This is a genomic window from Butyrivibrio hungatei NK4A153 (assembly GCF_000424465.1).
Classification (GTDB): domain Bacteria; phylum Bacillota; class Clostridia; order Lachnospirales; family Lachnospiraceae; genus Butyrivibrio; species Butyrivibrio hungatei_A.
Genome location: NZ_AUJY01000023.1, coordinates 1 through 40,497 on the forward strand (window position 1 = coordinate 1; position 40,497 = coordinate 40,497).

Annotated in this window: 38 protein-coding genes, 2 tRNA genes and 1 pseudogene; 31 read left to right on the plus strand and 10 right to left on the minus strand. The window is 40.9% G+C overall.

All coding sequences use genetic code 11. The features are described from left to right. Positions 1–242: pseudogene (locus tag G628_RS19350) on the plus strand (group II intron reverse transcriptase/maturase); the annotation flags it as partial. Between the two features lie 232 nt (positions 243–474). Then, positions 475–1,509 carry a hypothetical protein gene (locus G628_RS0109410; RefSeq protein ID WP_026656915.1) on the plus strand — a complete coding sequence of 345 codons (1,035 nt, stop codon included), beginning with the start codon at positions 475–477 and terminating at the stop codon, positions 1,507–1,509. Positions 1,510–1,602: 93 nt separating this feature from the next. Here the strand turns inward: G628_RS0109410 and G628_RS0109415 are convergent, their stop codons facing one another. After that, complete coding sequence (locus G628_RS0109415; protein WP_026656916.1) at positions 1,603–2,124, minus strand: peptidylprolyl isomerase; 522 nt, start codon at positions 2,122–2,124, stop codon at positions 1,603–1,605. Positions 2,125–2,280: 156 nt separating this feature from the next. On the opposite strand from G628_RS0109415, the gene G628_RS18155 reads away from it, so the two are divergent. Then, positions 2,281–3,591, plus strand: a complete 1,311-nt coding sequence (locus G628_RS18155) for a sensor histidine kinase (protein ID WP_051199130.1) — start codon at positions 2,281–2,283, stop codon at positions 3,589–3,591. Then, positions 3,588–3,749 (plus strand): hypothetical protein, encoded by a 162-nt coding sequence (locus tag G628_RS18730; protein ID WP_155833793.1) that lies wholly within the window; start codon positions 3,588–3,590, stop codon positions 3,747–3,749. Before G628_RS18155 ends, G628_RS18730 begins: the two co-directional genes overlap by 4 nt. A 665-nt stretch (positions 3,750–4,414) precedes the next feature. Here the strand turns inward: G628_RS18730 and G628_RS0109435 are convergent. Then, the gene (locus G628_RS0109435) at positions 4,415–5,137 is read right to left on the minus strand and encodes a hypothetical protein (protein WP_155833794.1); all 723 of its coding nucleotides are present in this window, start codon (positions 5,135–5,137) and stop codon (positions 4,415–4,417) included. 38 nt (positions 5,138–5,175) lie between these two features. After that, the gene (locus G628_RS0109440; protein WP_026656919.1) at positions 5,176–5,682 is read right to left on the minus strand and encodes a hypothetical protein; all 507 of its coding nucleotides are present in this window, start codon (positions 5,680–5,682) and stop codon (positions 5,176–5,178) included. Positions 5,683–5,980: 298 nt separating this feature from the next. On the opposite strand from G628_RS0109440, the gene G628_RS0109445 reads away from it, so the two are divergent. From G628_RS0109445 to G628_RS0109455, 3 genes are all read left to right on the plus strand, one after another. Next, complete coding sequence (locus G628_RS0109445) at positions 5,981–6,535, plus strand: flavin reductase family protein (protein WP_034469015.1); 555 nt, start codon at positions 5,981–5,983, stop codon at positions 6,533–6,535. 92 nt (positions 6,536–6,627) lie between these two features. Next, complete coding sequence (locus tag G628_RS16995) at positions 6,628–7,089, plus strand: VanZ family protein (protein ID WP_420354240.1); 462 nt, start codon at positions 6,628–6,630, stop codon at positions 7,087–7,089. Between the two features lie 88 nt (positions 7,090–7,177). Next, a tRNA-Trp gene (locus tag G628_RS0109455) sits at positions 7,178–7,249 on the plus strand. 202 nt (positions 7,250–7,451) lie between these two features. On the opposite strand, the gene G628_RS0109460 is transcribed toward G628_RS0109455, so the two are convergent. Beyond that, positions 7,452–8,105, minus strand: a complete 654-nt coding sequence (locus tag G628_RS0109460; protein WP_155833795.1) for a TVP38/TMEM64 family protein — start codon at positions 8,103–8,105, stop codon at positions 7,452–7,454. A 135-nt stretch (positions 8,106–8,240) separates the two neighbouring features. On the opposite strand from G628_RS0109460, the gene G628_RS0109465 reads away from it, so the two are divergent. The 7 genes from G628_RS0109465 to G628_RS18515 all read left to right on the plus strand — a co-directional run bounded on the left by G628_RS0109465 (position 8,241) and on the right by G628_RS18515 (position 12,592). Continuing rightward, a complete protein-coding gene (locus G628_RS0109465) occupies positions 8,241–8,459 on the plus strand; it encodes a hypothetical protein (protein ID WP_026656922.1) in 219 nt (72 codons plus the stop codon). A gap of 211 nt (positions 8,460–8,670) precedes the next feature. Further along, entirely contained in the window at positions 8,671–9,180 is a 510-nt protein-coding gene (gene infC, locus G628_RS0109470; protein ID WP_026656923.1) for a translation initiation factor IF-3, read from the plus strand. Positions 9,181–9,246: 66 nt separating this feature from the next. Further along, positions 9,247–9,447: a 50S ribosomal protein L35 gene (rpmI, locus tag G628_RS0109475; protein WP_013280183.1), complete on the plus strand. Its 201-nt coding sequence runs from the start codon at positions 9,247–9,249 to the stop codon at positions 9,445–9,447. A 182-nt stretch (positions 9,448–9,629) separates the two neighbouring features. Further along, complete coding sequence (gene rplT, locus G628_RS0109480; protein ID WP_026656925.1) at positions 9,630–9,986, plus strand: 50S ribosomal protein L20; 357 nt, start codon at positions 9,630–9,632, stop codon at positions 9,984–9,986. 89 nt (positions 9,987–10,075) lie between these two features. Further along, positions 10,076–11,515 carry an aminoacyl-histidine dipeptidase gene (locus G628_RS0109485; protein WP_026656926.1) on the plus strand — a complete coding sequence of 480 codons (1,440 nt, stop codon included), beginning with the start codon at positions 10,076–10,078 and terminating at the stop codon, positions 11,513–11,515. Between the two features lie 64 nt (positions 11,516–11,579). Next, positions 11,580–12,140 carry a TetR/AcrR family transcriptional regulator gene (locus G628_RS0109490; protein ID WP_026656927.1) on the plus strand — a complete coding sequence of 187 codons (561 nt, stop codon included), beginning with the start codon at positions 11,580–11,582 and terminating at the stop codon, positions 12,138–12,140. A gap of 134 nt (positions 12,141–12,274) precedes the next feature. Next, entirely contained in the window at positions 12,275–12,592 is a 318-nt protein-coding gene (locus tag G628_RS18515; protein WP_026656928.1) for a DUF1858 domain-containing protein, read from the plus strand. 96 nt (positions 12,593–12,688) lie between these two features. On the opposite strand, the gene G628_RS0109500 is transcribed toward G628_RS18515, so the two are convergent. After that, a complete protein-coding gene (locus G628_RS0109500) occupies positions 12,689–14,485 on the minus strand; it encodes a methyl-accepting chemotaxis protein (RefSeq protein WP_026656929.1) in 1,797 nt (598 codons plus the stop codon). A gap of 75 nt (positions 14,486–14,560) precedes the next feature. Further along, positions 14,561–17,275 carry a translation factor GTPase family protein gene (locus G628_RS17005; RefSeq protein ID WP_034500773.1) on the minus strand — a complete coding sequence of 905 codons (2,715 nt, stop codon included), beginning with the start codon at positions 17,273–17,275 and terminating at the stop codon, positions 14,561–14,563. A gap of 160 nt (positions 17,276–17,435) precedes the next feature. Between G628_RS17005 and G628_RS0109510 the strand changes: the two genes are divergently transcribed. From G628_RS0109510 to G628_RS0109525, 4 genes are all read left to right on the plus strand, one after another. Continuing rightward, the gene (locus tag G628_RS0109510) at positions 17,436–17,972 is read left to right on the plus strand and encodes a DUF4870 domain-containing protein (protein ID WP_026656930.1); all 537 of its coding nucleotides are present in this window, start codon (positions 17,436–17,438) and stop codon (positions 17,970–17,972) included. Between the two features lie 72 nt (positions 17,973–18,044). After that, on the plus strand, positions 18,045–18,431 hold the full coding sequence (locus G628_RS0109515; protein WP_026656931.1) for a C-GCAxxG-C-C family protein: 387 nt from the start codon (positions 18,045–18,047) through the stop codon (positions 18,429–18,431). Between the two features lie 3 nt (positions 18,432–18,434). Next, positions 18,435–19,340, plus strand: a complete 906-nt coding sequence (locus tag G628_RS0109520; protein ID WP_027209002.1) for a TIGR01212 family radical SAM protein — start codon at positions 18,435–18,437, stop codon at positions 19,338–19,340. A gap of 97 nt (positions 19,341–19,437) precedes the next feature. Then, positions 19,438–20,343, plus strand: a complete 906-nt coding sequence (locus G628_RS0109525) for a ComEC/Rec2 family competence protein (protein WP_027209003.1) — start codon at positions 19,438–19,440, stop codon at positions 20,341–20,343. A 229-nt stretch (positions 20,344–20,572) separates the two neighbouring features. Here G628_RS0109525 and G628_RS0109530 read toward each other — a convergent pair whose 3' ends face one another. Beyond that, positions 20,573–20,884 (minus strand): YbjQ family protein, encoded by a 312-nt coding sequence (locus G628_RS0109530; RefSeq protein WP_026656935.1) that lies wholly within the window; start codon positions 20,882–20,884, stop codon positions 20,573–20,575. After that, complete coding sequence (locus G628_RS0109535; RefSeq protein WP_027209004.1) at positions 20,865–21,506, minus strand: MerR family transcriptional regulator; 642 nt, start codon at positions 21,504–21,506, stop codon at positions 20,865–20,867. Before G628_RS0109535 ends, G628_RS0109530 begins: the two co-directional genes overlap by 20 nt. Positions 21,507–21,671: 165 nt before the next feature. On the opposite strand from G628_RS0109535, the gene G628_RS0109540 reads away from it, so the two are divergent. The 5 genes from G628_RS0109540 (at position 21,672) to G628_RS0109560 (ending at position 27,172) form a co-directional block, all read left to right on the plus strand. Continuing rightward, positions 21,672–23,006, plus strand: coding sequence for a replication-associated recombination protein A (locus G628_RS0109540; protein WP_026667757.1), 1,335 nt, complete (start codon positions 21,672–21,674; stop codon positions 23,004–23,006). Beyond that, entirely contained in the window at positions 23,006–24,832 is a 1,827-nt protein-coding gene (locus G628_RS0109545) for a DUF5722 domain-containing protein (protein ID WP_027209005.1), read from the plus strand. Before G628_RS0109540 ends, G628_RS0109545 begins: the two co-directional genes overlap by 1 nt. Before the next feature lie 21 nt (positions 24,833–24,853). Further along, positions 24,854–26,002: an NAD(P)-dependent malic enzyme gene (locus G628_RS0109550; RefSeq protein WP_026656939.1), complete on the plus strand. Its 1,149-nt coding sequence runs from the start codon at positions 24,854–24,856 to the stop codon at positions 26,000–26,002. 79 nt (positions 26,003–26,081) lie between these two features. Next, complete coding sequence (locus G628_RS0109555) at positions 26,082–26,600, plus strand: DUF4364 family protein (protein WP_026656941.1); 519 nt, start codon at positions 26,082–26,084, stop codon at positions 26,598–26,600. A 499-nt stretch (positions 26,601–27,099) separates the two neighbouring features. After that, positions 27,100–27,172: transfer RNA gene (locus tag G628_RS0109560), tRNA-Thr, on the plus strand. Between the two features lie 414 nt (positions 27,173–27,586). Here G628_RS0109560 and G628_RS0109565 read toward each other — a convergent pair. After that, complete coding sequence (locus G628_RS0109565; RefSeq protein ID WP_026667758.1) at positions 27,587–28,537, minus strand: SH3 domain-containing protein; 951 nt, start codon at positions 28,535–28,537, stop codon at positions 27,587–27,589. Positions 28,538–28,722: 185 nt separating this feature from the next. On the opposite strand from G628_RS0109565, the gene glmS reads away from it, so the two are divergent. The 8 genes from glmS to G628_RS0109605 all read left to right on the plus strand — a co-directional run bounded on the left by glmS (position 28,723) and on the right by G628_RS0109605 (position 39,084). After that, positions 28,723–30,546: a glutamine--fructose-6-phosphate transaminase (isomerizing) gene (gene glmS / locus G628_RS0109570; RefSeq protein ID WP_027209006.1), complete on the plus strand. Its 1,824-nt coding sequence runs from the start codon at positions 28,723–28,725 to the stop codon at positions 30,544–30,546. 125 nt (positions 30,547–30,671) lie between these two features. After that, entirely contained in the window at positions 30,672–32,072 is a 1,401-nt protein-coding gene (locus G628_RS0109575; RefSeq protein ID WP_026656944.1) for an MATE family efflux transporter, read from the plus strand. A 24-nt stretch (positions 32,073–32,096) separates the two neighbouring features. Beyond that, positions 32,097–33,824: an ABC transporter ATP-binding protein gene (locus G628_RS0109580; RefSeq protein ID WP_027209007.1), complete on the plus strand. Its 1,728-nt coding sequence runs from the start codon at positions 32,097–32,099 to the stop codon at positions 33,822–33,824. A 125-nt stretch (positions 33,825–33,949) separates the two neighbouring features. Then, a complete protein-coding gene (locus tag G628_RS0109585) occupies positions 33,950–35,365 on the plus strand; it encodes an AAA family ATPase (protein WP_027209008.1) in 1,416 nt (471 codons plus the stop codon). Positions 35,366–35,681: 316 nt separating this feature from the next. Beyond that, entirely contained in the window at positions 35,682–35,849 is a 168-nt protein-coding gene (locus G628_RS18735; RefSeq protein ID WP_155833796.1) for a hypothetical protein, read from the plus strand. Positions 35,850–35,911: 62 nt separating this feature from the next. Beyond that, positions 35,912–36,589, plus strand: coding sequence for an ABC transporter ATP-binding protein (locus G628_RS0109595; protein ID WP_027209009.1), 678 nt, complete (start codon positions 35,912–35,914; stop codon positions 36,587–36,589). Further along, positions 36,582–38,333, plus strand: a complete 1,752-nt coding sequence (locus tag G628_RS0109600) for an ABC transporter permease (RefSeq protein ID WP_027209010.1) — start codon at positions 36,582–36,584, stop codon at positions 38,331–38,333. The genes G628_RS0109595 and G628_RS0109600 overlap by 8 nt, the downstream gene beginning before the upstream one ends. Before the next feature lie 52 nt (positions 38,334–38,385). Continuing rightward, positions 38,386–39,084: a hypothetical protein gene (locus G628_RS0109605; protein WP_027209011.1), complete on the plus strand. Its 699-nt coding sequence runs from the start codon at positions 38,386–38,388 to the stop codon at positions 39,082–39,084. 93 nt (positions 39,085–39,177) lie between these two features. Here the strand turns inward: G628_RS0109605 and G628_RS0109610 are convergent, their stop codons facing one another. Continuing rightward, positions 39,178–40,170, minus strand: a complete 993-nt coding sequence (locus G628_RS0109610) for an ABC transporter permease (protein ID WP_027209012.1) — start codon at positions 40,168–40,170, stop codon at positions 39,178–39,180. Between the last annotated feature and the right edge of the window lie 327 nt (positions 40,171–40,497).

The following is a 40,497-nucleotide window of genomic DNA, read 5'->3' on the forward strand; positions in this document are numbered from 1 at the left end:
TTCGTTTTAGATTGCGTATGTGTATTTGGAAGCATTGGAAAACTCCACAGAATAGAGCTAAGAATTTGATGAAGCTGGACGTACCAAGATGGGCGGCGTATAATATCGCCTACTGCGGAGACAGATATGCAAGACTCGCTCACAATGGATGGGTACAAAAGGCTATAAGTACAAAGAGACTAACCTCATTTGGATTAGTCTCAATGTTAGATTACTACACCGAAAAGTGTGTTACTTGTTAAGTTGATTGAACCGCCGTGTACCGAACGGTACGCACGGTGGTGTGAGAGGTCGGAATTTCTCATTTATGAGAAATTCCTCCTACTCGATTTAATTAGAAAATCTTGCATATTTTAGTTGAAAAACACTTTTTTTAATAAAAGAAACACACATATGTGTACAAGATGATGTATAATGTATCTGTAATTTGGTATATTTTGTGTGAAAAAGTATTGCGAAAGGGGATAAGAAAATATGAAAAAAAGCATATCGGCTATCTTGGGTGTTGCGTTGACGATTGTTGTCATAGTGGCCGGAGCGCTTGTTTTTCCTGTGGATTCAAAGGCATCTGAGATGACTTTTACAGGTAAGATTGACGACAGAACGACGGCTGAGAAGATGTATCTTTCTACCTCCGGCGGAACAGTAGAGATTAAGATCGATGATTCGACAGATAACAGTGAGGCAAAGTTTTTCTTCCCCGGAACAAAGGTTACGGTTACTTGTTCTACGGGAAGCGACGGGTACTGGCACGCAACTTCAATCAAAAGCGAGGTAAAGCCCGGAAAAGCTGAAGTAGATTCTGCCAAGTCCACTACTGTAAAGGGTAAGATAGCAAAGGGAACAACAAGAGAGAAGATATTACTTAAGACCGGTGACGGAACAATGGAGATCAAGCTTGATAACGAAACCGATTTAAGCGGAGTTAAGTGCATTTTGGTCGGTAGAGAAATCGAGGTAAACTGTGCAAGAGGATCTGATGCATATATGCATGCTTTGTCTGTAAAAGATAAGCAGACAAGCGCTTTATCCACTGCAAATGTTGAAAAGTATGGAACAGGAGTCAGAGGAACAATATCGGGGCAGACTACTTCAAGTAAGCTTGTACTCAAGACTTCCGAAGGCAGGATGGAGTTTGTGATCGACAGTAATACAGATGCTTCGGAAGGAAGAGTTGTTTTCCCCGGACAGAAGTATACGGTATATTTCTACAGAGGTAATGATTCCTGGAACCATGCTTCAAAGATTGTAAATGAGAGCGATACGTCATCACCTACAGTTTCTGTTGATGAAAGATCAAAAGCTACCGTAAACGGTAAGATCAAGAGTAAGACCAATGAGAGCACTCTTTTCCTTCAGACAAAAGACGGAACAATGGAGATAAGACTTGACGCAAACACGGTATATAACAACTGTCTGTTCCTTATGGAAGATAAGAGAATAGTTGTTACCCTTGCAACCGGTTCTGACGGATATAACCACGCGGTGTCCATATCACCTGAGTGGTAAGATATCAGAAATACAGATATTTAAAAAATGGAATAATAAAAGCCTTGATCATGGAAGATTCTTCACATAGTCAAGGCTTTTTCATTTAAGATGTCATGCTTTTTCTGGTTCGGGATAATCTACTCCGAAAGTCTCTACTGTAACTGTCTTCATAACCTGAGGTGTTGTGGGACGGTCGTTCCAGTCTGTCTCAGTCTCGGCAATCTTGTTTACAACCTCGAGGCCTTCCGTAACCTTACCGAATGCAGCGTAGTCTCCGTCAAGGTGAGGAGATGTCTTGTGCATGATAAAGAACTGTGAGCCTGCTGAGTTGGGCATCATAGATCTTGCCATTGATAAAACACCCTCTGTATGCTTTAAGTCATTTTTAAATCCGTTTGATGAAAACTCACCCTTTATTCCGTATCCGGGGCCGCCCATTCCGCTTCCTTCCGGGTCTCCGCCCTGAAGCATGAAGCCTTTTATTACGCGGTGGAAAATAAGTCCGTCGTAGAAATTCTTTTTGATAAGTGAAATAAAGTTATTTACTGTGTTGGGGGCAATCTCCGGATAGAGTTCAGCCTTTATGACATCACCGTTTTCCATTGTGATTGTAACAATAGGATTCTGTGCCATTTTTTTCCTCCTGATAAATGTTATTGTGTTAGAAACAAACACTTCTGCAAGTATAACATAAAGAAAAGCAAAGTGAAAATACATAGAGAATGCAGATGAAATTTAGTGAATTTATGGCTATAATTATATTATAATCCGTTAAAAGGAGATGAGTGAGTGGAACTTAAATATTTGATCACCGATGCGGAATTGTGGGGCGCATTGTTCTGTATACTGGCATCTGTATATTTGTTTTTGGGCCGCACGATCATAAAGAAAGAGTATAGGGCGCTTGCAATACTGGAACTGACTGTAGGACTGGTTCTGGTGTTTGACGGTCTGGCCTGGTGCTACAGAGGCGTTCCGGGGGAATTTGCGTATGGAATGGTCACTGCGTCTAATTTTGTGACGTTCTTGATAAATCCCGTGATCCCTGTTTTTGTTTCAATCTATGTGATCTTTTCTGTTTATGAAGAAAAAAGTGATTTCACGATTTTCTACGCAGTAGCCGCTATCGCGATATGTGCTGAGATTATGCTTATGTTTTCGCAGGGGAGCGGATATATCTATAGAATTAATCCCGATACGAATCTATATGAGAGAGGTCCCGGATTTCCTTTGTGGACTCTGGTCAATATGTCTGAAGCCATAATCTGCATCTTGTATCTTACGTATATGCGCAAGAAAGTGACAAAACGCAGGTTTATTGCGGTGTTCTGCTTTATCTTTGTTCCGATTCTTGCGGCGGGGCTGCAGGTGTTTGTTTACGGCTATTCTCTTTATAATCTCGCCTGCCTTATGAGCGCGCTACTTATGCTTGCTCAGGCAATAGAAGATAATTCCAAGAATTTATTGAATCAGCGGGTGATGATAAGTACAAAAGAAAGCGAACTGTCCAATTTGAGAAATAAGATAGCGCTGTCTCAGATCAGGCCGCAGTTTATTTATACAACGCTTGATTATACAAAGGAGCTGTGCGAACGTGATCCCAAGAGGGCAAAAGATCTTGTCTCATGGCTGTCTGAATATATTAAAGGTAATAAGGGTTTTTCTGAAAAAGATGAGATGATCTTGTTTTCGGACGAGCTCGATCATACGATGACTTTTCTTGAGATTGAAAAGGTTGTGCTTGAGGATGCTTTTGAAGTAGAGTATGACATACGGGAAAAAGACTTTGAGCTTCCTGCACTTACCCTGCAGCCCGTCGTTGAAAATGCTGTAAGGCACGGCATAAGAAAACTTGCGCCGGGAACCAAGGGTATCATAAAGATAAGCACTCATCGCGGAAACGGATATATCAAGATTGAGGTAAAAGACAACGGAATAGGCTTTGATACAGATGAGATCACAGATAATCCCGATTATGAAGCAGAAATGCATGGCTTAAAGAATGTGGAAGAACGGCTTCGCATAATGGAAAACGCAGAGATGCATGTTAAGTCGTATCCGGGAAGAGGAACTACGGTGGAGATTATTATTCCGGTGTGAAAGGAGGAAGAATATTGTTTAAAACTATAAATAAACCAGATATGGATGAATATAATAATCTTATGGAGAAAACTCAGAAATGGGCTGAAAAAGTCGGAATGACGGAAAGCGATATTAGTGAAGCAATTTCTGAAGTTAGAAAAATAAAACCCGATTAACTCAATGAGTTAATCGGATTTTTAGTGGCATGATAATAGGAATCTGAGCCAAATTATCCTTACATCTTAGCACCCTTTATAGATTGGAACTTCTCACCTCTAAAATAAAAGAAAGAATATATCAGCAATGCTATAGCCAATATAGCTGCTATAGGGAATACTATAGGAGCGTAAGTGATTAAGAGTAACAAAACGATAATTATGATGACTTTTGCCATTGTGGACCTCCGTACGTTGTTTTTTGTAATGAAATAAACGGTTAATAAAGGATATAACCGTTTGTTTGTATATCTATTTATCATATATAAAATAACGAAGAAATGAATGCTTGGATTTTAGTACAAGTGTTTGTATTGTGATTCGAATTGTGATAATGTAAATAAGCCGTGTCCCTCCAGCAGAAAGGAGGTGAGGCGCCGTTGGAATATATAATTGCTTTTAGCATCTCTGTGTTGGCGAGTGTAGTTGCCTACTATATTTGCAAATGGTTAGACAGAGAGTAATAACACGGTACTAACCTAAGAATAGCTCACTTTGACGAGCAAAACCCCCTAGGTGTTGCAGCACCTAGGGGGTTGTTTTTGCCGTTGAATATATAATTGCTTTTTAATGCGTTTCCGCAATAACATCTTATAATAGCATATTGATTAAGTCAATATATATACTTACATAGCGTTCCAGTTGATTCTAAAATGTTCATCCATGATAAATGCTATTACCATTCCAATGCAAAAAACCGAGAATGAAACAAATGTGTATAATGCAACATGCTGGACATTCTTTTTCTTCGCATCCCTAAGTATGACGATCATGCAGAGTAGTGTGATTGCCTCAGATACCAACGCCGGAATATATAATAAAAAGTTATTACCGGTCATTTGGCAAAGAAACTGTCCTGTTTCATATTCATCTTCTACATGAGTTTTGCCTGTAAAGACAGGTGTGAGTAATACACATGTGCAAGGGACAAATCGTAATAGGCTGTTTACTGTCGCAAGTGCTGCTCCTATGTATTGAATGAGCTTGTTCTTATTCTTTTTAAAAAGCAATGTACCAAGAACACATAAAAGCAACGTACACGGAACACCGAAATCTAACAAGACTGCCTGTGTAGTGGAATAGTATGCTCTGAAATCACTATCCGACGGATATTTGTATATATCGCCCACCTTATTGAAACCTGTACTACAAGGTATTCCTGCTATACTGTTAGCAATTCCATGACCGCATTCATGCAGGAAAATACTTACCAAGAAAACTAATAAACTTAAGCCAAACCATTTGATGTACTTCTTCGTAATAATCCCTTCTTTCTGTAAAATTTTTATCCGTTTCAGATTTTCAATAAGAAAAGCAGCTATCATCATTGATAACTGCTTTATTGCCATTTTAACTATTCAAAGATTTATTTGCAATCCGTTTTTTATCAGTAAGTAGCGCCTTTAGCTTCGTTGCTCCACTCACTGAAAGTTCTGTTTGCTCCTTCGCCCTTATAAGCTCTTACCTTAATAAGGAAATCGAAATCATCCTGTGCTCCCACAGTATAGAAGTTATCTGTGGTCTCATAGGTTGAAGCATCCTCAGTATATTCCTGTTCTTCACAGTACTTTGACTTTACAGAGATTTCATATCCATCGGCTCCGTCAACGGAATTCCACTCAAAGTATACATCCTGTCCTTCAGGTCCCTGCTTCTTTACACCATCTTTTACTGTGGGTGCGGCAAGAGCTGAATCTTTTGCCTCATCCTTTGTTGACTCTTCCGCCGTATCGGCAGCTGTATCCGTATCATCTACCGGATCGGTATTTTCGGCACTTTCCACTTCCTCTACCGTTTCTGTCTCAGGCTGCTCCGGCTGTTCAGCCTCCTGTCCGCATGCCATAATTGAAGCTGCCATAATAGATGCAGCCATGATTGTATGAAATCTTTTCATATTCTTTCTCCTTCCATTCATTTTCACCCTGTTATTTGTTTATTTTTATTTAGCATTCCAAATGCCCTTTTCATTATACCAGCATGTATTGGCGTTTCAATGGCAATAGTTGCTAAATATATTGTTAACAAAAGATATTTTTCTGTCTTCTTTCACCTTTTTCAGATATATTGGCATGATTCCTCATACATTTGTCACTTAATGCCGCTGATGTGGTATACTTTTAAAATATATTTAAGATAATGAGGTAGATTCATTGGAAAATAAAAACGGAAAAGAATTATGGAAACCGGGGAACATGCTGTATCCCATACCTGCAGTTATGGTAAGTTGCCAAAGAGAAGGCGAGAAGCCCAATATCATTACCGTAGCCTGGGCAGGGAATGTTTGCAGTTCACCTGCGATGTTATCCATATCTGTTCGTAAGGAGCGCTACTCCTATGATATCTTGAAGGAGACGGGCGAGTTTGTGGTTAATCTCACGAACAGAAAGCTTGCTTACGCAACCGATTGGTGCGGAGTAAGATCGGGAAAAGACTATGACAAGTTCAAAGAAATGCATCTGACGCCGTTAGAATCAAGATTCGTGTCAGCTCCCGGAATCGCAGAGAGCCCCGTAAATATTGAATGTAAGGTAAGAAACGTTCTGGAACTTGGAAGCCATGATATGTTTGTGGCTGAAGTGATGGGCGTTACCGTTGATGAGAAACTATTAGACAACAAAGGAAAATTTGACCTGCGCGCCGCAGATCTGATCTCTTATTCACACGGAGAGTATTTTACTCTTGGTGAAAAGATCGGAAAATTCGGATACAGCGTAGTGAAAAAGAAGACATCGAAAAGGAAAAAATGAAATATTTTTTATTATACATAAAAGAAACACTTAGATTCGTATTAAAACCAATGTCCTTTCTGCCTGCAATAATGATGATGTGCATTATCTTTATGCTTTCATCGCAGGAAGGTACGACCAGCAGCCAGTTAAGTTACAAAGTGGGGGTAAAGATCTTTACTGTTACAAACAAGGTGCTCGATAAAGGCTGGAGCGAAGAACGTATCGATCAGCTTTCCACAAAATATCAGTATTATGTAAGAAAGACAGCACACTTTACGGAATACTTCCTTTTGGGAGTATCTGTAGCTTTTCCGCTGTATGTATATGGCGTAAGAGGAATGAAGCTGATCTTTTTTGCAGGACTATTCTGTGTCGGATACGCAAGTCTTGATGAATTCCATCAGTCTTTTGTCCACGGTAGAGGGCCTTCGCCAAAAGATGTAATGATAGACTCCAGCGGAGCGATTACGGGAATAATACTTACAAGAATTGTAGGATGGACGGGAAGAATGACTATTTTCAAACCATTGTCCAATCATAAAGATGAAGATCGCGGCAAAAAACGGAGATAAACTCTTTTATTTTTATTCTTTACAAGCCTAAATTGCTATGATATAATTTCATTCGTTGGTGCGACATGTGCCGACAAACCGTATAAATAGGGGAATCATACAATGGCTAGTATGCCGGTCTCCAAAACCGCTCATGGGGGTTCGAATCCCTCTTCCCCTGTTGCTAAAAGCGCTTAACTCATTGAGTTAAGCGTTTTTTGTTGAATAGGAAATTTCTCTGAAATTCCCTATTCAACAAAAAAGCTCCGCAGGGATGCGCAGCTCGCGGTAAGGAATATATTGCTTACGCAATCCGCTCGCGCGCTAGCATTTCGCGAGCGAAATGCTTTTTTATTGATTAGGGAATTCCATGATATATGAAACTAATTCTTTTTCTTAAGTAACATCAAAACAACGGCGTATACAAGTGTTGCGAAGGCTCCACCCAAGATAAGCACCATATACTTATTGGACATAAGCTGCTCGCCGCCGTAAGTATACAGGAAAATATGCGGGAATCTTGCAATAAATGTGAGCGGAATCCACATAATAAGCGGTTCTTCCGAGTAATAGCCAAGCCAGGCATATGTATCTTTGGGAAGGGGCAGTAGCATGAATAAAATATGAATGATCTTTGGCTTTCCTTTTTTTATTATGTTTTCAACATGCACAAGCTTATCTTCAGGGAAAAGATATAGTAAAAAATTTCTTCCGAATTTCTTACCGATAAGAAAAGCGGCTGTGTTTCCGAGCGTTGCAAACGTATCGCACAGAAGAGCTCCTTTAAAGCCGCCGAGAAGATAGCCTGAAGCCAGATAAAAAGGCAGTCCGGGAATGCAACTTGACATTGTCTGTATCAGGACAAAAAAGCCAAAAACTAACAGACCTGCGGTTCCTTTGCTTTGCACAAAAGCATCCAGAGCCTCGGGATCTTTGACAAAACCAATCATGGGTCTGCCGACGAATACATATAAAAGCAGCATGAATATCGCTATTAGGAATAAAGTAACAGTTGTCCTTACAGTTCCCTTTTTCATAAATACATTATACTATTTGTGAGCAGCGACAATAATTGTTTATATTGTTTTTATTTTTATTCCACAAATTAGAAACATTCCTTCTGTAACATTAAATACATCTACTAAAAAATACAGAGGGGAGGTATAGGAATCATGCGTGGATTTGAAGCAGAGATCGCAGAATATGTCGGAAATTACACGAGGCGTCGTGGTTATCCGCCTACAGTTGAAGACCTTATAGCTACTTTTGGTCTGATAACGGTATTTTGTGCGATGTTCTACATATTAAATCTTTATAGGATTGGTATGATAAGAAACAGCTTGTTCTTTGGAACAAACGATCTGTTGCTTATCCCTGTAAAGACTAAATAATAATTTAAAACAAAAAAAGTTGACAGAGACTTTTTACTGTGATATATTATTTCAGTATTTGATAACAAAGCAGAGTATCCACTCTCACCCTGCGGCACAGCCAGCAGGCGTTAATATCTTTTCAAGAATAATACCGTCAGGTTTTTTATTATGAATAGAAAAGTGGATACGTTGCGTATTCACTTTTTTTTATTTTGCGGAGGATAAAGCCATTAGCGAGTTATTTATCAATGAACAGATTAGAGCTAAGGAAGTTCGTGTAATCGGAGTTGAGGGCGAACAGCTCGGTGTTATGTCAATTCAGGATGCCAGAAAGACAGCCGATGATGCAGGTGTTGATCTTGTTATGATCGCTCCAAACGCCAAACCACCTGTTTGCAGAGTTGTTGATTATGGTAAGTTTAAGTATGAACAGCTTCGCAAAGAAAAAGAGGCAAGAAAGAAGCAGAAGACAGTTGAGATCAAGGAGATCAGACTTTCTCCCAATATCGACAAGAACGATCTTAACACAAAGGTCAATGCGGCTAAGAAATTCCTTGAAAAAGGAAATCGTGTAAAGGTAACACTTCGTTTCCGTGGTCGTGAGATGGCTCATATGGGCGCAAGCGTACACATTCTTACAGATTTTGCCGAGGCGCTCAGCGATATTGCTGTTATCGAGAAGCAGCCTAAGGTTGAGGGACGTAGCATGGCAATGTTCCTTACAGAGAAGAAAAACTAAGGTTTTTACCATTATTTTTGGTTGAACACTATAGAATAAACTTAAGATTCACAGGAGGATTTAGTTATGCAGCAAAAGATGAAAACAAAGAGAGCTGCTGCCAAGAGATTTAAGGTTACTGGCACAGGCAAGCTTATGAGAAACAAAGCGTATAAGCGCCACATCTTGACAAAGAAGTCCACAAAGAGAAAGAGAAACTTGAGACATGCAGGACTTGTTGATGCTACAAATGTAAAGGCAATGAAGAGCATTCTTCCTTACGCTTAAGCAGAGCACTTAGCGAGGTTTTATCGAGCTTAGTGCGAGCTATGGGGATATACTTACATGAGGTTTTGTCGAATTTAGTATATATCCCATAAGCAGAGCACTTAGCAAGGTTTTATCGGGTTTAGTGTAAGAGCACTAACAGTTTTAAAATGTTTTTGAAAAATTTTAGGAGGATATTTTAAATGGCAAGAGTTAAAGGCGCATTGAATGCCAAGAAAAAGCACAATAGAGTATTAAAACTTGCAAAAGGATACAGAGGAGCAAGATCAAAGCAGTATAGAGTTGCAAAGCAGTCAGTTATGAGAGCACTTACTTCTGCATTCGCCGGACGTAAGCAGAAGAAGAGAGATATGAGATCTCTTTGGATTACACGTATCAATGCTGCAGCTAGAATCAACGGTCTTTCATACAGCAACATGATGCACGGTCTTAAGCTTGCAGGCGTTGACATCAACAGAAAGATGCTTGCAGACCTCGCAGTTAACGATCCTGAAGGATTCAAGACACTTGCAGAGCTTGCAAAGACAAAGATTGCATAAATTAAAACATGCGTTGATAAAACGATATTGTTGCGATAGAATAAAGAAGTCTCGAAAGAGGCTTCTTTATTTTTTTGGAGGTAACACAAATGTCAGTATTAGAGAACTTAGAACCCAAAGAGGTTTTTCATTTTTTTGAGGAGATATGTAAGATTCCGCACGGCTCCAGAAATTTGGAGCAGATAAGTGCTTTTCTTGTTAATTTTGCAAAGGAGAGGAATCTGGAAGTAATATCTGACGATGAGCTTAATGTCATCATCAAGGCACCTGCTTCTAAGGGATATGAAGATAGGGAACCTATTATTCTTCAGGGCCACATGGATATGGTTGCAGTAAAAGAAGATGACTGTGATATAGATATGGCAAAAGACAGCCTTAGGGTGAAGACTGACGGAGAATATATCTGGGCAGACGGTACAAGCCTTGGAGGAGACGACGGAATAGCGGTTGCGTATATTCTTGCACTCCTTGATTCTAAGGATATACCGCATCCTCCGCTTGAAGTTATCATCACTACCAACGAGGAGATTGGAATGATCGGTGCATCGGCGCTTGATCTGTCTTCACTCAAAGGCAAGAAGATGATCAATATAGACAACGAGATTGAAGGCGAATTTATTACAAGTTGCGCAGGGGGGGCAACATTTATTTCTGAACTTACGGTAAAGAGAGAGAGCATTTCCGGTGTTGAATGTAAGATAGAAGTACTTGGTCTTAAGGGCGGACACTCGGGAGAGATGATCAAGTATGAGAGAGGAAATGCCAATATCATATGTGCTAGGACTATGCTTGAGGCAATGGATGTTGCGGAGCTTCATGTAAAGAACTTTGGCGGCGGAATGGCCGATAATGCGATTCCATTTGCGTCAGCTGCAAATATTGTTGTTCCTGAAGGTGATGTTGCCAAGATAAAAGAAAGTGTTGAAAAGACGCTTACAGATGTCAAAGGCGAGCTTGATCTTAAGGATCCAAACGTTGAGATAACATTTAACGAGATTGGTAAGACAACAGCAGAATGTATTGATAAAAAGGATGCTGAGAGATTTCTTAAGATGATCATTGCAATGCCAAACGGCCCTCTTGCGATGAGTGCCGCTGTAGAAGGACTTGTTGAGACTTCTGTTAACCTTGGTATTGTGGAAACAAGCAGTGACAAGGCAAAGACTGTTCAGTCACTTAGAAGCAGTGTTGAATCATCCAAGGCAGTTCTTGTAAAGAAACTTGAAGTTGTAGCGGAGTCTTTTGGCGGCAAGACAACTATGGAAGGCATCTATCCCGGATGGAAGTACAGATGTGATTCTCAGCTCAGAGACCATATGGTTGACGTTTATAAGAAACTGTATGGAAAAGAGCCTGTTCTTCATGCAATTCACGCAGGACTTGAGTGTGGTATCATCAGCAATAAGATAAAAGATCTTGATTGCATATCAATCGGACCCGATATGGCAGATATTCATTCCACAAAGGAAAAACTGTCTGTTAAGTCTGCAAAGAATGTATGGGAGTACTTAAAGGCTGTACTCGCATGATCAAGTAAGATGCAGAGCTATCGCATGTTTGCCATATAATGTGAAAAACTCGGGGGACTGTCGCATGGATGATATAAAGGAAAGAATCATTGACGAGACTATAATGCGCTTTAGCAGAGAAGGACTTAAGTTTACGCTGGATGAACTTGTAGACGGAATGCATATAAGCAAGAAGACGGTTTATAAGCAGTTTGGCAAAAAGGCCGATCTTTTAAAGGCTGTTATCGATTACGTGTTTGAAGGAATCAGGGAAAAAGAGATTGAGATAATCGATGATGATTCCATCGATCTTGTGCAAAAGATAAAGCTTGCTATAGTATGTCTTCCTGATAAGTACAAAGATATCGATTTCAGAAAAGTTTATCAGCTTAAGACCAAATATCCTGACGTTTACGAGTATTTGATCTATAGGATAGAGAATAGCTGGGATAACGTCGACAGGCTTCTTATCAAGGCTATGGAAAAGAAATTGATCAAGGATATGCCCCTTACTTTCGTCAGACTTATATTTATAGGATCTATTAAACAGCTTATTGCATCCAGGGAGATGCTTAAGGTGGGACTTAGCTTCAGCGAGATCATGGAAACATCGATAGACGTTATAATGGCCGGAATTCTTATATAAGTATAAAGAGTTCAAAATGATACTTGCTATAAATGAATGTGTGCGCTAAAATGATTTTGCACAATTTATTGAATTATAATCAGCTTTATTGAGTAGAGCGTTTAACGAGATATTGTGTTTGGAACGGAGAATATATGAGTAAGTTAAAAGATCTGTTCTTTGGTAGCGATGAAGAACGTAGCAATAGTGAAAGTGAGGAGATTAAATTGGCAAACGAAGAAGTAAAGAACGAGTCAGGTGCAGAGGCACTTGTTACAGCAGATATGCTTGTCGGAGACCTTTTGGTTAAGCATCCGCTCGCGTCACAGTTTTTGATGGAGTGCGGAATGGGATGTATCTATTGTCCCGCTTCACAGATGGAGACACTTGCTGAGGCTTGTGCAGTACATGGTATTGACGGTGAAGAGATTGTAGATGCGCTTAACGACTATCTTATTGAGCATAACGCATAAGATATCAGCGTAACGTCCGTGTGAGCAGAATATGTAAAAAAATAAGGATAAAAACTTTCGGCGTATCACCGATAAGTTTTTATCCTTTTATTTTTCTTAGTTTTCTTTTTTGGCAGGAACCTGAATCTTGAAGTACTTAACATTGGCTGTAAGCTCTTCGGCAATCTGCTGGAGGTCTTTTGCCTGATTTACAACAGATTCCATATTGGTATCAAGTTCCATGAGAGATGCGCTTGTTTCCTGAGTGGAAGCGGCGTTCTCTTCGGAGATACTTGAAAGGGACTCGATGGAGTTAAGGATGTTCTCCTTATCGGAGTTCATTGTCTCTACGAGAGTAGCAATCTGCTTGTTTCCTTCCTCGGTTTCCTGAAGGAGTCTTAGCATTTCATCGAAGGAAATACTCATCTCTTCAAGGGCTGTAGCTTCATTTGTTGTAGCGGCCTTGATGCTCTCTGTAAGTTCTTTGTTAGTGTTTGAGTAGTCGGTGATTGTTGAGAGCATGTTGGTGATCTCGCCTGCAAGAGCGTTTGTATCGCCTGCAAGGTTCTTGATGTTATCGGCAACGACTGCAAATCCTTTTCCTGCTTCGCCGGCTCTTGCGGCCTCAATTGAAGCATTGAGCGCAAGGAGGTTTGTCTGGCTTGCGATTGAAATGATGGATTCTGCGGCTGTCGAGATCTGTTCAACTACATTTGCGGTCTCGTTAACTGACTCTGCAACACGTCCGGCCATTTCGTCTGTCTTCTGGTCCTGAATCTTGATCTGCTCAAGCTGTTCTTTTACTTTGACAGATTCATTGTAAACAAGGCGGCCTTTTTCAAGGTTGGAGTTTGCTGAATCAAGCACGCTGTCAACAGAAGAGCCGATGTTGATCGTGATGGTAGAAGTGCTCTGAACATCTTCAGCCATAGCTGTTGCTCCCGATGCAAGATCGTTTACTGCGGAGCTGATATCGGTTGTGGTTTTCTGCGAGCTTGTGATTGAATCTTTTGCAATCTCAGCTTTGCTGTTTACGCTATCGGCATGAGTAATGACTTTAAGGAGTGCGTGTCTGAGTTCGTGTCTCATTCCCTCAAGAGAAGCAGCGATATTATTAAAGTCTTTTATAATGCTGTTGGGTCTTATCTTGGTAACAAAGTCTCCCGTAGCAACGTTCTTAACCGCAAGAGAGATACTCTTAAGGTTGTGTACGATGTTAAGGAGCATGATGATAGTAAAGATAAAGAGTGCAGCTGCGATCGCGCCGAATATTGTTGAGCTTACGATGATACTTCTGTTTATTGAAGCGTTGTTCATCTCTTTCTCATCATTGGCCCATTTCTCGGCAATCTGAGTCATCTCTGAGAGATAACCTCTGGCAATCGCGTAGTCATCCGTGAGCTTCTTGATCTCGCCGGATCCTGCATTGTACTCATCTGAGCCGGATCCGATTGTCTGTTTGTAATCTTCCTGCCATTCTGCGAGAGCGGCAACAAATGAATCATGAGTTGCTGTAAAAGTTGCTCCGGAATCTGAAGTTATAGTGTTATACAAATATGAATTGGTCTGGGCGAGCCCGTTTGCGTTTTCAACTCTGCTTGATGTCTGGTCGATGCAATTCTGAGTGTTTTCCATATATCCTGTAAGGACACTCATATTTGCATACTTAAATTCTGAAAGGTAGCGACTGATTGAAAGCATTGCCTCGTTCAAGTCTTTGTCTGCATTTACAAGCTCAAAATTTATTGTATATAGCATGTCATAATAAATCTTCTCGTCGGTCTTCTCAATGTTCTTCATCTGCACATTACTGAAAATGATGCTACCGATCAACGCTATTATAAGCGGGATAGTGACCATTAACAGCACAGCAGCCATGCTGGCGTGGAACTTAGGTGTTCGTTTTTCCTTCATAGAAACAATTACCTCCGTGTCAGTCTATTATACAAATATATCGGCAATTTCGTTAAAAAAGTTTATACTTTTTTCCTAATCTTTATGCTTTTTTTCCAAAATCTTATCCAGTATAGATCGCCGTGTCACCTCAATTTCTTCCCAGAATTCCGATGCAGACATCCTTATCGCACCGGCACTGAATACTATGACTTGCTCGATTGCGTCTGAAGTGGCAACAGTCACCCTGTATTTCTTACTGAATTCGTGAGCAGCCTTTTCAATGTACTGATCGGCTGTCTCAGCTTCTTTTGTGTATATCACTGTAAGGTTATTTAGTTTTTCAATGTGCTCTTTTCCGCCGGGTACCTTATAGGCGTCAAATATAAGCAGGACTTCTTCACGCCTGTATCCTTGGAAGTTGGACAGCGTATCTATGAGTGAGTCTCTCGCGGCCTTGAGATCGTGTTTGGCAAGATCTTTTAATTCCTTTGATGCGTGGATCACGTTGTAGCCATCGACCAGAAGATAGTGCTTTGATGCTTCGATTGCTGCTTTTTCTGCTGCGGTGGCGTTTCTGTGCTTATCGCGTTTTTCTTGTTCGATATCAAGGTCTCTGTTTTTTTCGGCCGCAATGCTGTCTGCTGAAGCAAGTACGGATCGGTCCTCAGTGTAGCGAGGCTTTATGGTTCCGTAGGTTCTTTCAAATATGGACTTTAGTTCGTCTTCGGCGGCGAAATAGTCTTTTTGTTTTTCTGCAAAAGAGCGTGTATCTTCAGCGCTTCTGCGCGTATTTATCTTCTTTAGGGCTTCGAGGTCGAGGCCGTTTGTAAGATCTGTTACTGCATCGCTTTTTGCTAAATCGGGCTTTCTTGCGTCCAGATGCATATGATCCGGAACTTCATCCCATGAGATCAAGGTTGCCGCACCGTGCATACAAAATACGGAAGAAGAGGGATTGTCCGGATCAAGGTCGGGATCGTAACCTGATGAAGCAATAACTTCTTCTGCGTTGTGGCAAGGGCCGTAGCCGCTGAGCGTGGTGTAGATATGGCCTTCGCCTTTGGTATATGCGGATAGTTCCTGCGCGTAATTACCGAGACATGCTGCGGGGACAGTTCCCGTAAGAATTGATTTGCCGCCTTCAATATCGGGCAGTCCCACGGTTCCGTTCATCATTTGTATGTCCGTGAGAGCCCTTCCTACAGTTTCTTGCGGAAGTTCCATTCTGTAATCGAGTATCGGTTCTAAAAGAACTGAATCTGCCTGCATCAGTCCCTGCCTTATTGCGCGATAGGTGGCCTGCCTGAAATCACCGCCCTCTGTGTGCTTTTCGTGAGCCTTTCCTGCTATGAGCGTGATTTTCATGTCGGTTATCTCAGAGCCTGTAAGGACTCCGCGATGCTTCTTTTCACCAAGGTGCGTAAGGACCAGCCTCTGCCAGTTAAGTGCAAGGTCATCGGTCGGACAGTCTGACGAAAAGACAAGACCGCTTCCCGGTTCTCCGGGTTCAAGGAGAAGATGCACTTCGGCGTAGTGGCGGAGCGGTTCAAAATGACCGACGCCTTCAACGGTATTTGCTATCGTTTCCTTATATACGGTGTGTCCGGGGCCAAACTCCGCGTCGATGTTAAATCGGGTCTTTAGCATGTGACGAAGGATCTCTTTTTGCACTTCACCCATTATCTGAATCTCAATCTGGCCGGTTTCTTCAAGAGAAGTCACCTGAAGCATAGGTTCTTCCTCTTCGAGAACTTTAAGCTGCTTAAAGACGGGAACGGGATTCACATCTTCGGGAAGAAGGAGAGTGCAGGATAAAATGGGTTGCAGGATTTCTGAGACATTACTGCCTTCCAAAATGCCGAGTCCTTCGCCGGCTCTTGTCCCTGTAAGGCCTGTTACGACGCATATCATTCCGGCATAGGCACTTCTTGCAGGCTCGAACTTTTCGCCCGAATAAAGTCGTATCTGATCGACTTTTTCGCCGCGAATACTGTCTCTGACGTTCAGGACGCCGCTTGTGATCTTGATGTGAGTCAAACGGTTTCCTGAATTATCTCTGCTTATCTTATATATCCTGGCTCCGAATTCTTTTGGCGTACCGTCAGGGTTTTCAGCTTCGCAGGTCATACTCGGAGCTGCCTTGCAGATAAGGTCAAGGAGCTGTTGTACGCCGTCCGCTTTAAGGGCTGAGCCAAAGAGAATCGGGAAGCACTTCCTTTTATGAATGAGATTGCTAATGTTTTCCTGAGTTATCTTTTTACCATCAAGGAAACTTGATAAAAGCTCTTCGTCACACATGGCGAGTTCTTCAAAGAATTCATCTTCAGGCACACTCTCATCAAAAGAGATGCATGAGGATGAAAGTGTTTCCCTGATCTCAGATGTCACCGCACCTACATCGGTTCCGGGTTGGTCCATTTTGTTTACGAAGATCACAGTCGGGACACGGTAATGCTCAAGGAGCTTAAAAAGCATCCTGGCCTGTGAAGTTACGCCGTCCGGTGCGCTTATTATGAGCGTAGCAATGTCAAGAACCTGAAGAGTTCTTTCCATTTCCGGAGAAAAATCTGCGTGTCCCGGAGTGTCAAGCAGATTAAAGCGTATGTCGTTGTAATCAAAAATGGCTTGTTTGGAAAAGATTGTAATTCCGCGTGATCTTTCGAGTTCGTATGTATCAAGAAAAGTATCTTTATGATCGACTCTTCCCGGCTTTTTAATACGGCCGGCAAGATACAAGAGACTCTCAGAAAGGGTAGTCTTACCCGCGTCAACATGGGCAAGTATGCCAAGGGTCACATTTCTTTTCATATATCACATCCTTAATTGTTTCATATAGTAATGTTACTATTTTTTGTTCAAAATAAGCAATGGATTACATTATTAAATTGTGTGCAACTTGCAAATGTTTTTCACAGAATGTACAATAATTTGAAAGTAAATAGCAGTTTTGGGGTAGGAGGTAATTGCAATGAAAATTTGTCCAAATTGTGGGAAAGAGTTAGCAGATGACGTAAAATTCTGCGAGAAATGTGGCTGCTCTTTAGAGCCATATAACCAGAATCAGGGAGTCGATCCGAATGCTTTTCAGGATGGTGTTGCACCACAGATGCAGCCCGGATTTAATCCGAACGGGCAGAGCTTTAACCAGTTTGCTCCTCAGTATACAGCATTTGATCCAAAGGATCACACTTCTGACTATGATAAAAGGGATATTGCAGATAATAAGATATTTGCAACCCTTGCATATATAGGATTTATGGGCATGATCATAGCTCTTTTGGTAAATAATTCACCGTTTGCAAGATTCCATGCAAGAAACGCAGCTATGATCGAAGTTGCAAATATTATTGCAGCAGTTGTCTTCATCGTTCCGTTTATCGGATGGATTGCATCACCCATCATGCTGATCGTACTTTTTATAGTAAGGATCGTAGCATTTGTGAGAGCGCTCAAAGGAAAAGCTATAGAACTTCCGATAGTTTCCGATATAGGTTTCCTTGCATAATTTGAAACGGTAAAAAATCAGGCGAGCAGGTGTTTTTTGATAAGGCACCTGCTCGTAGTGGTAGGAGAAAAAATGGATAAAAGAGAATTGGCAGTTCAGTACAAACACAGTGGATGCAATTGTTGTCAGGCTGTTCTGAAAGCGTATAAGGATGAGCTTAAGGTTCCGGAGGAACTTCTTATGAAGATGGGCTCGGGATTCGGAACGGGAATGGGATGCCTTGAAGCCACATGCGGTGCTCTTTGTGCGGCAACAATGGTTGCGGGGCTAAAAAACGATACGACTACCCCGACTGTAATGACGGCAAAAAAGATGCTTGCAAGCTTTAAGGAAAAGTCCGGAGCCACTATCTGCAAGGAACTCAAGGGAGTGGAGACCGGAAAGGTACTGTGCGACTGCGATGATTGTGTAAGACACGCGGTTGAGTGCATAGAGGAAACAAAGGAGCAGATGTGCTGAGCCATGCCTCGAAAGCTTTCAACATATTTAAAAGAAACATACGGTGAAAAGATATACAGACTTTCTCTTTCATCAGGTTGTACGTGCCCTAACAGGGACGGCTCAATAATCACTCCGGACGGAAAAAAGCTGACAAAGGGATGTACTTTTTGTTCTGAGCAGGGCTCTGGTGAGTTTGCGGCAAAGATCGCACCGATCGCTGTCCAGATAGAAGATGCAAAGGCAAGGATAAGGCAAAAGACTGATGCAAAGAGCTTTATCGCGTATTTTCAGTCTTATACGAATACCTACGGAGATGTCGGGCGTCTTTCCAAGCTCTATAACGAGACTGCTGACAGGGATGATATTAAGATTCTTTCCCTGGGAACAAGACCCGACTGCCTGGGAGATGACGTAATGGAGATGCTTGTAGCTCTTAACCGCAAGAAGCCTGTGTGGGTGGAACTTGGACTTCAGACGATACATGAAGAGACCGCCCGAAAGGTTGACAGGGGTTATGAACTTAAAGTCTTTGAAGATGCGTACAAGAGGCTTAAAGAAGCCGGCATAACGGTCATAGTGCATGTTATTCTGGGACTTCCGGGTGAAACAAAAGACGATATGCTTTCGTCGGTTAAGTATCTTGCGGAGCTTGACCCCGTACTTGACGGCATCAAGATTCAGAATCTTCAGATATTGAAGGGGACTTCGGTGTATGATGATTATATGCGCGAGCCGTTTCCTGTGATGTCAATGGAGGAGTATACGGATCTTGTGCGTGATTGTATAGCTCTTTTGCCCAAAGAAACCGTAGTACACAGGATGACGGGAGACGGGCCGAGGCGCCTTCTTGAGGCACCGTTGTGGAGCCTTGATAAAAAGAGAGTTCTCAATATGCTGAACAAAAAGTGTAATGAGATTATTTCTTAAGCATGATGAAATTTAGGTTTATTTAAGGTACGGGATATAAACTTTAAAATGGCTTTTTTTGTGGACAATATAAATGTGAAAGGTTAAAGGGGGACATATGAAAAAAAGACTGGTAGCGGCTTTAACTTTGATGGCAACAATTTTTGCAACTTCTTCCTGCAATAATAATTCCAAGGTTTTTCAGCCTGGCGATGATACGGCTGAGGAAGTTTATTCGGACGAAGCGAGCAAAAATCTTACACCCGATCCCGATTCAGAGATCACTATCACTGCGTTTAAGTGCGGAAAGGCCGATGCTTTTCTTTTAAGAACGGCGAATCACACTGTTGTAATAGACACGGCGACAGATAAAAAGGGCGACAATTTCCTTGAACTTATCGATGAGCAGGGGATAGATACCATAGATGAGATGATAATCACTCACTTTGATCAAGATCATGTCGGCGGAGCAGATCAGATAATAAGGGCCAAAAATGTAGGAAAGATCTACACAACATATCTATCAAAGGATTCCGATGATATAACGGAATATTACAGTGCCCTCAAGGAAAAAGGCTATAAAGACCTTATTGTAAAGGATGTTTTTTCTTTTAAAGAAGACGGAGTTGTATATACAATCTATCCGCCGGAAGCAACAGTGTATAAGAGCAGTATCAGCAACAATTCATCACTTGCGATCAAGGTGCAGTGTGCTGATAAGACAATGCTCTTTACGGGAGATGCGGAAGAAGAGCGTATCAACGAACTCATCTCGACAGACGGACTTGAATGTGATGTTCTCAAAATGCCACATCACGGACGATTCAAAAAGAACCTTGATGAATTTATAAAAAGTGTCGCCCCTAAGTATGCGATCATTACAGCAAGTAAGAAGGAACATGAGGATGCGGAGACGATTAATGTTTTGGAAGCTGAAGGTGTGGAAACCTATATCACCAGAGGCGGAGACATAACCATTAAGATGAACGCCGACGGCGTAACGATAGAGCAGAGCAGTAAGTGAGGGCCTTATATAGCGCTTGGGGCGTGCGGGCATAGGCTCTGTAGTGCGTAGTTTTCGGACGAGCAAGATGATTATCAATATTTATAAAAACAGGAACCGCTGACTTTTCTGAACAACGTGAAAGGAAGCGATTCCTGTTTATATAAATTCATGATAATCACTGCGCAGCCGAACACAAGCATTACAGAGCCTATGCCCGCACGCCCCAAGCGCTATATAAGGCCCGGATTTACTTTATTTTCACGGCAGTTCCGTATGCAACGATCTCTGCTGCACCCTGCATGACTGCGGATGAGCCGTAGCGAACACCTACGATCGCATCGGCGCCAAGACTCATAGCCTCATCAACCATACGCTTTGTGGCAATTTGCCTTGCTTCCGTGAGCATCTCAGTGTATCCCTTGATCTCACCTCCGACAAGTGTCTTCATGCCGGCCATAAAATCTCTTCCCAAATTCTTGGACTGCACAACAGTTCCTTTTACAAGGCCGAGAGCCTCAATCTCTGCTCCGGGAATGGTATCAATACTTACTAGCTTCATCTTCTTCTCCTCCTTCGATTTCCTTAAGTCTTTGCCTTAAAGCAAGAATACAACCAACTATTACAGCAATGCCTACAAACATGATCACAATGAACAGAGGCATCGGAGTTCCGTCACTTACGCTTACTGTAAGGAAGAAGATTATGTAAGCGACCATCATAGCTAAGAATACTGCAGCTGCCAATAAAGCTCCCATTTTCTTTTTCTTGACATCTGTTTTGGAAACGTTCATGAACTTTCCACCCCTTTCTTCGATCTTATGTATTTCTTCGAGATATTCTTCTGCTTTGAAATCAGAATAATCAGGATTCTTGTCTTTTACGGAATCACACAGTTCAATCGCGCTTTCTAAGGATGTAATCTCGCATTTTAAGTTACTGCTCTGTTTTTCAAGACACATGCTAAGTGATAGTTCTTTTTCCTGAACTCTGCGAATGTCCTCCAGAGGAACGGAGAGCTTTCTTAGGAATTTGATCTTCATAAGCTCATCAACATCCTTAAGAGAATATTCTCTGTATCCGTTTTCGGGATCCCTCTCCGGAGAAAGAAGACCTTGGTCTTCATAAAAACGGATATTCTTTTTGGTGATACCAACAAGTTCTTCTACCTGACTAATCTTCATTGATGTTTCTCCAATCGCATTGAATTCTCTGCTGATATAAGGAAAATACACCTTCCATAAGGTGGAAGGTCAATACTTTTTGTGATTTTTTATAAAATCTATTATACAATGCAGCGAAAGCGTACCTTTATTTTTTTTATCAAAAATAGTAAAATCTAAAATGTTATGGATTTGTTTGACTATATGCGTGAAAACAATATGGATAAAGAATCTCCGCTTGCCGCAAGAATGCGCCCGAGAACCTTGGATGAGGTGGTGGGACAGCAGCATATCATTGCAAAAGACAAGCTTCTTTATCGTGCAATTCAGGCAGATAAGCTAAGTTCCATAATACTGTACGGGCCACCCGGAACAGGAAAGACCACGCTTGCTAAGGTTATAGCGGGTACTACGAAGGCTGAGTTTACTCAGATAAATGCTACCATAGCGGGCAAAAAAGATATGGAAGAGGTCGTTAACAAGGCTAAGGATAACCTTGGGATGTACGGCAAGAAGACCATTCTTTTTATAGACGAGATTCACAGGTTTAATAAGGGGCAGCAGGACTACCTACTTCCGTTTGTTGAGGACGGGACTGTGATACTTATCGGTGCAACGACGGAGAATCCCTATTTTGAGGTGAACGGGGCTCTTATATCAAGATCGGTCGTTTTCGAACTTAAACCGCTTACGGCTGATGATATAAAAGTGCTTCTAAACCGCGCCGTTACCGATAAAGAGAGAGGAATGGGCGGTTATAACGCTGTTCTTGAAGATGATGCTGCAGATTTTCTTGCAGATCTTTCTGATGGAGATGCAAGGCATGCGTTAAATGCCATTGAACTTGGCGTTATGACAACAGAGCGCAGCAGCGACGGCCTGATACATATAACCAAAGAAGTGGCAGAGGAGTGCATTCAGCGTAAAGTTGCCAGATATGACAAGGACGGCGACAATCACTACGACACTATATCTGCTTTTATAAAGAGTATGCGAGGTTCGGATCCGGACGCTGCGGTCTACTATCTTGCAAGAATGCTGGATGCCGGAGAAGACCCTAAATTCATAGTAAGGCGAATGATGGTATGTGCTTCCGAAGATGTAGGAAACGCCGATCCGCAAGCTTTACAGGTGGCGGTTGCAGCTTCACTTGCAGTTGAGAGACTCGGCATGCCGGAAGCGCGTATAACGCTGGCTCAGGCGGCAAGCTACATCGCTACGGCGCCTAAGAGCAATGCGGCATATCTTGCTATTGAGAATGCACAGCATGCAATCAGGGAAACGGGAAATCTTCCGATTCCGCCGCATCTTCAGGATGCACACTACAAATCGGCCGCAAAGCTTGGGCACGGCCTTGGATACAAATATGCCCACGATTATCCGGACCATTATGTTGAACAGCAGTATCTGCCGTATGAGCTTAATGGAAAGGAATTTTACAACCCGACGGGAAATGGCTACGAACTTAAGATAAAGGATCATATGAAGAAACTAAAAAACAGAAATAAAAAGGGAGACTGATGAAAAAAAGAAAGCGCAGGATGCGAACCGGTAAAGGAAGTACAAGAAATCAAAGAATCCGGCGAAACAGAAGACTGCTTGCCTTAACAGGAATAGTTACAGCCTTTGCGCTTGTTTTTGTTACTGTATTAGTTGTAACTTTGCTAAAAAATGTATATAACGGAGACGATTCTGAGCCGGAATCTTTTCTTGAGACTATTGAAGTAGCACATGATACTACCAATAACGGAAAGCATGAGTATTTAAATCAGGATATTATAAATTTCATAACGGGATCGGGGATGACGGTTACGGAAGCCCTTATGCAGAGACCGGAAACAATTGAACTTACGCCCGAGAACACTGCCGAATTTGCCAGCATCAACAACTGCGCTATCGTGGATGATGACAAAATCCAGATAGAAGCGACTTCTGCGGGAATACCGGCAAGTGATGACAAATACTATTATATTTTTGAACAGGCAACATATGAGGACGGTCTTGCAGAAGGTGCAGAGCCTCTTGACAGGATATATAAGGGTGAAGAGGCACAGTTTAAGCTTAATCTGAAAAAAGATTCTGCGGATTCAAGGCTTTTTTCCAAGTTTACACTTGCTGTCAGAAAAGACGGAGGTTTTGTCGGCATAAGCCATCCCAAGTACATTACAAATCCCGGAGCGTGCGCAAGGCACAGCTATGGCGGGATGGAGCACAAGTCGATAAAGGGAATTCTTCCACATCCGCTGAAGCTTTCCGAACTTCCGGATCTCGGAGTGAATTATTGTTCTTACAATATTCCTCTTTCGCATATACTTACGACTTCCGGCGGAATTGAGTATGATTATGGCGGTAAGGTTTATCATTTTAACTCGCAGATAATGAATGATTATGATAATCTGTTCCAGAAGCTCAATGGAATGGGGATAGACATAGCTGCTATCATATTAAATGATGCCAGCCCTTCAACATATCCCGAGATTACTCATCCGGATGCCCGAAGCGGCTCAACTGCACCGTATTACATGTTTAACGCTGCAGATGAAGGCGGTGTAAAAGCACTTGCCGCTATCGGAAGCTTTTTGGCGGGAAGATATTCGGGAACCGGCCATGGCAATGTAAGTATGTGGATTATTGCCAATGAGGTCAACGCCAGAAAAGAATATAATTATATGGCAAAGACCGATGTAAATACATATACAGCGGCATTTACAAGAGCATTCAGAGTCTTTTACAATGCCATAATGAGCGAAAATTCAAGCGCTAAGGTATACATTCCGATTGACCAGCGCTGGACATATAATACGGAAAAGACAGGTGATTATGACGCAAAAGACGTTATAGATATATTTGCGTCGTCCATATCAAATTACGGAAATATAGACTGGGGACTTGCGGCTCATCCGTATTCTTTCCCAAACGGAAATACGGCGTTCTGGAATGCATCCAGGTACGTAAATCACACGGAAACAACACCTACGATAACAATGGATAACATCGAGGTGCTTACTAATTATATGCAAAAAGATTCCATGAGGGATACTTCGGGAAATGTTCGCTCAATAATTCTGAGTGAGCTGGGATATTCATCTACATCCGGAGAAGATGTTCAGGCAGCGGCATTTGCCTATGCTTATACCAAAATGGAAAAAAATGGCCATATCGACGCGCTCATGCTGTCCAGGCAGGTTGATGCGCAGGAGGAGATATCGGCACTGGGGCTTGCGCTCGGCCTTGAAAACACGGGCGGAGGACACAAGAAGCTATATGATGTCTTCAAATACATTGATACGGACAAACGAAACGAAGTCGTGTCGTTTGCTTACAGTATAGTTGGAAAAGAGTTTTGACAAGAGAGGAGTAGTACTATTATGACTAACGCTGAGAAGGCACTTAAAATGCACGAGGAATGGCAGGGAAAGCTTGAGACACTTTCAAAAGCTGAGGTGAAATCAAAAGAGGACCTTGCTATTGCATATACACCCGGAGTTGCAGAACCATGTAAGCTTATAGCTGAAGATAAAGAGCTTGCTTATAAGTATACTATCAAGTCCAATACCATCGCCGTAGTTTCTGACGGTAGCGCGGTTCTTGGACTTGGAAACATCGGACCCTATGCAGCAATGCCGGTTATGGAGGGAAAAGCAGTTCTTTTCAAGGAGTTTGGAGGCGTGAACGCAGTGCCTATCTGCCTTGATACTCAGGATACAGAAGAGATAATCAAAGCTGTTACATATCTTGCACCGGGATTTGGCGGAATCAACCTTGAGGACATTTCTGCTCCCAGATGCTTTGAGATAGAAGAGAGATTAAAAGAGACACTTGATATCCCCGTATTCCATGACGATCAGCACGGAACAGCCATCGTTGTTCTTGCAGGTGTTATCAACGGACTTAAGGTTGTCGGAAAGAAAAAGGAAGACTGCAAGGTAGTTGTAAACGGTGCGGGAAGTGCCGGAATAGCTATCACAAAGCTTCTTCTCCGTTATGGATTTAAGAAGGTTATCATGTGCGATAAGTCCGGAATCCTCAGCAAGACATCACCCGATCTTAACTGGATGCAGGAGAAGATGATGGATGTGACCAACCCCGATCAGGAGAACGGAACACTTGCCGATGCTCTTAAGGGTGCAGACGTATTTGTCGGTGTTTCGGCTCCCGGAATCGTTACAAAAGAGATGGCTCAGGGAATGAACAAAGATGCGATCATGTTCGCTATGGCAAATCCTGTTCCCGAGATCATGCCCGATGTTGCAAAGGAAGCAGGAGTAAGGGTTATCGGAACGGGAAGAAGTGATTTCCCCAACCAGGTAAACAACGTTCTTGTTTTCCCCGGAATCTTCCGCGGTGCGCTTGAAGGAAGAGCAAAGCAGATCACAGAGGAGATGAAACTTGCGGCTGCAACTGCACTTGCAGGACTTATCCCTGATGATGAGCTTAATGATGAGAATATCCTTCCTGCAGCTTTTGATGAGAGAGTAGCAGATGTTATTTCAGCAGCTGTAAAAGCTCACATTTGAGTAGTGTAGTGCTTTGCCGGCAACTGCCGGAGAGGCACGCCGGCTCGTTTACTATAGTACTTAAGATGGAGGCATCACTGTGAGCTCACGGTATCTTACTTTATACAAAATGATCGTTCTGTACATGCTAAAGCGCTGCGAGGTACCTCTTAGCAAGTCGCAGATCTATGACTTTATATTGGAAAAAGAATATACGACGTTCCTGACGCTTCAGGAAGTATTTGCGGAGCTTGTTTCATCGGAGCTTATCGTAGAAAAAACTATGGCAAACAGGACATTTCTGGAGATAACTGCCGAAGGCGAAGAGACGCTCAAGTTTTTTGGCAATAGAATTAATCCGTCCATCAGGCAGCAGGCTGATGAATTCCTCACAGCGAACAGCCTGAAACTCAGAAACGAAGCCTCCATACTTAGTGACTACAGAAAAACAGGCGACAAGGAGTACACTGCTCAGCTTGTGGCAATGGAGAACGGAAAGTGTATCCTTAATATCTCGATTCCGGTACCGACTGAAGAGATTGCACAGTCGATTTGCGACAAGTGGCAGAAGAAGAACGAAGAAATCTACCACTACCTCATCGAAGAACTGATGATGTGAATACTGCAGGTAGCACCATATGGTGAAACAGGCAGTATTCTCAGGCCATTGTTGCTGCGATTGAAAAATGCGAATCGCTGTTTTTTCTGCTCATATCTTCGGGAATAAAGAAAAGAGCAGATGTCAAAAAGCTATTTTTACTGACTATATTGTAAGATATAGTAATATGGGCATATGTCAGAAGGAAGAGTGCACTGACTAAAACTAAAAAAGCAGTATATGGTCAGTTGATTTGGAAGAAGTGTAGAGAAAAATAAGAGGAATCAATGGTTTTCTTACTGACTATAATGAGAAAAGTATAAATATGAGCAGATACGGGTAGGAAAATCACACTGCTCATAATTAAGATGAAATGTAAAAGAGCAGATGTGTGCAAGATAAATGTACTGCCTATCTTCGAGATATTTCATGCATGAGCAGGAGATATGCTCTTTCACTATATTCTGATTGACACCGTTATTTAGGATTGTTATAATAAACATCGTGCTTTAGGGCATGCGCTGTTGTAGCACAGTCGGTAGTGCGTCGCATTGGTAGTGCGGAGGTCACGGGTTCGATTCCCGTCAGCAGCTTAGAGAAAGTCGCTTTTGGCGGCTTTTTTGTTTGAGTAGATTCATTCATAGACAGCCCGGCCCCCAAGGGAATTAGGTCTGAAAGTCGATAACTTTTGGCTTCACAGTAAGGGTATAAGGCGGATTTTTGCTGTATTTACAGATGTTGCAATATTCAAGAGCAATAAAAAGACTTAAGATTTCATTCTGTTCTCGCTCCAATTGTTTGAGCCCATTTATGGGCGAGTTTTGGAGCGAAGAATGAAAGCTTAAGTCTTTTTATGCCTTGAATATCAACATATGTAACAACAAGAAAATTCGCCTTATACCCTTACTGTGAAAACAAACAGCTACAATTTCAGACCTGATGCCATTGGGGCGGGCGTTAATTGGGGACAAAAAGGGCTGCCACACAAAAGTGCGACAGCCTTAAAATTAAGCGTCAATTACTGACATATAGTAAGAGTAAAGACTCTTGTATGTTGAGTTGTTGTAATGAAGCCCGTCACCGGTTGAGAAACCGTTCTGCTTTAAGTAAGAGTAACCGTCTATCCAAGTGACTCTCGGATCAAGCTGTGACTTGAGCTTTGCGTTGAATTTTTCTATCTGCTCGTTAGAAACTGTCTTGCAGTTCTTTACGGGAGTTACTGCTGCGTAGTAAACCTTGATTCCGGCAGCTTCCCATGAATCGATGTTGCTATTTACAAGTCTGATGTACTTCGATGCGTTTGCAAGATCGTTTACGCCAAAGTTGATTACCATTACGGTTCCGTTTCCGGCGTAATTGGGAATCTGGGGAAGAGCAGTGTTCTTGAACCAGCTGTAACCTTCACCGACCTTGGCAACATATGCCTTATCGGTTGAACCTACGGCAGTTTTAAGCTGAACTGTTCTTGAGTCTCCTACAAAAAGAAAAGGCACGCCGGGGATTCCGGTAGATACATAATCCTTGCTGACATATCCTATTCCGTCTTTGTATGCTATCTCATACCAACCGCTGCCTGTTTCGCCTGTTACTGTGATCTGTGCGCCCCATGAGAGCTTACCGATCTTATCACACTGAATCCCCGCTCCGTTTCTTACATTAACGGTAGCTGATGCGAACATGTTCGCAGGAACTTCATAGTGTACAACCACGTTAGGGTCGATAGGTTCTACTGAGGAAGATGCTGCAGCTGAACTTTCGTCTGCTATAGCTGAGCTTCCTTCGATAGAAGCTATTTCAGGCTGAACCGAAACGCCTTCTGTTGAAGCGATAATCGCTTCCGTTGCCGAAACCTTGATCTCGTCCGTTGCAAATGCTGCGCCGCATACGGCTAATGATGCGACCATAAGTGCACCGGATACCAGTATTAAGTTTTTGTTTTTTAGATTTTTTAATTTCATATCTTCACCACTCATAATTCTATGAAATTTTACATGAGGTTTAACAAGATGTCAAATTTGACTAAAAAGCAACAAACTTTTATAATATAGCATTGACTATACTAGCGCTTGAATTAAGCGTATCAATTTAATAGGTAATTTCCTATATTTATAAAAAATAGATGAAATAGTTGATTGGAGAGGTTATGTGCGGAATTATTGGATACATTGGAAAAAAGAGCACAAAAGATATTTTGCTGGATTCACTGGAACTTTTAGAATATAGAGGATATGACAGTGCGGGAATAGCTCTTTTTCCTGATGGAGCAAATGGACCTGTAGTAAATAAGGTTGCGGGAAGAGTTTCTAAATTAAGAGAAGTATGTGTAGGTCTTACAGATGAAGCTTGTGCAGGAATCGGACATACACGTTGGGCTACACACGGTGGCGTCAGCGATGAGAATGCCCATCCTCATCAGAACGGAAGAGTAACACTTGTACATAATGGAATTATTGAGAATTATAAGGAACTTGTAAAAGAGTACGATCTTAAAGGGAAGCTTATCTCAGAGACAGATACTGAGGTTGCTGCCGCAGTTTTGAATTGCCTGTATGACGGAGATCCTGAAAAAGCTTTAAGAGATCTTGTTTCTCAGCTTAAAGGAACATTTGCTTTTGCGGTGCTTTTTGCTGATCAGCCTGGGAAGATATATGCTATAAGAAATGTAAGTCCCATCGTTGTTGCAATGACTGAGCATGGTGCAATGCTTGCTTCAGATGTTGCGGCTCTAGGCGTACATGCAAAGGAATACGCATTCCTTCCCGAGTATCAGGTTGCATGTCTTTCAACTACTGGAATTGTAGTTCATGATGAGAAGAGACATGAAGTTCCTCTTCAGCTCATGACTATCGACTGGGATACAAGCCGCGGTGGTAAGGGCGGCTATGCTTTCTATATGGAAAAAGAGATTCATGAACAGCCCGACGCCGTAAAAGACACTTATGCACCTCATATTGTAAATGGCATTACTTCATTTGAAGCAGAAGGCATTCCGAATTCTCTTTTCAGAGATAATCAGAATATCGTGGTTATTGCCTGCGGAACAGCTATGCATGCGGGACTTATAGGCCAGCAGCTCTTCCATACACTTGCCAATATCCACACTGATGTAGCGGTGGCTTCTGAGTTTACATACACTAATCCCGTTATCAAGCCCGGAACTCTTGTTATCGCGGTTTCACAGTCGGGTGAGACGGTTGATACTATCGAGGCTATTAAGTATGCAAGAAAGAAAGGTGCAAAGGTACTGTCAATTGTAAACGTAAAAGGTTCAACGATTTCAGATATCAGTGATTACTGCATCTATACACATGCAGGCCCTGAGATCGCTGTTGCAAGTACCAAGGCTTTCACCAGCCAGCTTACTGTTTTCTATCTTCTTGCAATCCATGCGGCAAGACTTAACGGACTTGTTTCAGAGGAAGAGAGCAGCAAGTTTTTGAAGGAACTTCAGAGAGTACCTGAAGTTATCGGTCAGATTTTGGAGAAAAAAGAATTCGTAAAGAAGATGACAAGTAAGTTCCTCCTTTCAGAGAACGCATTCATGATCGGAAGAGGACTTGATTACTCACTTCTTCTTGAAGGTTCGCTGAAACTTAAAGAAATATCATATGTTCATTCGGAAGCATACGCATCCGGTGAGCTTAAACACGGAACAATTGCTCTTATTACGGACGGAATACCTGTAGTTGCGCTTGTTACACAGAGTGCGATCGCATCTAAGGAATACTCCAATATCAGAGAGGTTCAGTCTCGTGGAGCCAGCATGATCCTTATTACCAGAGAATCTCTTTATAAGGACATGAATATCCCTGAGGATGATACATTTATACTTCCTGAGATGGATGATATGTTCATGCCGTTCCCTGCAGCCGTTGTTATGCAGCTCATAGCTTATTACACATCATATACAAAGGGATTTGATGTTGATAAGCCAAGGAACCTTGCTAAGGTTGTTACGGTTGAGTAATTGATATATACCATGTTTTTTGAATCTAGAGAGTTTTGGCGATTTATACACAAACTTGTATTATAATTGCCAAAACTCTTTGTTTTGTTTTTTTGTTCTTATTGAGTGGACGAGGTTGAATTATTATGAACGGAATAATACAGGAGAAAAGAAGCTTATTCGGAGAAGCTTCTTTTTATAGAAATGCATTAAAGATTGCGGTACCCATCATGCTCCAGCAGCTTATACAGAACATGGTATCGCTTATCGACAATTTCATGGTATCGGGACTTGGAGACGTGTCCATGTCCGGAGTTAACGTCGCAGGCCAGATACTGTTTATTTTTATGGTGTTTCTTAATACCATCTGCATGTCGGGAGGAATATTCCTCACACAGTTCTTCGGGGCAAAAGACAAGGCAGGAATGCAGCAGGCATTCATCTTTAAAGTGTTTATGGGACTTTCTGCGTTTATACCTTATTTTCTGGTGTGCAGAGTCTTCCCAAGGCAGTTCCTGTCGCTCATGCTCTTAGGAAATACGCAGGCGCCTTTTATTCTTGATGAGGCGGTAAAGTACATCCATATCATGTTCTGGATGGGACTTCCGATGACTTTTTCTGTCTGTATAGCGACATCTTTGAGAGACATGGGAAGAGTAAAGGCACCGCTTATTGTAACTATAATCGCTACGCTGACCAATACTACGTTTAACTACCTTCTTATCTACGGAAACTTTGGTTTCCCGGCACTTGGCGTAAGAGGAGCGGCTGTTGCGACCGTTATAGCAAGAACACTGGAATTTGTTATCTTCACAGGCATATATATTAAGGTGAAACCTGATTTTGCTATCGCATTAAAGAGCGGTATTAAAGTTGATTTCCGTCTCTTTGGCGAGATATTGAGAAAAGGAGCGCTTATGCTCTTCTGTGAGATGACATGGGTGCTTTCTGAGACTGTAAATACCGCTATTTTTAACAGCAGAGGCGGAGCGGAAGTAGTATCCGGAATGGCAGCGGGCTTTGCTATCGCAAATCTCTTCTTTGTGGCATTTGGCGGAATTTATTCTGCTACAAGTGTCATTATGGGCAAGACACTTGGAGAAGGTAAGCTTGAAGAAGCGCGCAAGCAAAAGAATTGGCTTTTGTCGGGAGCATTCGCTTTTGGATGTGTAATGACGATTGTTGGTTTCGTGACTACACTTATCGTGCCGGTTGTATACGGAAGATTGAGCGGCGGCGCTATAGACATATGCAGAAGAATGGTTATTGTTCTGTCGATATTTATGCCTATATGGGTATATATCAATGCTCAGCAGGCGGTTGCAAGATCCGGAGGCGATACCAAGATGGGCGCGTACGGAGATGCGGTAATAACTTTGGTCGTACTTCTTCCTATGATACTTATCCTTGGTAAATACACCGATATAGGCCCTATAGAGCTCTTTATATGTGTAAAGCTTGTTGATTTTATCAAGATCACTATTTTCCATTTCTGGTTAAAGAAAGAGAACTGGCTCAACAACCTTGCAATAGGGCATGCTGAGTAAATTACAAAAAAGGAAATATACACAATGGATCTTATCAAGAAATTTATACCTTATTACAAACCCTATATCGGAGTGTTCTTGTTCGACCTGCTCTGCGCAACGGTGCTGTCTGTGATAGACCTCGTTTTCCCGCAGTTCATAAGAATACTCAGAGAGACACTGTTTCTTGAAGAACCTGAGATCATAATGAAAAGAATTTGGATCATAGGACTTTTGTTGCTTGTTCTGTATTTCATCAGATTCCTGTGCAGGTGGTACGTGACCTACTGGGGACATATGATGGGCGCCAAGATGGAGTCCGGCATGCGAAAAGAGCTCTTTGAAAGGTTTGAAGCATTCTCTTTTTCATATTATGACACACACAATACGGGCGAGATGATGAGTAAGCTGGTATCGGACCTCTTTGATATATCCGAGCTTGCGCACCACGGCCCCGAGAATATATTTATCTCTTTTGTGAAAATAGTCGGTTCCTTCATACTTCTGATGCGTATAAACGTGCCAATGACGCTGTGCCTTGTGTCTGTTGTGCTTGTCATGGCGGTATTCTCTGTAAGCCGTAACAGGAAGATGAGAGCGACGTTTTCCGATAACAGGAAGAAGGTTGCGGGAATTAACTCATCCCTTCAGGATACGCTCGGCGGTATCAAGGTCGTGAAGTCCTTTACGGGAGAGGAGATTGAGGAAAAGAAATTTGATAAAAGTAACCTCGCTTTCCTTGAGTCAAAGAAGGACAATTACAAGCAGATGGCGCTTTTTCATTCGGGAAACAACTTCTTCGAGGGACTATTGTTTGTGACTGTTATTGTGGCCGGAGGTGTGTTTATTGCCAAAGGACAGATGACGGTTGAAGATATGGCTATTTACGCGCTCTACATCAACATATTTATCAATCCGGTCAATGTACTTGTTGAATTTACGGAACAGCTTCAGAAAGGTCTTGCGGGCTTTGGAAGATTCTGCGAGGTCATGGAGACGGAACCTGAGATTGTTGATAAGAATGGGGCAAAAGAGCTTACACACGTTGAGGGCGTTATCGATTATGAGGACGTTTCTTTTGCTTACGGCGAGGAAGAAAGCGTCCTTGACCACATCAGTCTACATGTTGAAAAAGGCAAGAATATAGCTATTGTAGGTCCGTCAGGCGGCGGAAAGACAACGCTTTGTTCACTTCTTCCAAGATTCTATGATGTTACGGGCGGAAGTGTTAAAATAGACGGAGTTGACATTCGTGACGTAACTCAGAGATCTCTTAGATCATTTATCGGAATTGTGCAACAGGACGTGTATCTCTTTAACGGTACGGTTCGCGAGAATATTGCCTACGGAAAGCCTGATGCCACGATGGATGAGATACGAGAGGCAGCTGAAAAAGCAGACCTGACGGGCTTTATAAACACCCTGTCAGATGGATTTGACACACTTGTCGGTGAAAGAGGAGCAAGACTGTCAGGTGGCCAGAAACAGCGAATTGCCATCGCAAGAGTGTTCCTTAAGAACCCTCCGATCCTTATTCTCGATGAGGCGACGAGCGCACTCGACAACGAGAGTGAGAGATACGTTCAGGACAGCCTTGAAAAGCTCTCAGTCGGAAGAACAACGATAACGATTGCCCACAGACTTTCCACAATCCTTGGCGCCGATGAGATCATCGTCCTTGGAAGCAACGGCATAGAAGAACGCGGAACCCACAAGGAACTTCTAAAGACCGGCGGATTGTATGAGAAGTACTACAGGATGCAGTTTGAGTGAATTGAATAGAGGTTAAGGTTACTTGAAAAATAAACTTTGGCGATTTATAATGCTTTTAGAACGTATAAAACGCCAAAGTTTTATTTTTATAATCGACTTTGGCGATTTATAGAGAGGAAATGCTTATGAAGATTGTTGGAAGAAAACGTGAAAAAGATATATTGATGCAATGTCTTAAGTCGAAAAGACCTGAGTTTGCGGTTGTTTACGGAAGACGAAGAGTAGGTAAGACATATCTTATAAGAGAATATTTCAACAAACAGTTTTCCTTTTATTCTACGGGACTTACTGATGAGAAAACCAAAGGTCAGCTCAGAGCTTTTAATGAAAGCTTGCTTTTATACGGAAGCACTGATAAAGAAGTTCCAAAGGATTGGTTTGATGCTTTTTCACGCCTTCGTGTACTTTTGTGTAGTGAGAAAGTATATAGGGAACCTATAGGCGGAAAAAGAGTTATTTTTCTAGATGAGCTTCCGTGGATGGATACAGCCAGATCAGACTTTAAGAGCGCGCTTGATTATTTTTGGAACAGCTGGGCTTCGGCACAGGAAGATATAGTGCTTATTGTGTGCGGATCTGCGACATCATGGATTATCAATAACCTTCTTACGAGCAGAAAAGGTTTTCATAACAGGGTGACCAGAAGGATTCAGTTGTTGCCTTTTTCTTTGTCGGAATGTGAAGAACTGTTTGAATTAAATGATGTAGTAATGACAAAAAATCAGATGATAGAAAGCTACATGGTTTTTGGCGGCATACCGCTTTATATGAACCTTTTTGATTCCAGACTCAGTTTAATGCAGAATATAAATGAATTGTGTTTTAAGGAATATGGGGAACTTCATAACGAATATGACAATCTTTTTTATTCCCTTTTTGATAAGCCGGAAAAGCATATGGCAATAATAGAAACTCTTTCAAAAAAGAAGGAGGGACTTACAAGAACAGATCTTTCTAAAGAGAAAAAAATCGGAGGAGGATCGGTTCTTACCAAAAATCTTCGGGAATTGGAAGAGTGTGGTTTTATTCGCAAATTTAATAATTTTACAAAAGAAACGGATGCTTTATATCAGCTTATAGATCCTTTTACTCTTTTTAGTATCAGGTTTATCAAGAACAAGAAATTTGATTCGTGGAATGAGTACATCAATTCACCGGGGTATAATTCATGGAGAGGAAATTCTTTTGAAATAGTATGTTTGAACCATGTGGAAAAGATAAAAGCATGTCTGGGAATAAGCGGAATTGAAACAAATGTATTTGCATGGAGGAGCAACAAAGTCGAGAACGGTGCTCAGATTGATCTTATCATTGACAGAAAAGACGGCGTGATTGATTTATGTGAGATGAAATATACAAATGAAGAGTATGCCATCGATTCTGATGAGCATGCTAAGATTTCTAACAGATTGGAAGTTTTTCGAAAAGAATCCGGAACAAACAAAGCTATTCATATCATAATGATAGCCGGAAGCGGATTTAAGGCAAATAAATATTCTGGAGTGGTTCAGAATGTGATTGTTGGGGAAGAGCTATTTTGATTTTGGCTATAGGATTCACAAATGGAATCCTATAGCGTGTATATATAATTAATAACTTGTATTTCCGACAATTACATCCCATATATTAAATTGATGCATGCTCCTACACCTCCTGCCTGAATAATATTTTGCCGAAAAATATTGTAATACAAGTGGATTGAAAGAGGGGGTGTCATTGAGCAAACTATGGATATCTTGAGTAAACGAACCAATAAAGGAGTTAAAACAGTTATTGGGGAACAATTGTTATGTGAAAACAGATATGGTATAATTTTCATTAATGTAGCTATTTACTTGACTATTGGGGGCTTGCGTGATGGATATAGATACATTCAATATTGCAATATGTGATGATGATAAAGAGTTGCACAACGAAATAATCGGTTTATGCAACTCATTTTTTATTGGAAAAAAAGTAAATTACAAGATTTATTCGTATTTTTCGGGAGAAGAGATCATAAAGGAAACAGAAAGACATTACTAAAATGGTAGCTGATCTTTATTTGAGTGAGAAAACAAAAATTGATGAAGTGATGAGGGAGAGAAATGAATACAAGAAATATAGTTATGGTAGATAATCTTCATAAAATATATGGGAGTGGTGAAGCTAAAACAAATGCTCTTAACGGAATTTCAATGTCGGTAAAAGAAGGAGAATTTGTGGCAATTGTAGGAACATCGGGCTCAGGAAAATCGACTCTTTTACATATTATTGGTGGAATAGACAACTCCAGTGAGGGTAAAGTTCTAATAGATGGCGTGGATATTAGCGAGTTATCCGAGAATGAGATGATTAAATTTCGCAGGGATAAAATTGGATATATTTATCAGGATTATAATCTGATCCCTATACTAACTGTTAAAGAGAATATATATCTTCCTGCAAGTCTTTCCGGTGGGGATGTTGAAACTGATTACTATGATCAAATTGTTGAGGAATTGGAATTATCGGAAAAGGAAAACGTTTTCCCAAATGAATTGTCGGGCGGTCAACAGCAGAGGGTAGCAATTGCCAGGGCGCTTATCAATAAACCGGACATTATTTTGGCAGACGAACCTACTGGGAACTTAGATAAAGAAAATAGTGAAAAGGTCGTAAATTTATTAAAGAGAATAAAAGCAAATCACAAGCAAACAATTATTTTGATAACACATGATTATAATGTTGCGAAGGAAGCAGACAGAATCATACGTATTGAGGACGGGAAACTGGAAAATGAATAATACACAGATTGAAAAATTGATTGCTAAGCGAAGAGTTGAAAAGTATAAAAATAAGAAAAATCTGTTGGGAATTATCATATTTGCAGCAGTGTTTTTTTTTACGTCTATTGCAATTTTCTGTGTTGAATCAGAAATTGAATTAGCCAAACTTGGAACTGCGTCTCTATCGGATGTTGCATACGTATTGTTAGTTTTTTTGCTGGTAGTCATATTGACCGCGGGTGTTTCTGTAAAGAGCATTTATGAAGTTATTTTAATTAATGATATGGCAGAGTTTAGAAAACTAAAGTTGATAGGAACAACCTCTGCACAACTAAAAAGAATATTGAAATATGAACGTAAACTTATTTTTTGGAGATATGCAATTGGGGGAGCAATTTTAGGGGCGGTTGTTGGTGTGATGATTCCTGTTCAACCATACTTATCTGCGATTATTGGGAGTATGATAGCATCAATTGGTGTTATATACTTTGTTATTTCATGTAGTACAGCTAAATTAGTAAAAAGAATAATTAGTCTAAAGGTCTCTGATGACTTGGATAATTATCGTATTCCGAAGCATAAAAGAAAGAGCAATATACATGGCCTTAAAAGAAATACCGAGAGTTTTCTCGGGCTTCGATATCTTTATGTTAGAGGAGGTAGGTCGGTGATAACCGGACTATCTTTGACATTGAGTTTTTTATTATCTTTTGTAATTCTTTCTGTAGTTTCTTCGTTTGACATAGAAAAAATAGTGAAAAGAGATTACGAACATGATAGTCAATTTATAATTTCTATGGAAAGAGGACCTGAAGAAGAGTATACAGATTTGATAATCAATTCACCTTACAGTGATGAATTGGAAAGGAAAATACTTGATATTAAAGGAATTGATAAGATTGTAAAGTACAGATTACTAAAGATGAACTTTGAATGTTCAGATGAAAATTTTAACCTTTGTAATGGAGATGTGAATGTTGAAAATGCAAAAGATGATTCGGTGGTTCCTATTGTAATTAATAAAGGAGCTTATTGGTATCAAAATGGGTCAGTATCTTTTCAAACGGGTGATGTTATTGAATCAATTGTGCATTGTGGAAATGTTGATAAAAAAGTGTCTTTAGTTGTGAACGGATTTATTGATGATCCATATGATTTGAATATTTATTACACAAGTGATAATAATCTGGATACGTTGACTGATATCTGCTGTGATTGTAAGTGGTATGTATGCGTCAATGATGCTACATTTACAAAAGATACAGAAAGAATGATGAAATCAATAGTAGATGGAAATGATCGATTGAGGATAGAGGTGTTCAGTGAGTATTATGAACAACTTAAGGGAGTATTTGAAAATGTAAAAATAGCAATTTACGTTATTTGTGTAATAGTTTGCTTATTTACCTTCATAAATCTGTTCGATCTTTCGGTAAATAATATAGATAGTAGAAAAAAGGACATAGGTATTTATCGAACTCTTGGCATGTCTGTGAAACAAGTAGTGGCTCTGAACTATATAGAAATTGGGATTTTAATTATTCTTTCCGGTTTTTGCGGGATTGTTTTGGGAACACCCATTGGAAAAATTTTATGTAAAACACTGGCTGATCTGACTAGAAGCAACTACATTAAATATGTATTTCCGACTAAATACTGTTTTATTTATATTTCTGCGATAATTATTATTGCGTATATAATGAAAAGCTATATAAAAGAGTACATTAATAAGGTTAGTATAGTTGATAATATCTATAGATAACGTTATCAATGCGAGTTTGGGAATTATAAATTGAAAATATTGAGGAAAAACGATGTTTGAACTATTTGTCGTAGGTGAGTTTTTATTTGATCTGTCCATTTTGGCGATGGAAATAGCTGCACATGCAAATATTTCAGATTACCGAGTGGCTATGATATTTATAGTACTGGTTGTGGGAATTGGTATTTCCTTTATTCCGAGTTTACTAAGGGAAGCAGGGATAATAAAAAGTACAGTAAAATATATAGATTTTGAGATGATACTTAAGTTTATTATGTGGGCGCAGACGCTGTATTTTGCATACAATTTCTTTCTGCTTACAGTGATCATTAATGTCATCTGTCTCTCTTTTTCTATATTGTGCAAAGTGAAAATATGCAATGAAGTAAGATCGTTAAATATAAATGTCCTTGATGCGATTAATGGAATGAAAAAGATAGATTCATCATACATGGAACCGCATTATCCGTTTATTATCGGGGATTTCCTTGCGATAGCATTTCTGATGTCTTTTCATGAGAATATGACGGAATTGGCTATATCGGGATCAATCTGTATTGCAGTCTTTGGAATAGGTATAATTCGCTTGTGGAAAGACGCTTATTTAAACAAAAGAGATATTATTTGCCTGATTCTCATTGAAGTATTGATGATTGTTTTAGGTGCAATGAACATGCGACTAATTACATGTATATTGTACGCGGAGTTTTGCTCGAGATTTAGGGATGTTCTAAAAAGGATGGCAAATTAAAAATATGATAAGATCGCTATGGAGTTCAAAATTTAAGGATTCTATAGCGCAATAAAAGGGCCTTTTTAGCCCTTTTATTTTTTATCAATCACTTTACGCGTCCGCCAGCCGCAGTCTTTCAATTATCGTTTCCTTCATTGCGCGCTTGTACACGATGTATGGGATGAGGATCATGACAAGTATCAGGAACGGAAGGACAACAACAATCGGAAGGAGCGTGAACTTATAGGAAAAGAAAAACAGGCCACTCTCCAGGGGCTTTATCATTAGTATAGATATGATGCTGCTTAGTATCGCGCCAAAGAGCAGTGATAAAGCACCGTAGATTACTCCTTCGATACATAGACTCTTTTTCTGAATGCTCTTGGTCATTCCGACTGCTTCGAGCATGGCAAGTTCAAGTCTTCTTGAGATCACGGAAGTGACTATGGTGTTGATGAAGTTAAGGATTCCTATAAGCGCAAGGATTGTTGTAAGAAGTCCGCCGACCATCTTGAACATTTCTGTCATGGATGAAAACTCTTTTCTAAATACAGATCTTGAGGTATAGGTGAGCGATGGCTCTACTTTCTTGGTATAATCCGCAAACCAACTCTCTATTGCTGGTTCGGCATCATCTGTAGCATCTATCAAAGTTCTCATGGGAGCTCTTTCTCCAAAGAAATCATGGAATTCATCCGTAGGTAGAACGTAATTTACGTCCATATCGGTATAAGCTTGAATTCTTACCGCGAAAGGAATGTCTATTGTTGCCATTACCTCATACTCTCTGATGTCTCCGTTTGCATTGTTTACGGCAATTGTTTCACCCGGGAGAAAATAGCTTACGAAATTACTCTCATTACCATCGTAATCATATTCGTTTACCAAAATATATTTGCCTGTCTTAAATTTCTCGGCATCAAAATTTCCGTGAAGTATCTTAAGAGTGCTTAATGCATAATCGTCCATTCCATATATGTTGGCTATAGTATAAGTATCATCGTTTGTTTGCTCTCCGGATTCATCATAATATATAGCAGAAAGATGCCGTGCAGAATTTTCATATGCTTTTTTATTATCAAGTAGTCTTTCTGTAAACGTCAATGAAAAAGTTTACCACTCGCTACCGAATTAGTTTACCACTTCGCTAGCGAAAAACTTTACCATTTGACCATTTTTCGCTGGTGAATAAGTTTACCAGTAGCGATACTGAAAAAGTTTACCACTAACGCTACCGAAAAAGTTTACCACCAAGTTTCTTGTTATGGGGAACACCGCAATAGCAGCATTCCCCGAGTTACTTTAGTTATAATACATAGTTTTCGAATGGCAGGTCCTCATCAAGATGAACCTTATGGGCATGAGCTTTGAAGTATTCAAAATCCTCTGTAAGCCCCTTCCATTTGATATAATCGCTCAAGTATTGATTCT

Excerpts from the sequence above, each read along its gene's own strand:
- G628_RS0109585 (WP_027209008.1), top strand. The coding sequence starts at position 33,950 with ATGAAGATTGTTGGAAGAAAACGTGAAAAAGATATATTGATGCAATGT.
- glmS (WP_027209006.1), top strand. The coding sequence starts at position 28,723 with ATGTGCGGAATTATTGGATACATTGGAAAAAAGAGCACAAAAGATATT.
- G628_RS0109440 (WP_026656919.1), bottom strand. The coding sequence starts at position 5,682 with ATGAAAAGATTTCATACAATCATGGCTGCATCTATTATGGCAGCTTCA.
- G628_RS0109435 (WP_155833794.1), bottom strand. The coding sequence starts at position 5,137 with ATGGCAATAAAGCAGTTATCAATGATGATAGCTGCTTTTCTTATTGAA.
- rpmI (WP_013280183.1), top strand. The coding sequence starts at position 9,247 with ATGCAGCAAAAGATGAAAACAAAGAGAGCTGCTGCCAAGAGATTTAAG.
- G628_RS0109545 (WP_027209005.1), top strand. The coding sequence starts at position 23,006 with ATGAAAAAAAGAAAGCGCAGGATGCGAACCGGTAAAGGAAGTACAAGA.
- G628_RS17005 (WP_034500773.1), bottom strand. The coding sequence starts at position 17,275 with ATGAAAAGAAATGTGACCCTTGGCATACTTGCCCATGTTGACGCGGGT.
- rplT (WP_026656925.1), top strand. The coding sequence starts at position 9,630 with ATGGCAAGAGTTAAAGGCGCATTGAATGCCAAGAAAAAGCACAATAGA.
- G628_RS0109515 (WP_026656931.1), top strand. The coding sequence starts at position 18,045 with ATGGATAAAAGAGAATTGGCAGTTCAGTACAAACACAGTGGATGCAAT.
- G628_RS0109520 (WP_027209002.1), top strand. The coding sequence starts at position 18,435 with ATGCCTCGAAAGCTTTCAACATATTTAAAAGAAACATACGGTGAAAAG.
- G628_RS0109575 (WP_026656944.1), top strand. The coding sequence starts at position 30,672 with ATGAACGGAATAATACAGGAGAAAAGAAGCTTATTCGGAGAAGCTTCT.
- G628_RS0109485 (WP_026656926.1), top strand. The coding sequence starts at position 10,076 with ATGTCAGTATTAGAGAACTTAGAACCCAAAGAGGTTTTTCATTTTTTT.
- G628_RS18515 (WP_026656928.1), top strand. The coding sequence starts at position 12,275 with ATGAGTAAGTTAAAAGATCTGTTCTTTGGTAGCGATGAAGAACGTAGC.
- G628_RS0109605 (WP_027209011.1), top strand. The coding sequence starts at position 38,386 with ATGTTTGAACTATTTGTCGTAGGTGAGTTTTTATTTGATCTGTCCATT.
- G628_RS18735 (WP_155833796.1), top strand. The coding sequence starts at position 35,682 with ATGGATATAGATACATTCAATATTGCAATATGTGATGATGATAAAGAG.
- G628_RS0109530 (WP_026656935.1), bottom strand. The coding sequence starts at position 20,884 with ATGAAGCTAGTAAGTATTGATACCATTCCCGGAGCAGAGATTGAGGCT.
- G628_RS0109415 (WP_026656916.1), bottom strand. The coding sequence starts at position 2,124 with ATGGCACAGAATCCTATTGTTACAATCACAATGGAAAACGGTGATGTC.
- G628_RS0109500 (WP_026656929.1), bottom strand. The coding sequence starts at position 14,485 with ATGAAGGAAAAACGAACACCTAAGTTCCACGCCAGCATGGCTGCTGTG.
- G628_RS0109565 (WP_026667758.1), bottom strand. The coding sequence starts at position 28,537 with ATGAAATTAAAAAATCTAAAAAACAAAAACTTAATACTGGTATCCGGT.
- G628_RS16995 (WP_420354240.1), top strand. The coding sequence starts at position 6,628 with ATGCTTTCATCGCAGGAAGGTACGACCAGCAGCCAGTTAAGTTACAAA.
- G628_RS0109600 (WP_027209010.1), top strand. The coding sequence starts at position 36,582 with ATGAATAATACACAGATTGAAAAATTGATTGCTAAGCGAAGAGTTGAA.
- G628_RS0109490 (WP_026656927.1), top strand. The coding sequence starts at position 11,580 with ATGGATGATATAAAGGAAAGAATCATTGACGAGACTATAATGCGCTTT.
- G628_RS0109410 (WP_026656915.1), top strand. The coding sequence starts at position 475 with ATGAAAAAAAGCATATCGGCTATCTTGGGTGTTGCGTTGACGATTGTT.
- G628_RS0109525 (WP_027209003.1), top strand. The coding sequence starts at position 19,438 with ATGAAAAAAAGACTGGTAGCGGCTTTAACTTTGATGGCAACAATTTTT.
- G628_RS0109550 (WP_026656939.1), top strand. The coding sequence starts at position 24,854 with ATGACTAACGCTGAGAAGGCACTTAAAATGCACGAGGAATGGCAGGGA.
- G628_RS0109580 (WP_027209007.1), top strand. The coding sequence starts at position 32,097 with ATGGATCTTATCAAGAAATTTATACCTTATTACAAACCCTATATCGGA.
- G628_RS0109460 (WP_155833795.1), bottom strand. The coding sequence starts at position 8,105 with ATGAAAAAGGGAACTGTAAGGACAACTGTTACTTTATTCCTAATAGCG.
- G628_RS0109595 (WP_027209009.1), top strand. The coding sequence starts at position 35,912 with ATGAATACAAGAAATATAGTTATGGTAGATAATCTTCATAAAATATAT.
- G628_RS0109535 (WP_027209004.1), bottom strand. The coding sequence starts at position 21,506 with ATGAAGATTAGTCAGGTAGAAGAACTTGTTGGTATCACCAAAAAGAAT.
- G628_RS0109465 (WP_026656922.1), top strand. The coding sequence starts at position 8,241 with ATGCGTGGATTTGAAGCAGAGATCGCAGAATATGTCGGAAATTACACG.
- G628_RS0109540 (WP_026667757.1), top strand. The coding sequence starts at position 21,672 with ATGGATTTGTTTGACTATATGCGTGAAAACAATATGGATAAAGAATCT.
- G628_RS0109445 (WP_034469015.1), top strand. The coding sequence starts at position 5,981 with ATGCTGTATCCCATACCTGCAGTTATGGTAAGTTGCCAAAGAGAAGGC.
- G628_RS0109510 (WP_026656930.1), top strand. The coding sequence starts at position 17,436 with ATGAAAATTTGTCCAAATTGTGGGAAAGAGTTAGCAGATGACGTAAAA.